The following is a 43,996-nucleotide window of genomic DNA, read 5'->3' as shown; positions in this document are numbered from 1 at the left end:
CGTCAGCGCCCAGCCAGGCTGGTTCTTTCGGCGCAGATGGCACAGCACGATCCGAGCGCCGTGAATGAGCAAGGTGCGCAGGTAGGGGTCGCCGCGTTGATATGACTCCCGGTGTCAATTGCAATCGGTTTTGCTCGCCTTTGACGCCGTGGGCGGCAGCTTCCCCGACGGCAGCGGTACGTACGTGAGCGTGCTTGGGGATGACGGCGCGGTGCAGGCGCTGCCGCCCGCACCTGTGCGCCAGAACAGCCTGTTCGTGGCATGGAGCACGACCGAGGCCGGCGCGGGCGAACCCGTCAGTGTTGGCACCATCCTGCAGGACGGCAGCATCGTCTACGCGCGCTGGCAGGGCAGCTCCACCTACACGCTCGACGCCAATGGCGCCGGTGTCTTCGCCGGCGGCGGCACCACATTGACGGGCACCGTGAGCACCGGCACCGTGGTGGACCTGTCGCAGAACATCCCGACCATTACCGACACCGCGTACACCGCCTTCTATCGCTGGAACACGCGGCCCGACGGCAGCGGCACTTCGTACAGCCCGGCCGAGCTCGCGCAGTTCGCGGTCGTGCAGGACATCGTGCTGTACGCGATCTGGGACGGCGACGGCAGCGACGCAGCCCACGCCAAGCTGATCGATTCGGCGTCGGGATTCGATGCGATCCGCCTCGGGCTGGACAAGTCCTACAAGCTGGTAGCAGATATCGACCTGGGCAACTGGAACACCGGAGCGCCGGGCTCGGAATGCTCGAGCCGGACCATGGTGCACTGTGCCGACGGGCTGGGCTGGCTGCCGATCGGCAACCAGGGCGGCGCCGGGTTCTCGGGCCAGCTGGATGGCAATCGTCACACTATCAGCAGCCTGCGCATCGACCGGGGCGGCAGCATGGCGGTTGGCCTGTTTGGCGTGGCAAGCGGACGGATCAGCAATCTCGAGGTCCGCGTAGCCAGCCCGGGGATCATTGGCATGCGGGACGTCGGGGCGATCGCGGGCATCCTGGAGGAAGGCGCGGAGCTGCGCAACGTCGGGGTGACAACGCCGGCCGGCATTGCCGTGACGGCTACCGGCGGCGACGCAGGCGGGCTCGTTGGTGCCATGAACAAGAGCGCCATCTTCGGCAGCTATGCCTCCATCAGTGTGTTGTCGTCCCCTGGGCAGGCGGCGGTCGGCGGGCTGGTAGGCTACGCCACCGACAGCCAGATCACGGATAGCTACATGGCCATGGCCAACGTCCAGTCGTCGGGTCCGGACGTCAGCGGCAACCGCTTTGGCGGGCTGGTGGGCGCCGCCTATTCCACCGACATCCTCCGTTGCTACTCGGAATCCGGCGCCGCGGCGGAAGACGAGGTTGGCGGGCTGGTCGGCCTGATCAGTAACGGCAGCATCAGGGCCAGCGTGGCATCGGCGCCCAACATGGCGGGCGCTCCCGGCAAGACGGACGTCCATCGCATCGCCGGCAACCTGGCCACGGCAACGCTCTCCGGCAACCTGGCACGCGGCGACATGCACCTGACGACTACGCCGGTCAACGATCCCAATGGCCAGGACGGGCAGAGCACGAGGCTGTCCAACTTGCAGCAACAGCCGACGTATGAAGCGCTGGGCTGGTCATTCGGCAACAGCGATGCGGCACCGTGGGCGATGCCGGACAAGGCGGGGTTCCCCATGCTGTACTGGCAGAAGGCAAAGCCGGTGGTCAGCGGCGCGCAGCTGAACGGCAGGCACTGACGACGGGATCCCCGCTCTTGCGGGGATGACCAGACGGCCTGGAACCCATTTCACCATGAACGGGGTTCCAGGCCTGGTGGAAAGCTGACTGGCCGCAACACGCGGCCAGTTTCCGTTTGCGGCGCGCCCAGGATTCGGCAGGCCGTCAGTTCAGGTTGGTGATGTAGCTGGCCAGGTTCCTGATATCGTCGTCGCTCAGGTTGCGCGACACGCTCGTCATATTCCCCGCATCGTTCGTGCGCCGTCTGGCCCGGAAATCTTCCAGTTGGTTGACGATATACGCATAGTGCTGCCCGGCCACCCGCGGGATTTCGTTCTGCCCGGAGAATCCGCCAAGGTGGCACATCGTGCAAAGCACTTCCTCGGCCTTGCTGCGCCCTGCTGCGACGCGCGCTGAATCGACCTTGTAGGTCGAGGCCATCGGCTTCTGCGCGGAAAAGTAATCGGACAGGTCCAGCATGTCCTCTTTGGACAACGGCGCAGCCGCCGGCGATATGGCAGGGTGGCTGCGCCGTCCTTCCTTGAAATCACGCAGCTGCAGGTAGAGATAGCGGGCGGTCTGCCCCGCCAGTTGCGGATAGGCAGGATTGGTCGAATTGCCCTGCGGACCGTGACACGCCACGCATACCTGGGCCTTGGCCTGCCCGGCAGCAGCGTCGGCGCGGGCGTCAGCGCTCGCTGCCAACAGCGCCAGCAAGACAGGCACTGCGAACGCCACGACTGAGCGCCGCGCCGCAATGTTGCGGCGCGGACGGGTTGAGGCGGCTGCCGTCATCGGATTGGTTTGGGACGGCCTTACTGCACGGCGAAGACGAAGATGCTGTTGCCGCGCTTGAAGTCCAGCTGCGTATTTCCGCCGGCTGCGACGGCAATGTACTGCTTGCCGCCGACCGTATAGGACACCGGCGGCGAATTCACGCCGGCGCCGCACTGGAACTGCCACAGCATCTTGCCGTTGGCGGCGTCGAACGCCTTGAACAGGCCATTGCCTTCACCGGTGAACACAAGTCCGCCGGCCGTGGCCAGCACGCCGCCGATAAGCGGCTGCTCGGTCTTGTAGTCCCACGCCACCTTGCCGCTATCGATGTTGACCGCCGAGAGCTTGCCCCACTGCTGCTCGCTCGGGATGGTCTTGAACGCGCCGCCCAGCCACAGCTTGCCGCCCGGATAGGGGACATCTTCCACCTGGTAGGTCATCGGCTGATGCAGGTTGGCGGCATAGGCGAGCCGCATCTTGGGGTTGAATGCCATCGGCGACCACTCCACGCCGCCATTGGCGCCCGGCAGCATGCGCGCGCCCTGCGGCGTGGGCAGGGTCCACATGTTTTCCTGCGGGATCATCGCCTGCGAATAGCGGATCAGGCGGCCGTCGCGGCGGTCGTGCACATAGACGTGCCCGGTCTTGCCGCCGTGGATGACGCCCGGGATCATCTGGCCTTTTTCATCGCGCACATCGACCAGGATCGGCGGACTGACCGCGTCCAGGTCCCAGACATCATGGGCGATATATTGCGAATGCCACTTGTAGGCGCCGGTGTTCAGGTCGATCGCTACCAGTGAGTCGGTGTACAGGTTGTCTCCCGGGCGGATCGCGCCGTACAGGTCCGGCGATGGATTGCCGACCACGAAGATCACCAGCTTGTTGGCGCGGTCGACAGCCGGGGCCATCCACACGCCGCCGCCCAGCTTCTTGTAGAAGTCGCCGCCCTTGTCGGCCAGCATCTTCTTCTCTGCGGCGATGTCGCGCTTCATGTCGCGACCGGTGGCGTCCTTGGTGGCCCACACACCTTCATGTCCCTTCTCGGGGATGGTATAGAAGGTCCAGAGCAGCTTGCCGTCGCTGGCGCTGAACGCCTTGACGAAGCCGCGGATGCCGTACTCGCCGCCATTGGTGCCGATCAGGATCTTGTCGTCGATGACAACCGGCGCCATGGTCTCGGAGTAGCCGAGTTCAGGATCGGCGATCTGCGTTTCCCACAGCAGCTTGCCGGTCTTTGCATCGAGCGCGACCAGCTTGGCGTCGAGCGTGCCCATGTAGAGACGGTCGCCGCTGATGGCCACGCCTCGGTTGTTGGGGCCGCAGCAGAACGTGGTGATTGGCCCCATCTTGTGCTTGTAGTGCCAGAACTCCTTGCCCGTCACGGCGTCGATCGCATAGACGTGGTTGTAGGAGGTGGTCAGGAACATCACGCCATTGACCACGATCGGCGCAGTCTCCATGGACTCCATCACGGCCGTCTGGAATATGAAGGCGGGCCGCAGCTTCGCAACGTTCTTGGTGTTGATTTGCGCGGCCGGGTAATAGCGCGTCTGCACGTACGAGCCGTTGGAGTGCAGCCAGTCGTTGCCGTTGGAGCCCGCAGCATCGAGCTGCGCCTGCGTGACCGGGCGCAGTGCACTGGACATCGGCGCGCCGGGCGTGGTCGCACCGCCCTGGATTTCCTCGGCGCCGAGCGCGGCGGAAGCAGTGAAGGCAAGGAACAGCAGGGGGACGGCATGCCGGGAGAGGCGAGGGAGTGAGAGCATGGGACGCTCCTTATTCGATTCTTGTCGACCTGGCCGCTTGGGTGTGCGAAACGCGCAAGCCGGCGCGCATCGTTGCGACGCAAAGCAGGCCCTGCCGCGCGTCGAAGTGGCCCGAGGTGAAGTGCAGTATAGGCAAGAACCGAAGCAAAACAACCGGCACACGATGCGCGCTTTGCGCGATCCGAAGACAATGGCGAATCGGTGCATTGCAGCATGAAATGGCGGCTTGAATTTGTGCTTCGCACGCACCAGACTAAGCGGGCGGGCCAGTGCATGAGGCCGGGAACGACCTTGCATTGCAGTACCCGTCTTGCGCAACGCGCCGCGCTGGTTGGCATCGGAGGGAGCCGGAAATGAACCGCGATCTGCAGAGGATTTCAGTGGCGTGCCTGAGCGCGCTCGGCCTGCTCGCAGGCCTGGCACTTGCCGAAGACGACATCAGCGTGAACGCGCGGCTCCTTGCCTCGGCGCGCGCCGGGGACGAAGCCGGCGTACGCGGCGCACTGGAGCAGGGCGCCGCCGTGGACTCGCGCAACCGCATCGGCGATACGCCGTTGCTGAGCGCATCCAAGCGCGGCCTGACCGGCATGGCCCGCGCGCTGGTCGAGCACGGTGCCAATGTCAGCCAGCAAAACCTGCAGGGCGTCACGCCGCTGATGGCGGCCGCCTTCGGCGGCTACCAGGAAATCACCGCGATGCTGCTGGCGCGCCATGCCGAACTGAACGCTACTGACCGCGTCAGCAAGACCGCCATGATCTACGCAGCGGGAGAGGGCCGCACGGCGGTGGTAAAGCAGCTGCTCGATGCAGGTGTCGATATCAATGCACGCTACGCGCATGGCCTGACGGCGCTGATGTGGGCGGCCGGCTACGACAAGAGCGAAGTCGTGCAGTTGCTGCTCGCGCGCGGCGCCGATGCCTCGATGCGCGATGACCGAGGCCTGAGCGCGCGCGAGATTGCCGAGCACGCGGGCGCGAAGAACGTGGTGGCTACCCTGGCGGGCAGCCAGGCCGCAGCGGCGCCGGCGAAGTAGCGGCGCTCCGCTCAGGGCGAATCGATCGAACCCACGCTTCTCGGGTACGTCACGATGCCCCAGCTCAGCGGCAGGCCATCGAGCTGCCGCACTGGCTGGTAGGTGCGCGCGTCGAATACATACACGGCATTGGAGCGCCCGCAGGCCACCAGCAGCCGCGCGTCGTCCGGCGTGAAGCTGAAATGCCAGCAGCGCTTGCCTACCGCGATGTCGGCCAGCGACGCGAAGGTCTGCGCGTCGAACACCTGCAGCGTGTCGGCGCGCGATGCGGCGACAAAGAGCCGCGCACCGGCGTGGTCGAACGCCACGCCGTAGGGCCCGGTGCGCGTCGGCACGGTGCGCAGCATGCGGAAGTCCGTGGCATCTAGTACGGCGAACGCGTTGGCCGATTCCAGCGTCACCACGTAGCGGCTGCCGTCCGGGCTCGCCTTGATCCCGCGCGGACGCGAGCCGGCGGGCATCGGCAGCACCTTCACCTGCCTGCCGCTGGCTTTGTCGTAGACGGTGACCGTATCGTCGCCTTCGTTGGTGACCAGCATCAGCCGGCCATCGCGGGAGAACTCGATGCCTTCGGTTTCCAGCCCGCTGCGGATGGTGCGGCTGACGCGCCAGTCTTTCAGGTCGACCACGGCGATTTCCGCCGGCAGGGGTTTGTCGTCATCCCCTTTGCCTTTCGCTGTGGGCGGTGGCGCGGCGCCGGGCGGGCCAGAGCGCTCGCCGGGTTCGTAGGTGACGAAGGCCTGGCTGCCGGACACGCGCACGAACTCGGGGTTCTGTCCGATCGGCACGCGCCGCACCAGCTGGCCTGACGCGATGTCGATCACGGCCAGGTCGCCGGTGTCCTTGTTGGCCGCCAGCAGGTATTTGCCATCCGCGGTCACGCCCAGTCCGCGCGGCCCCTTGCCACCGGCCGGGAGGCTGGCCATGACTTCGAGGCGGTCCAGGTCGATCACGGCAATGCCGCCGCCTTCGGTCGATACGTAGGCCTGCGCCGCATTGGCTGCGGCCGGGCACGCCAGTGCCAGCACTGCGGCGGCCAGCAGATGCCGCGGACGGCGGGGAAGGCGGGGAAAATGCGAAATCATGGTGTCTCCTCGTTGCTCGAATTCATGGTTGGCCGCTCAGCGTCCGTCCCATTCATAGCGCACGCCGACCAGGAACAGCCGGGGCGCGCCCGGCGCGACAAAGCGCTCGACGGGTACGACCGCGCCTGGTTGCAGCAGCGTGCCACCTGGGAACAGGTTGAAACCCGCCTGGCCGTAGGTCTCGTAGCGGCGATCGAACAGATTGTCGATGCGCCCATAGAGTTGCCAGCGCGGCGAGAACTGCCAGCTCGCGCGCAGGTTCAGCAGCAGGTAGCCGGCGGTGCGGGCGAGGCCCGAGTCTTGCGCGTTAAGCGCGCCGTCCTCATTGCCCGCCACCGGGCGCGACGACGACACGATCACGTCGCCGCCCACGCTGACGGTGGCAGTCGCGCGCCAGTCGGCCGCCAGCTTGAAGCTGTGCAGCGGGATCCCTGCCATGCGCGTGCCCGGATGCACCGCAACCGGCGCGGCGAACGGCGCTTGCAACTGGCCGTCCGCCTGATAGGTCGCTTGCGTATAGCTGTAGCCCGCGCGCAGCATCAGCCGGCCCAGCCGCTGGCGCAAGCCGAGTTCCAGGCCCTGGTTGCGCGTCTTCGGGAAATTCGAGAAAAACCCGAGCGGGCTGAACGGCGAGCGCTGGAAGATGATGTCGTCGGTGTTGTTGCTGCGGTACAGCGCCAGGGTCAGTTCCGTGGTGTCGGCCGGCTGCCAGCGTCCGCCCAGCTCCAGCGTGCGCGTGACCACCTGGCGCAGGAAAGGATCGGCCTGCAGGCCGGTCGGGAGCTGGCACGCGTTGGCCGGGTCCGCGCAACCCAGCTCGATCGCGGTCGGCATGCGCGTGCCCTGCGATGCCGAGCCGAAGATCGTCAGGCGGTCAGACAACTGGTGCGCTATCCCCGCCGACGGATTGATCCGCGAGAAGCTGAAGCGTTCGTCCGACTGCGAAGGCGCGCCCAGCACCGTATGCCGGCGTCCGTCGTTCCAGCGGGCCGCCAGCGTCAGGAAGCTGTGAGGAAGCAGGCGGATGGTGTCGGTGGCATACAGCCCGACGGTGCTGTCGTGGCCGTCCAGCGAAGCGGTTGTGACCACCGGCACGCCGGGATCGCCCTGCGCGGTGCGCGCAGCGTCGAAGCTGGCCAGCTGCGTAGTCTGCGTGTAGCGCGACTGGTTCAGGTCCAGCGCCGCACCCAGCGCGAAGCGGTGCGTCTCGCCATCATGCGACCACTGCGCCGACACGCCGTAGCTGGTCTCGCGCACCGCGGAAGAATTGAGTACGGCACTGGCCGGCGCTTCGTCCGCTTCGCAGCCTGCGGTGCCGGCGGCGCCCTGGCAGCCGAGCAGGGTGTCGAGGTAGTCGTCGTGGATATCGCCGCTGTTGGCCCGCGAGCGCGTGCTGCGCACGTAGGCGGTGAGTTGCAGCTGGTCCTGTGCATTGAACTGGTGTGCGCCGTTGAGCGTCAGCTGGAGCGATTTCACGCGTGTGACATCCGGTGCCGTATAGAAGGCGTGGCGGTCGGGGCCGTAGATGCTGTCGGGTGTCAGCCCGTTGCCCGACAGCCGGCTGTTGCTGCCGAGCAGGCTGAGGCTCCATTGGGTGGCGCTGGTCGAGCGGCCCAGCTTGAAGAAGAGATTGCCGAGATCGCTGTCGGAGCGGTCGCGCCAGCCATCCTCGCGCCAGCCGGTGCCGGCGAAGTAGGCGTGCCAGCCATCGCCCAGGGACTTGCCCGCGCTGACATCGAGCCGCGCGCGGCCATAGCTGCCAATGCTGAGGTCCGTCTCCACCCCCTGGTGCGTCTCGCCGGACTTGGTCACCAGCGCCAGTGCGCCGCCCAGCGTGTTGAGCCCATAGAGCGGGTTGCTGCCCGGCACCAGCGTTACCGTGCTGATCGCGGCCTCCGGAATGCCGGCCCAGTTGACGATATCGCCCAGCGCCGCGTTCTGGCGCACGCCGTCCAGGTACAGCGACAGTCCTTGCGCAGAACCCAGGGTGGGCGAGAGCCGGTAGCCGCGATAAAGGATGTCCTGCGCGAACGGATTGCCCTGCGCGTCGTTGACCACGATCCCGTTCATGTTCTCCACCAGGAAGGACGCGAAGCTGGCAGGCTTGGCGCGTTCGAGGTCGCCGTCGGTGGCAGTCTGGACGTTGGCGGGAAAAGCCTGACGCTCGACGGTGAAGCCGGGCAATGGCGTGGGGGCCACGACGGTAACCTCCTGCAGGTTGCGGACCTGGTCGGCCGGGCCGCCCGCGTCAGGCTGGCCCGCCTGCTGCGCTGCGGCAGGCATTGCCGCCGCCAGCGCAACCGCGACCATCCCCGGCGCATGCCGGGACGGGCGGGTGCGGCGTCGGGCCTGGGCCATGGGGTTCCCTTCTCGCGCCGCATCGCGCGGGCGGCAGTGATGGAGACTTCTTGAAGTGGCGCAAATGCTACCTAAATCTAGCGCAGCGTGCTGGCGGCGCCAAGTGCGATTGCCCGGTTAGTCATTTTTTCGCCTAGAGTTTCTTGGGCGGCGTGTGCGGCGGGAGGCCTTGCGCCGTGCAGCAAACCTTGGGGAGCGCATATGCAAGAGCCAGGAGATGTCGTCGATCCCGACCGTCGCGGCATGCTGGGAGTGTGTGCACTGACTGTCCTGGTGCTGGCCCTGCCGCCGCTGACAGCCTGCGCGCAGCGAACGGCCGCGGCCGGGAACGCGGGGCCGGCGCGCATCGGCGTGATTGGCTCCGGGCGCATCGGCGGGACCGTTGGCGGGCTCTGGGTCAAGGCGGGGCACCCGGTCCTGTTCTCGTCACGGCATCCGGAATCGCTCAAGCCGCTGGTCGAAGGCCTCGGCCCGCTGGCGCGCTCGGGCACGGTGGCGGAGGCGATCGCCTTTGCCGACGTGCTGTTCCTCGCCACGCCTTACGGCGCGCTGCCGCAACTCAGCCAGGAAAACGCCGGGGCGTGGTCAGGCAAGATCGTGCTGGATGCCACCAACGCCATCGCCCAGCGAGACGGCGCCATTGCCGACGAAGCCCAGCGCAACGGCATTGGCATTACCACGGCGAAGTACCTGCGCGGCGCGCGCGTGGTGCGGGCGTTCAATTTCATGGGCGCGACGAACTTTGCCAATGAGCATCACCGGCCCGGCGGTCTGATCGCCGTGCCGATTGCCGGCGACGACCAGGCGGCGCTGCAGGTCGCTGCGCAACTGGTGCGGGATGCGGGGTTTGAACCGGTGGTGGTCGGGCCGCTGGCCAGCGCTGACAAGTTCGCGCCGGGCGGGCCGCTGTTCCGGCAGATTGGCACTGCCGAGGAATTTCGCAGGAAGATGAGCGGGCAGTAGTGCCGGATCAGGGCCGGCGGCGCTCCATCGCCACCATCGACGGCGTGAAGCCGAGCTGCCCGAAGAAGGCCGCTTCCGACGAGCGCGCGGCGCGCAGTACCCAGGTGATATCGGGATCGGTGCCCATGATATGCCGCACCAGCGCCCGGCCGATGCCGCGCCGCCGGTGGCTGGTGGCTACTGCCACCATCGACAGGAAGCCGTCGGAGACGTCGTCGCACAGCGCCCGGGCGAAGCCGACGATCTCGCCCTTGTCCACCGCCACGACCACGCGCTGGGAATTGGCCACCAGCCGCGCGAACCGTTCCGCGTTGCCGACCCGGTTCTCCCAGCCATTGGCCATCAGTAGCTGTCTGGCTGCCTCGATGTCTTCAGGCAACAGATTACGGATTTCCATCGGCGGCTCCCCCCAGTCAAGCGTGTACGGCCCCTCGCCGCCCCTTGCCACCGGGGGCGCCGCGAGTCGAGTACGGCACGGGAATCCCGGCCGCGCAATTGGCGGAGTGTAGCGAGCGGGCGCGGGCGCGTCAATTTGCTGCGGCACGACAGGGGTGGCGACACCGCTGGCGCTGCAGCGCGGTATCATGGCCTCCATGAATGCCTCGATCTTCTCTTCCGCCCATCCGGCCGATCAGCTGGCCGAGTTTTCCGACACCGACGCGGCGCTGGCGCGCATCCGCGAGATCTACGATGCGTCGGTCGGCGCCGTGCGAGCGCGCTTCGATGCATTCGCCAGCGGCAAGCCGCTGCCGTCGGCCGCCCACGCCTGCTATCCGTACCTCGGCATCTCGGTCAACATCGAAACCATGGTGACCGACAGCCGGCCGTCCTGGGGCACGGTGGCGTACCCGGGCGTCTATGGCACGACCGTGACCCGGCCAGACCTGCTGTCGGACTACTATCGCGACCAGATCGACCGCCTGATGCGCTATCACCGGGTGCCGGTGGTGGTGGGGCTGAGCCGCCGCCCGATCCCGCTGCCGTTCGTGATCGAGGCCTCGACCACCGACATCAGCTATACCCAGGCGCGCGAGTTGGAAGCCTCGTTCGTGCTGCCCGAGCTGAGCCGCATCGACGATTCGATTGCCAACGGCACCTTCGAGCCGGTCCCCGGCGAGGCCTGGCCGCTGTCGATGTTCCCGGCCGAGCGGGTCGACCTGGCGCTGCAGCGGCTGTACCACTACACCGGCACGGCACCGCAGCATTTCCAGCGCTTCGTGCTGTTTACGAATTACCAGCGTTATGTCGACGAGTTCGTGACGCTGGGCCGCTCGCTGATGGCCAGCAGCGACGGCGGCGGCTACACGCGCTTTGTCGAGCCCGGCGATGTGGCGCAGGAACTCGGCGCCGCCGAACCCGACGATGCTGCCCGCCCCCGTGCATTGCCGCAGATGCCGGCCTACCACCTAGTACGCGGCGACAAGCTCGGCGTGACGCTGGTAAACATCGGCGTCGGCCCGTCCAACGCCAAGACCATGACCGACCACCTGGCCGTGCTGCGCCCGCATTGCTGGCTGATGGTGGGGCACTGCGGCGGCCTGCGCCGCTCGCAGCAGCTCGGCGACTACGTGCTGGCCCACGCCTATGTGCGCGACGACCACGTGCTCGACCATGACCTGCCGCCCTGGGTGCCCGTGCCGCCCATCGCCGAGATACAGGTGGCATTGCAGGAAGCCGTGGCGCGCGTGACGGGCCTGTCCGGCAACGAGATGAAGACGCGCATGCGCACCGGCACGGTGGTCTCCACCGATGATCGCAACTGGGAGCTGAAGTCCAAGTCGCTGTACGCCCGCTTCAACCAGTCACGCGCGATTGCCATCGACATGGAAAGCGCGGCCGTGGCCGCCAATGGCTTCCGCCTGCGCGTACCCTACGGCACCTTGCTGTGCGTGTCCGACAAGCCCCTGCATGGCGAGCTGAAGCTGCGCGGCATGGCCAACGCCTTTTATCGCCAGCGCGTCAGCCAGCATATGACGATCGGCCTGGAAGCCATCCGCATCCTGCGCGAGAACGGCGTCGAGCAGCTGCATTCACGCAAGCTGCGCAGCTTCGACGAGCCTGCCTTCCGATAGTGTCCTGTCCCGCAAATGCAATTGATATCAAGCTATTTGCGGGAAAGGACACTTGTCCACTAGCGAAACACGAAAACCGGGATTCGGCAATGCGTCAGGACTTTCTGGGTTTCGCTGCCGATCAGTAGCCCCTGAAGGCCGGCTCGGCCATGCGACGCCATGACAATGAGGTCACAGTTGCGTTCCTCTCCGGTCCGAATGATCGCCTCATAGGGGTGATCGTGGGTAACGCTGATCGTCTCGCATGCTACCGCCGCTTCCTGAGCCGCTTGTGCGACCACCGCCAGATACCGCTCCGCATGCATTTCGGCAAGTTGTGCGTAGCGTTCCTGGCTATCCTCCAGCATGTCAACCCGATGCGTGAAGACATGGAATTCCGGGATGACATGCAATCCAGTGATCCTCGCCTCAAATGCCTTGGCGAGTGTCACGGCCATGCGAACGGCGGCGTCGGAGAGTACCGATCCATCGGTAGGCACCAGGATATGCTTAAACATGTTGGCCTCCTCGTGGCTGGCCGGGCCATCCGCCTCGGCCCACTGCCACACGCTGCGAACTTAATGGTATGACAATCACTCTCCATGGGCGCATACGAAAAATTTCTTCAGCCCAATATGCGAATCCCTGTGCAGCTTTATGAGGGCGAGCCCGTCACAATCGCATTCCCCCTGTGGTCGAGCTAACCATCGTGTCCACGCCGCAGGGCCTGCGCGAGCATGAATTCGCTACCTTCAAGACGGCCACGCTCGAGAACGGCATGAAAGTTCTGGTTCCTCAGTTCATCAAGGAAGGCGATACGGTGCGAATCGAGGTCGCTTCAGGAAAATACATGGAGCGGGTAAGGCGAGGGACGCGAAAGTCGTGACTCCAGTGCCGGGCAGTACCGTATCCCGCACCTGTCCTTCACTATGCGCCTTGTGTGTGCTTATTATGCAAGTACGCGCATGCCATACATGACGCGTAATCTTTAGTGGTCGCTCAGGGGTTGATCATGCACAAGCCACCCAAACTGGATTTGGGCAGGACGCGGAAAAGCGAATCACCGCATCGGTCGCATGCCAATCGCGTCATGCCCAGCATCCTGGATCCGATCGAACCGGAAGAGGTATGGGAAGACATCGAACAGGCCATCGAGCAGATCGTCGAACGCGTGGTGGAGCCGATCGACGTTCCCCATGGCCACCAGCCGGATGATGACGATGCGCCCGAGGAAGGCCGGAACGAAATCACCCGCGCTGCGGAGAGTATCCCCGCGGACAGTCCGGCGGACCGGGCGGATCATAGCGCAGTACGGGAAGAGCACCCGCCAATCCCGCCAAGCATCGATGACGTCCTGGACCAGGACCTGATCCCCGACCCGAAGTACGGCCCGCGGCACGCCAGGAAGACGGGCAAGCGATAGCCCTCTTCGGCGCCAGGCGCAGGATACGCGCCGACCGGCTTCCGCAGACCCTTAGTCGCGGCGCTGACTCACTCGTTCCTCAGATCAATGCCGAAGCCGCCGGCCAGTTCACAATCGATGATCCCGGCGGCGTAGGCAAAAAGCCAGTCCTCTGCCTCCTGCAGCGTTGCGGGCGGGTGGGACCAGTCCGGCGTAAAGCGGATGCCCATGTCCTCATCGCGCGAGGAGATCTCGACGCGCCCGCTTGGCGTGCCATGCTCAATCACCTCCGGCACGAACAGCGCCACTGGAAATCCCTTGTAAGACCGCTTTCTTTCCAGCATTTCAGCCTCCGGCAATTTACACAGGTCCGTGGCTCAGCTCTTGTCGCTCGGGCAGTCCCCCAGCACTAGCGAGTCGCCCGAGCGCCGGACTGTCTTGCGTTCAAGATATAGCTGGGCGCGGCCAATGCCTAGTCCACTGGACCAATACCCTTCACCAGTGCCGGGTTCCAGTTGTGGGGACCTCGCGGATCACGTCGGTGCAGGCGGTCGATTTTGACCTAGACTGAAAAAGTGTCCTTCGCGCGCCCGGGTGCCGCTTCGGCGCAATGCAACTTCGCTGGCAGCCGATTGATGCGGGCGAATGACAATGGCACGGGCAACACACTGTCATCTGCTGCCTGAATTCATGTGGATGGATGTTCACGAAGGGGGCATCATGTTGCAAGCCAGTGAAATGCAGCAACGTTTTAGTCATCTGCAGCAAACCATCAGCGAGACATCACGGACTTGTCATGCCGAGGCGAGGATTCCACAAGACTTAATGAACTGGGTGGATGAGCTCGACAAGGAATGCAAGTCGGCATCGAAGGTCATGTCGTCCAAGGATCAGGATCGGATCCGGCAGTGGGTTGATGATCTCGAACGGATCGGTGATCGTGCAGACCGCGCTTCCCAGCAGGCCGGCGGTCTCGATGCAAAGGTCAAGGATGCAGTCAGTTCGATGCATTCGGAACTTTCTGACCTAAAGCGCCAACTGCACTAACCAGCCTGACAGCCCTGGTCGAACCCGCCGGGGCTGCGCCATGAAAAAAGGCCGGCGCCTCACAGCGCCGGCCTTTTTGCATGGGAAATACTTGTCAATCAGAAGCGGTAGCCCACCCCCATGCTGAACAGCCACGGATCCAGGTTCACCTTGGAGACCTTGACGTCGCCGGCCTTCACATCGCTCGACAGCCAGATCTTCTTGACGTCGGCGTTCAGGAACCAGTTCTTGGTCAGCTTGTAGTCCATGCCGACCTGCAGCGCCGGTCCCACGCTCCAGCTGTCCAGTTGCAGGGCGCCTCCGGCAATGTCCGCACCCCAGATGCGGGTGAAGTTCAGGCCGGCGCCCACGTACGGGCGGAAGGTGCCGTTGGGGATGAAGTGGTACTGCACCAGCAGCGACGGCGGCAGGTGCTTGAAGGTGCCGACCTTGTTTCCGTCCAGGTAGACGTTCTGCTTCTGCGGGACGGTCAGCACCAGTTCAGCAGCGATGTTCGGCGTGAAGAAGTAGGTGACGTCGAACTCGGGAATCCATTTGTTGTTGACCGTGATGCGGTCCGACGGGCCGATGCCGCCGACCGGGTCGGAGCTGTTCGCCATGTCCAGATAGGTGCCGCGCAGGCGGACCATCCAGTTGCCCTGGGCCTCGGCATCGGCCGCGGCGGCGGGGGTGGCGAAGGCGCCCAGCATGGCGCAGGCGGCGATGGCGGTGCAGGTGACCCGGGTGCGAAGAGAGAGCTTCATGGTTTGTTCTGGCTTGGTCTGGTAGGAATTCGCGCCCAGTTTGGCGGAGGGGTCCTGACCGGACATTGACCCAGAACAAGCAGAACGGAACGGGGCGCAGCGCGTCGCAGTGGCGCCACAGTGGGCCCGTTTTGCACGAGCATCGTCCCTTCTAAACACATGCGGATTTATTCGTGGCGCGGCGGTTCGCCTCGTCTTACGCTGTGCGAAAGGTCGCTGCAGCCAATGCAGCGGACTCGCACCGGGCATGTCGTGGGCGTCCGCAAGGGCGTCTTTCCGGGTGTGCCCCGTGGGGGCGGGGCACACCGGTTTTCTGTGCGCGGCCGCGGCGACGTCAGGCAGCGATGGCCGGCTTCCGCTCGCTCGGGCAGTCCCGCACACCGGCCTGCAAATGCCGGTTGATACCCGAGACTACCGCCTTGAGCGAGGCCGTCACCAGATTGGCATCGATGCCGGCACCGAATCCGGTGGGCGATTCACCCACGCGCACTTCCACATAGCACGCCGCGCGTGCATCGGCGCCAGCGGTCATCGCGTGCTCGTGGTAGTCCATCACGCGCACGGGCATGTCCAGCGCGCTGACGAAGGCATCGATCGGCCCATTGCCGCTGCCGCGCACGCTGCATGGCTTGCCGTCGCGCACCAGCTCGACTTCGATCTCCACCGCGCCGTCGCTGCACGACACCATCTGGTGCGAGACATAGCACAGCGGGGCTTCGTGCTCCAGATACTCGCGGCGGAACAGGGTGTAGAGATCGTCCGCGCTGGCCTCCTGCCCGGTGTCGTCCGTCATCGCCTGCACCGCGCGGCTGAATTCGATCTGCAAGCGGCGCGGCATGTAGATGCCGTGCACCTGCTCGAGCAGGTAGGCCATGCCGCCCTTGCCGGACTGGCTGTTTACGCGGATCACCGCGTCGTAGCTGCGGCCGAGGTCGGCCGGATCGATCGGCAGGTATGGCACTTCCCAGATCCCGTCCGGCTGCTGCTGCGCCATGCCCTTGCGGATCGCGTCCTGGTGCGAGCCCGAGAAGGCGGTGAACACCAGGTCGCCCACGTACGGATGGCGCGGATGCACGGGAAGCTGGTTGCAGTGCTCCACGCACTGGCGCACCTCGTCGATATCGGAGAAGTCCAGGTTGGGCGAGACACCTTGCGTATAGAGGTTGAGCGCGAGCGTGACGAGGTCGACGTTGCCGGTGCGTTCGCCATTGCCGAACAGGCAACCTTCCACGCGATCGGCGCCGGCCATCACCGCAAGCTCGGCCGCGGCCACCGCCGTGCCGCGATCGTTATGCGGATGCACGGACAGCACAATATCCTCGCGGCGCGCCAGGCGCCGGTGCATCCATTCGACCTGGTCGGCAAAGATGTTGGGCGTGCTGCATTCCACCGTGGTCGGCAGGTTCAGGATCATCGGGCGGCCGGGGCCCGGCTGCCACACGGCAGAGACCGCGTCGCTCACCTCCAGCGAGAAATCGAGTTCAGCCAGGCTGAAGGTCTCGGGCGAATACTCGTACGACCATGCGGTCTCCGGCATGGCGTCCGTCAGTGCCTTGATCAGGCGCGTGCCTGAGACGGCCACCTCCCTGATCTCTTCACGCGTGGCGTTGAAGACGAGGCGCCGCCAGGCTGGCGCGATCGGGTTGTAGAGATGCACCATTGCGCGCGCGGCGCCGCGTACCGATTCCACCGTGCGGCGGATCAGCTCGTCACGCGACTGCGTCAGGACCACGATGGTGACATCGTCAGGGATGCGATCTTCTTCGATCAGCATCCGCACGAAATCGAAATCGGTCTGCGATGCCGCGGGGAACGCCACTTCGATTTCCTTGAGGCCGATCTTCACCAGCTGCTCGAAGAAGCGCAACTTGCGCGCGGGGTTCATCGGCTCGATCAGCGCCTGGTTGCCGTCGCGCAGGTCGGTGCTCATCCAGATCGGGGCACGCGTGATGCGCTGGCTGGGCCAGGTGCGGTCAGGAATGTCTACGGTAACGGCGGGCTGGTACTTGACGGCGGGATTGCGCAACATGGGGTTCTCCTTCCTCGCTTGGGGAAGACAAAAGAGAAAAACACGGAAAAAAGGTGGCGCAAGGCTGCCGAACTGCCACGAGGCCCTAGGCCCGGCAACCGATCGGTAGATCTAGCAGTAGCGAGGAAGCGCGCAGGGCGCGGCACGATGCCAGTGCGGACAGCGCGCGCGCGCGGGCAGCGATGCGGGACGCATCGGTAGCCTGGCGGAAGGTGCTGGACTGAAGGTTCATCGGGCCTGGAAGGTGAAGGGCGCTGGGCCGCTTCGGTATGGTTGCGCGCGCAGCGGGGGCTGCGTGCTCACGAAAGAGTAGTCGAGCCGGGCCGCAGTGGTCAAGCGCCGCGTTGTGCCATCGCAAATGGCTGGCCTGACAGGCCGATGACATCTGCGCCACCCAGCCGCGTTCCTGCACCAAACGGTTGTGAACGGAATCCTACACCCCTGCAGAACGCTCGCACGGATCGCCCCTGAGTAGGTGAGGCCTCGACGGAGGTATGAGAAGCCGCACGTTCTGTGCGCTGACGCTCAGTCGTCTGGCCGGTGTTGCGCAGGCGCCGTTGTGCCTAGGCTGGTAGCGCGGGAAAAAGCAACCATAGGGGGAAGATCATGAAGGTAAGAGCGTGGACATCCTGGCTTGCATGCGCAGCGACGACATTCCTGATGGCGGCGTGCGGAGGCGGAGGCGGCGGCGGTTCCAGCGCGCCCACCACGCCGAACGCCGGCACGGCGACGCCGCTGACGTACTCGGTCAAGATGAGCCTTGCCTCGGGTGAAGTTGGTGTGGGCCGCACCATAACAATCAGCGCCCTCGCCATCGACAGCAACGGCGTGGACGTGACCTCGAATACCAGCTTCGCCTGGACCTCAGGCGAGAACTCGATCGCCACGGTCGTGCCAAGCGCCACGACGCCGGGCAGCGCCCTGGTCACCGGCGTGGCCGTTGGTACAACTACAGTGCAGGTGGTGGCAACCGTCAAGGCCGCGGACAACTCGACCGTTACGCTGCCGGCGCAGACCGCCACCATGACCGTGGTTCCGGCTTCGGCGGTCAGCTACAGCCTGTCGATTCCCAACAGCAACCTCTCGATGTCCGATGGCCAGGTGCTGCCGGTCAAGGTATCGCTGATCGACAGCAACGGCGTCGATGTCTCTTCCAGCGTCAACAACTGGGCGTGGTCGAGCAGCGGCTCGGCAGTGCAGGTGACGGCGAACCAGAACAGCGCCTCGCTCAAGGCCAGCAACAGCTCTGCCACCAGCATTGCCTCGGCGAACGTCTCGGTCTCGGTGACGGCGCCCGATGGCCATGCGCTGGGCGGCGTGATCGCGGTCACGGTGCAGAAGAACGGCAGCTTCACCTATCGCGTGGTGACCACGCAGGGCGGCCAGCCGGTCGATGCGCTGCAGGTGCTCAACGGCTACCCGGCGAAGTTCAGCGCCCGCGTGCTGCGCAACGACGACCAGGATGCAACGGCTGATTTCGACGGCACCTGGACCTACACCAGCACGTCACCGACGCTGTCCGCCTCGGAAGCTGCGGGTACGCACGATGTGACCGTCAGCACCAGCCTGCCCAACGGCACCGGGCCCGTGCAGAGCGTGCTGGCCGTCACCGCGGTGAGCACCAGGATCGCCGCCAGGCCGACTGCCAACCTCAATGTGACCGAGCAGCCGAAGTGGGCGCTGGTGAATGACGCTCAACAGCCGCTGACTCTGCTGATGATCACGCCGGTGCCGATCCCTGTGACCGCGCGGATGAAGAACCTCGGCAACGATGTCCAGTACACGGCCTGCACCAACTGGGCGTGGACCAGCACCGGGCCCGTGGCGCTGTCTCCGGGATTCACGCCCAACCAGCAGTACGCGAGCCCGACAGGGGTCGGCGACTTCACGATTACCGCGACCTGCACCACGGTCGCCGACCAGACGCCGCTGAAGCTGACCTTCGCCGGTACCGTGAAGTAATCGGCCCCCTGGCACAGGCGTGCCGGGCCTGGCAAAACGCCCTCCACGGAGGGCGTTTTGCATTGGCCGGATGGCAAAGCGTACCCGTTTCTGCGTGGTCGCTGCAGGGCGTGGAAAGTGCCGCGGGCGATGCCGGAATCGGGCGGCTATCAGTGGTTCCGCCATGCCCGACTGCGTCCGAAGACGGCAGGCGGAACGCGGAGCGTACCCGTTTCTGCGTGCGTGGGCGAAGCCCGGCCGCCCATACATTCGCAGGCGAATGCACGCACGAATCCGCCCCTTTCCGCGGCCTGCGGAAGGGCAAGGCGTACCCGTTTCTGCGTGAGGATCGAGGAGGGAGGAAAGCGCCTGTCAGCGCTTGCGCACGAGTTGCACGACGTGCTCGGTGGGCCTGGACGGGGCCTGCCCGTTGGCGGCGTTGGCGGCGTTGGCCGTATTGGAACCGCAGGTATTGCAGCCGCCATCGTCGCAGCCGCTGGCGCAGCCGGCCGCGGCCTGAGGCGCCAGCCAGCGCACCGCGCGGGCACGCCAGCCACTGGCCGAGGTACCGCCCAGGCGCGCGGCAAGCGCTGCCTTGATCCGTTCGCGGGTGCGCGGCGCATAGCGCGCCGCCACCGAAATCGCGCACGCCAGCACGATCAGCGGGACCAGCAGGGTTTCAATGGCGTGATAGACCGTCATGGCTCAGCTGAACAGCAAGGCGATGCGATAGGTGAGGAACGCGGCCAGGTAGGCCAGCCCGGTCAGGTACGCGGCAGACGCTGCCATCACCTTCCACGAGTTGGTCTCGCGGCGGATCACGGCCAGCGTGGAGATGCACTGCGGCGCGAACACGTACCAGGCCAGCAGCGACAGCGCGGTGGCCAGCGACCACTGCGCCGCGATCATCGGCGCAAGCTGCGTGGCCACGGTGTCATCGCTGCCCGAGAGGGCATAGACCGTCGCCAGCGCGCCCACGGCCACTTCGCGCGCAGCCAGGCCGGGCACCAGCGCAATGCAGATCTGCCAGTTGAAGCCCACCGGCGCAAACACCTTCTGCAGCGCATGGCCGATCATGCCGGCAAAGCTGTAGTCGATGGCCGGGGCGGTGGCGCCTTCCGGCGGTGCCGGGAAGGTCGACAGGAACCAGAGCAGCACCGTCAGCGCCAGGATCACCTTGCCCACGCGCGACAGGAAGATGCGCGCACGCTCCCACAGCCCGATCAGCACGTCGCGCGGATTCGGGATGCGGTACGACGGCAGCTCCATCAGCAGCGGATGGTCGGTGCGGTCGCGGCGAAAGAACTTGAGCGCATAGGCCACCACCAGCGCGCTGATAATGCCCGCCACATAGAGCGCGAACAGCACCAGCCCCTGCAGGTTGAACAGGCCCATTACCGTGCGTTGCGGGATGAAGGCGCCGATCAGCAGCGCATACACCGGCAGCCGCGCCGAGCAGGTCATCAGTGGCGCCACCAGGATCGTGGTGAGGCGGTCGCGCGGGTCCTGGATCGTGCGGGTGGCCATGATGCCGGGAATGGCGCAGGCAAAGCTCGACAACAGCGGAATGAACGAGCGGCCAGACAGGCCCGCGCCCATCATCAGCCGGTCGAGCAGGAATGCGGCGCGCGGCAGGTAGCCCGATTCTTCCAGCGTCAGGATGAACAGGAACAGGATCAGGATCTGCGGCAGGAACACCACCACGCTGCCCAGGCCGGCGATCAGGCCGTCCACCAGCAGGCTCTTGAGCATGCCGTCCGGCAGGTGGGTGCCCAGCAGCTCGCCGAACCAGTGCACCCCGGCCCCGATGCCGTCCATCAACGGCGTGGCCCAGGAGAACACCGCCTGGAACATCAGGAACAGCAGCACCGCCAGCAGCATCAGCCCGAAGACCGGATGCAGGACGATGCGGTCGAGGCGGTCATCCATTGCCGCGGTGCGCGCCGGCATCGAGACTGCCGCATTGAGCAGGCGGTTGACCTCGGCGTGGACGTCGGCCTCGCTGTCCTGCGCGGGCGGTGCGGGCGGCAGCGTGCCATCCAGCATATTGATCAGCGACGCGGCGCCATCGCGCTTCACGGCAACCGTCTGCACCACCGGCACGCCGAGTGCGGCCGCGAGCTTCTCGCGGTCGATCCGGATGCCGCGCCGCTCGGCGGCGTCGCTCATATTGAGCACCACCACCATCGGCAGGCCCAGGCGGCGCAGCTCCAGCACGAAGCGCAGGTGCAGGCGCAGGTTGGTGGCATCGACCACCGACACCAGCAGGTCCGGGCGCGGCTCACCAGGCCGCTTGCCCATGCAGACGTCGCGCGTGATGGCTTCGTCCAGGCTCGCGGCGTGCAGGCTGTAGGCGCCGGGCAGGTCCAGGATGCGGACCTGGCGCCCGGCCGGCGAGACGAAATGGCCTTCCTTGCGCTCCACCGTCACGCCGGCGTAGTTGGCCACCTTCTGGCGGCTGCCGGTCAGGCGGTTGAACAGCGCGGTCTTGCCGCAGTTGGGATTGCCGACCAGCGCAATGCGCAGGGCAGAAGTGGAGGGAGCTGCAGACATATTCTTGGAATGCTCAGGCGGTTCGTTGCGCCGCCTCCGCGCCGGACTGGTCATCGGCCCGGATCACGGACGCGATGCTGGTCACCGAGGCGCTGACGACCTCAATGCTGATGCGCGCCGCTTCCGAGCGGCGCAGCGCGAACCGGGTGAAGCCGACCTGGGCCACCAGCGGATCCATGCCGAAGGGGCCGAAGGCAATCACCTGCACCGCTTCGCCGGGTACAAAGCCGAGCTCGCGCAGGCGGCGGGCAACGGGATCATCGGGGCCGACATCGTCCACCGATTGCACTACGGCGGGAGTACGCCGTGGAAGTTCAGACAACCGCATCATGCTTCCAGTCCGTGGGCGCGGATCGCCGCTACGCCAACGGCGGGACCCGGCGAGGGTACGTAAATGAAAATCGTTTTCATTGTATAGCAAATAGATCGCGGTGTAGCCACCAGATCGCGCGCTGGCCTGCCTGGCAAGCGCTCGGGGCGATACCGGATGGAGGCCAATGATAACCGCTCGCAGCCAGTTCCGACGGGCCTGGCAGGCAGCTCTGAGCCCTGCCCAACATTCCGCCGCCGGACGCCGGCGTGATGCTTGCGCCATGCGTGCCGGCGGCCCCGCGCGCTATCAGCTCCGGCGGGCGCCGAGGTTGCCGAACAGGCTGCTGCGCCGGCCAGCAAGTGGCGACACTGGGCGAATGGCACCGACGTCCGCCCCCGCGCGCTACGCTGGGAAGATATGAAGCAGGTAGCCGAACACCGTCTCGTTCATGCTATGGCCATCGATTACTACATTTGCGTTATTGGTGTGTGTCGGGTGCGGCGGTAAGCTGCACTCACGCTGAACACCCCGTTCCACGCGTACTTCACAAGCCATCGGCCCTCCGGCCGGTGGCTTTTTTCTTCCGGGAGGCCGGTTCAGGATTGCGCCGCGGGCCCGGCTGCGGTCGAAGCGGGCTGCCGGACCATTTCCACGAAATGGTCGCGGGCGGGATGGTCCGGTGCGGGTTTCCACGCGCAATGCACTTCCGAGGGCACCGTGGCATCGGCCAGCGGCCGGAATGCCGCCCCGGCCATGCCGGAGCGCGCCATGGCCGCGGGCACCACCGCCACACCCATCCCCTGCGACACCAGCGACACGACCGACAGCCAGTGGCGCACTTCATGGCGGATCTCCGGATAGAAGCCCTGCGCCGCGCACATCTCGAAAATCCGGCTGTAGTAGTCAGGCGAGGCCTTGCGCGAGAACAGCACGAACGGCTCGCCGCGCAACTCGCCCAGCGCCACCCCGGGCGCCGCCGCCAGCGGATGATCTGCCGGCAGGCAGCAGACGAACGGCTCGGTGTGCACCAGCGCGGTCGTCAGCTCGCCCGGCACGCGCCGGGTATGGATAAAGCCGGCGTCCAGCTCATCGTGCAGCAGGGCATCGATCTGCTCCTGCGAGTTCAGCTCGGTCAGCGCCACCTGAATGCCTGGATAGCGCGCCTGGAAGTCGCGCAGGTACTGCGGCAGCCCCCGGTACAGCATCGAACCGACAAAGCCCACCCGCAGCCGCCCCACAGCACCGGCCTCGATCTCGCGCGCCAGCACGCGCGCGGCCTCCGCCTGGGCCAGCAGGGCCGTGGCCGATTCCCGGAAGGCCCGCCCGGCCGCGGTCAGCCGCACGCCACGGCTGTCGCGATCGAACAGGCGCGCGCCGACCGAGGCCTCCAGTTGCTGGATGTTCAGCGACAGCGGCGGCTGCGAGATGGCAAGCCGGCGCGCGGCCCGGCCAAAGTGCAGCTCGTCGGCCAGCACGAGGAAGTAGCGCAGGTGACGGAATTCCATGGCGATACAGAAATTGTATTGATCAAGCTAATTTTAGAATTAGACGCAAATCCTTGGGGTTTGAATAATGGGGCAAAGGGCCCGCCTGACGGGCCAGCCAATTCCAGGAGACCCCGTATGCCGACCCCTGCCGTGCGCGATGCTGCACCCCGAGTCCAACCCGCCCCGCCGCTGGCCGCCCATCCGGTGCCCGATCGCCAGGGCGGCAGCCTGTTCACCGCCGACCCGGACCTGCGCGCACTGCTCCCGCTCTACCTGCCGCCCGAGCTGTTCAACCACCTGCTGCCGCACCTCGAACGCATGGGCGCGCTGGCCGGCGGCGTGCTCGATGAGCTGGCCCAGGTGGCCGACCAGAACCCGCCCACGCTGACTTATCGCACCCGCGCCGGCATCGACGCCCAACGCATCGACAAGCATCCGGCCTACGTGGAACTGGAGCGCGTCGCCTTTGCCGAATTCGGCCTGGCGGCGGCCTCGCACCGCAGTGGCGTGCTGGGCTGGGACAAGCCCATGCCGCCCGCGGCGAAGTACGCACTCACCTATCTGTTGGTGCAGGCCGAGTTCGGGCTGTGCTGCCCGCTGTCGATGACCGATTCGCTCACGCGCACGCTGCGCAAGTTCGGCGACCCGGCGCTGGTCGAACGCTTCCTGCCCAACCTGACCACGCAGGTGTTCGAAGACCTGTACCAGGGCGCGATGTTCATGACCGAGCAGGGCGCCGGCTCAGACGTGGCCGCCACCGCCACCCGCGCGGTGCGCGATGCCGGCGCCGAAGGCGGCTGGCGCCTGCTGGGCGACAAGTGGTTCTGCTCCAACCCCGACGCCGCGCTGGCGATGGTGCTGGCGCGCGTGGAAGACGAAGCCGGCAATGCCGTGCCCGGTCACAAGGGCGTGTCGCTGTTCCTGCTGCCGCGCAAGCTGGCCGACGGCAGCAACAACCACTACCGCATCATCCGCCTCAAGGACAAGCTCGGCACGCGCTCGATGGCCAGCGGCGAGATCCGCCTCGAAGGCGCGCACGCATACCTGGTCGGCGAACCTGGCCGCGGCTTCGTGCAGATGGCCGACATGATCAACAACTCGCGCCTGTCCAATGGCGTGCGCGCCGCCGGCCTGATGCGTCGCGCGCTGACCGAGGGCCTCTTCATCGCGCGCGAGCGCCAGGCCTTCGGCAAGCGGCTGGAGGACATGCCGCTGATGCGCCGCCAGCTGCTCAAGCTGACGCTGCCCACCGAGCAGGCGCGCACCATGGTGTTCCAGACCGCCGACGCGCTACGCCGGGCGGACGCCGGCGAGGCCGATGCCTATCCGCTGATGCGCATCCTCACGCCCCTGATCAAGTTCCGCGCCTGCCGCGATGCGCGCAAGGTCACCGGCGACGCCATGGAGATCCGCGGCGGCTGCGGCTATATCGAGGAATGGAGCGATCCGCGCCTGGTGCGCGACGCCCACCTCGGCTCGATCTGGGAAGGCACCAGCAACATCGTCGCGCTTGACGTACTGCGCGCCATCCGCCGCGAAGGCGCGTTGCCGGTGCTGCAGGCGCACCTGAACGGACTGCTGGCCGATACGCCGCTGCATGCCGGCGCGCGTGCCGCGTTCGAGTCCGCCATTGCCCGCGCCGCAGCGCTCGCCAGGCAGGCTGCCGATGCCGGCGCGGATGGTGACCTGCTGGCGCGTCAGGCTGCCTCGGCGCTGTACCACGTTACCAGCGCGGCGGCGATGGCCTGGGAAGCCGGCCGCACCGGCTCGGTACGCCGCATGCGGCTGGCGCAGCTGGTGCTGCTCCATCGCGTGCTGCCACAAGACCCGCTTGCCGCAAACGCCGAGCCCGGGTGGCTGGCTGAAACCGTTGCACCTGCCGATGGCACGGTGCATGCGGCGGGCGCGGTCGATCAGGTCAACGTGTTCTGACGCGCGTTTCTCCGCCACCGTTTTGCTCCGCTCTCCCGCTTGCGGGAGAGGGAGAACAAAGACATTCATCAAAACCCCCGCAACACCATCCCGCCCCCGCGGGAGACGACCAACACCAGGAGACAATGCCATGAAACTCTGGCAACGCATCGCGGCCATCGCCGCCTGCTCCCTCTGTATCGCCCCCGCCTTCGCCCAGAAGGACTACCCCTCCAAACCGATCATGATGGTGGTCACCTATCCCCCGGGCGGCCCCACCGATGCCATGGCGCGCACGCTGGCCGCCGCGCTCAAGACCAGCCTGGGCCAGCCGGTGGTGGTGGAGAACCGCGCCGGCGCCGGCGGCAATATCGGCGCCGAACTCGTGGCGCGCGCCGAACCTGACGGCTACACGCTGATGTTCGGTACCTCGGCGCCGCTCGCGATCAACGTCAGCCTGTATCGCAAGATCAACTACGACCCGGTCAAGAGCTTTGCCCCGGTGATCCAGATCGGCCAGCTGCCCAACGTGCTGGTGGTCAATCCGTCGGTGCCAGCGAAGAACGTCGGCGAGCTGATCGCTTACGGCAAGGCGCATCCGGGCAAGCTGAGCTATGCGTCGTCGGGCAATGGTGCCTCATCGCACCTGGCTGGCGTGCTGTTCAATAACGTGACCGGCACCGACTTCCAGCACGTTCCCTACAAGGGCACCGGCCCCGCATTGAACGATCTGCTGGGTGGACAAGTGAGCATGACCTTCACCGACGTGCTGACCGCGTTGCCGTTCATCAAGAGCGGCAAGGTGCGCGCCCTGGGCGTGACCACGAGGGCGCGTTCGCAGGCGCTGCCCGATGTGCCGACCATCGCGGAGCAGGGCGTCGCCGGCTTCGATGTCTCGGTATTCTTCGGCGTGGTCGCGCCGGCAGGGACGCCGCCGGAAGTCATCGGCAAGCTCAACCGCGCGTTTGCCGATGCACTGAAGCAGCCGGAGGTGCGCAAGACCTTGTTGGCGCAAGGGCTGGAGTTCGCACCGTCGACCACGCCCGAGCAGCTTGGCGGCTTCGTCAAGGCTGAAGTGGGCAAGTGGCGCACCGTGGTGCAGAAGTCTGGCGCGCAGCTCGACTGACGGCAACGGAGATCACTCATGACGCAAACCAGCACTGGCGCACTCGCCGGCATCCGCGTGGTCGACCTGTCGCGCATCCTGGGCGGCCCGTACTGCGGCCAGATCCTGGGTGACCACGGTGCCGACGTGCTCAAGATCGAACCGCCGCAGGGCGACGACACCCGCACCTGGGGGCCGCCGTTCAGGGACGGCGTGGCCTCGTACTACTTTGGCCTGAACCGCAACAAGCGCGTGATGCGGCTGGACCTGACCACCGATGCCGATCGCGAAGTCCTGCTCGCATTGCTGGCCGATGCCGACGTGCTGGTCGAGAACTTCAAGACCGGCACGCTGGAAAAGTGGGGGCTGGGCTACGACGCGCTGTCGGCGCGCTTTCCGCGCCTGGTTCACTGCCGCGTCTCCGGCTTCGGCGCCGATGGCCCGCTGGGCGGGCTGCCGGGCTACGATGCCGCCATCCAGGCGATGTCCGGCATCATGAGCATCAACGGCGAAGCCGACGGCGATCCGCTGCGCGTGGGTTTGCCGGTAGTCGACATGGTAACCGGGCTCAACGCCGTGATCGGCGTACTGCTGGCGTTGCAGGAGCGCGAACGCAGCGGACGCGGGCAGTTTGTCGAAGCGGCGCTCTATGACTCGGGACTATCGCTGTTGCATCCGCACGCGGCGAACTGGTTCATGAGCGGAAAGATGCCGACGCGCACCGGCAATGCGCATCCCAATATCTATCCGTACGACACCGTCGCCACGGCAACGGATCCGCTCTTCCTCGCGGTCGGCAATGACCGCCAGTTCCGCATCCTGTGCGAACACCTGCAAATCCCCGCGCTGGCCGACGACGAACGCTACGCCACTGCCGGCGCGCGTTCCGTCAACCGTGTGGCGCTGAAAGCCGAGCTTGAGGCGCGGATGCGCACGCTGGACGGCAAGCTGCTGGGCGATGCGCTGGTGGCTGCGGGCGTGCCATGCGCGCCGGTGCTGTCGGTGGCGGACGCCTTGCAGCATCCGCATACCGAACACCGCGAGATGGTGGTGGAGATGGAAGGCGGCTACAAGGGGCTGGGCGCACCGGTGAAGCTGAGCCGGACGCCGGCAACATACCGGCACGCACCGTTGAGTGAAGGCGACCAGTTCCTGCCGCGAGACGGCGAGGTCGACTGAGCGAAGCTGAGGGTTTGCTCCCCTCTCACGCTTGCAGGAGAGGGGCAGGGGGAGAGGGCAGGCGTCCGCAGAACCAGCTACCCCGGAATCATCCCCGGCAACAAATACGCCTGCACCACCGTCATGATCCCGATGATCACCGCAAACAGCAGGCTGTGTTTCACCGTGAAGCGGAACAACTCCGACTCCTTGCCGACCAGCCCCGTCGCCGCGCAAGCGACCGCGATGGACTGCGGCGAAATCATCTTGGCCGTCACGCCCCCCGTCGTATTGGCCGCCACCAGTAGCGTGTCCGACACGCCGATCTGATGCGCCGTGGTGTTCTGCAGCGAGCAGAACAGCGCGTTCGACGACGTATCCGAACCGGTCAGGAACACGCCCAGCCAGCCCAGGAACGGCGAGAAGAACGGGAAGGCCGCACCGGTGCCCGCCAGCAGCAGCGCCAGCGTCGACGACATGCCCGAGTAGTTGGCGACGAAGGCAAACGCCAGCACCAGGCCGATCGACAGGATCGGGCGCGCCAGTTCCACCAGCGTCCCGCCGAAGGTCGACAGCAGCTCGCGCGGCTTCATGCGCAGCAGCACGGCCGAGATCAGCGCGGTCAGCAGGATCGCGGTGCCAACGGCGGACAGCAGGTCGAGCTTGAGCACGGCCTCGTAGGCCTTGGGCGTGGCGACGATCGGCGCGGCCTTGATGACCAGCTGGTCCAGGCCCGGGATCCTGAACTTCAGCACCGTGCCGGCCAGCGCGCCGTTGGCGGCGAACAGCGCCTTGAACGGCTGCAGGCTCCACACGGTCACGATCGCTGTCAGGATGCCGAACGGCGCCCACGCGCGGATGGTCTGCATCGCGCTGTAGGGCGAAGCCTTGCGGCTTGCCGGGGCACCCCCATTGAAGCCGCCACCGAAGCCGGACAGCGCCATGGTGCCGCCGCCCGCGCTGCCGCCGGCGCGCTGCGAGGCGCTGCGCGGCTGCCATACCTTCAGGAAGGCGGCCAGCGATACCAGGCTCACCAGCGCCGAAGTGATGTCCGGCAGCTCAGGCCCGATATGGTTCGACGTGAAGTACTGCGTGACGGCGAAGCTGCCGCCCGTGACCAGCGCCGCCGGCCAAGTCTCGCGCACGCCTTTGGCACCGTCCATCATGAACACCAGCCAGAACGGCACGAACAGCGACAGCAGCGGCAACTGGCGCCCGGCCATCGCGCCGATATGGAAGGGATCGATGCCGGTCACCTGGCCGGCCACGATGATGGGAATGCCCATCGCGCCGAAGGCCACCGGTGCCGTATTTGCGATCAGGCACAGGCCTGCGGCATAGAGCGGATTGAAGCCCAGCCCCACCAGCAGGGCCGCGGTAATTGCCACCGGCGCGCCGAAGCCCGCCGCGCCTTCCAGGAAGGCGCCGAAGGCAAAGCCGATCAGCAGCATCTGCAGCCGCTGGTCATCCGTGATCGATAGCACCGATGCGCGGATGACATCGAACTGCCCGGTCTTGACCACGATCTTGTAGAGGAACACCGCCGTCACGATGATCCATGCAATCGGCCACAGCCCGTAGGCAAAGCCGAAGCCGGCCGCGGCCAGCGCCTGCTGTGCCGGCATGCCATAGGCGAAGATCGCCACGCCAAGCGCCAGCAGCAGCGTTACCGCTGCCGCGACGTGGCCCTTCATGCGCCACAGCGCCAGGGCCACGAAGAAGAACAGGATGGGAATGGCTGCCGCCAGCGCCGACAGCCACAGGCTGCCCAGCGGCGTATAGATTTGGGTCCAGGGTTGCACTGCTCGTCTCCTACATCAGTGGTGTTTCAGGAAATATCTTGTTGTTCTGGCAAACACATCGGGCCTTGGATCGCCGATGGTTTGCTCCCCTCTCCCGCTTGCGGGAGAGGGAGTACACCGCAGGCGGGCAATTGCCCGCGCTCTCTCAGCAGGTCCGACAAGCTCCGCGCCGCCGGCTTCAGCGGCGTGCGGTGCTGCGTCCAGCCCATCTGCTTCGACGGCGTCAGCGCGCGCAGGCGCGTCGCGGCCCAGCGGAACAGGCGGTACGTGACGGGGTGAGAAAAAGCGCCGCTCCAGAAGCGCCAGATCAGGTGCTCGCCGCGGCTGTACTTGGCGCCCTGGCCGCGCAGCGGATGCGCGACGTGTTCCTCCGGATTGCGATTGGCTTCTGTGCGCAGTCGCACCAGCAGTTGCGGAATCGGGATGCGTACCGGGCACACCTCGCCACAGGCGCCGCACAGACTCGATGCGGTCGGCAGGTCGGCGGTGGCGTCCAGGCCCAGCAGATGCGGCGAGATGATCTTGCCGATCGGGCCAGGATACGTCGTGCCGTAGGCATGGCCGCCGATGCGCGTGTAGACCGGGCAATGGTTCATGCAGGCGCCGCAGCGGATGCACTGCAGCGTGGCGCGCAATTGCTCGTCGGCATAGGCCTGGGTGCGGCCGTTGTCGAGCAGCACCAGGTGCACCTCGCGCGGGCCGTCGCGCTCGCCCTCGCGGCGCGGGCCGGAAATCAGGTTGAAGTAGGTCGTGATGGCCTGCCCCGTTGCCGAGCGCGTCAGCAGGCTCGACAGCGGCACGATGTGCTCGAGCTTCGCGACCACCTTCTCCATGCCCATGATGGCGATATGCACATCGGGCACGGTGGTGGACAGGCGGCCGTTGCCTTCGTTCTCCACCAGCCACAGCGTGCCGGTATCGGCGGCGGCGAAGTTCACGCCGGACAGGCCGATATCGGCCTCGACGAAGGCGCGCCGCAGCGCGCGGCGGCCGGTCTGGATCAGCGCGTCCACGTCCTCGGTGTAGGGCGTGTCCGGGATGTTTTCCTCGAACAGCGTGGCGATGTCGCCCTTGGTCTTGTGGATCGCCGGCATTACGATGTGCGAGGGCTTCTCGCCGGCCAGCTGGACGATGTACTCGCCCATGTCGGACTCGATGCAGTCCACGCCGCGCTCGGCCAGGTAATGGTTCAGCTCGATTTCCTCGCTGGCCATCGACTTGCCCTTGATGACGCGGCGCGCCTGCTTCGACTGTGCAATGCGGTGGATGATCGCGTTGGCCTCGTCGGCGGTCTCGGCCCAGTGCACCTGCACGCCGGCGGCGGTGAGGTTGGTTTCCAGTTGCACCAGCAGGTCCGGCAGGTTGGCCAGCGCGTGCTGGCGAACGGCCTCGCCGAGGTCGCGCAGCCGTTCCAGCTCATCCGCATCGGGAAACTGCGCCAGGCGCTTGCCCTGCAGGAAGTCCATCGCGCCGCGGAAGCTCTGGCGCAGCTTGGGGTCGTCCAGCGCCTCGCGGGCGCGGGCCTTGAAGTCCTGCGTGGGAACGAAATGCAGCGTGCTCTGGCTCATGGCCGGCCCTCCTTCGCTTGCGCATCGAGGACGATCACAACCCACAGCCGGCGCGGTCCATGGGCGCCGTACGCCAGCGTCTGCTGGATATCCGAGGTCTTGGACGGGCCGGAAATCATCACGAGGTTGGTCGGCATGCCGTCGCTCCAGCGCTCGGCGCGCGCGGCCATGTGCAGGTCGGCATGCAGCGTCGACGCACGCACCAGCGCGATATGCAGCGGCGGCACCAGCGACACGGTGCGCGGCGAAGCCGCATCGGGTGCCACGATCAGCGTGCCGGTCGCGGCGATGCCGGAGCGCGCCGCGGTGAAGCCAGCATCGACGGTCTCGAACAGTTCGGCCTTCCAGGCTTCGAGGGGGCGGTCATAGCCGATGGCCTCGATCTGCGCAGGCAGTGCCGCGGCCAGCGCGGCGCCGGCCTTGCCGGAGGGATCGAGCAGCAGGCGCTTCACACCGGCACGTGCAAGCTCGGTGGCCAGCAGCGCCGGCCATGCGGCATCGTCGGCACACCAGACTTCTGTGTGCGAGGCTTCCAGTGCGGCCTGCATGGATGCCACTGCTGGCGCGTCGTGGCGGCGGGCTTCGAAATGGCTGTCGATGCGGCGGTCGAGTTCAGCTGTGGACGGAGAAGCAGCCGGTGCGGCTGCGCGCAGCCGGCCGAGCATGCGCTCGCGGGCGCTCAGGGCGGTCATGCTTCACCTCCGGTACGGCGCCACAGGAAGCTGGCGAGGTGTTCCACCTGCAGCGGCGCGCCGTCATGCGCGGCGGTGTGGCCGATATTGAGCAGGCAGCCGCAGTCGGCCGAGACCAGCCGGTTGCAACCGGTGGCGCAGGCGGAGGCGACCTTGTCGCGCACCATCGCGCCGGAGATATCGGGATGCTTCAGCGAGAAGGTGCCGCCGAAGCCGCAGCACTCGGATTCGCGTTCGTGCTCCACTCGCGTCACCCCTGGCAGTGCATCGACCAGCGCCACGCCATGCGCACGCGTACCCATTTCTCGACGGGCGCCGCATGAGGTATGCAGCACGATCCGCTCGGGATCCTGGCGGCCCGGCAGGGCATCGCCGAAGTCCACCTTCAGCACGTTCAGCAGGAACTCGCCCAGCTCGTAGACGCGTTCGGACAGTTCGCGCGCCTTGGGACCGGCCACGGGATCGTCGGCAAACAGCTGGGGCCAGTGGTGGCGCATCATGCCGGCGCACGAGCCGGACGGCACGATCACCGGCCACGGCTGGCTGAACAGGTCGAGTTGCGCGCGGGCCACGGCACGGGCCTGCTCGGGATTGCCGCTGCTGTAGGCGGGCTGGCCGCAACAGCTCTGGCCGCGTGGGAAGTGCACGGTGAGGCCTTCGCGCTCGAGCAGCCGTACGGCGTCGAGCCCGGCCTGCGGCACGAACAGGTCGACCAGGCAGGTGGCAAACAGATAGGCCTGCGTGGGTGCAGGGCCGGTGGGGTACTGACGATCCTTCATGTCTCGCTCCGGACGCGCTGGGGTCGCACGTTTCGGCGCATAATTCCCGTTTCCGCGCGGCAGTTCAAATTGGTTGGACCAATTCGCGCGAGGTAGGGAGAGCGAGGAAAGAAGAATGGCGGCAGCGGCGCAAATGCAGGGGCGGGTGCGTGGGCGGGCAGAGGCCGTCATGCGCCAGATGGAAACCGCACTGCTGGACGGCACCTGGCCGGCCGGAACCCGGCTGCCGGCCGAGCGCGTGCTGGCGGAGCAGTACGGCGTGGCCCGCAACACCATCCGCGAGGCCATCCAGCGCCTGGCGGCGCGCGGCCTGCTGCAGAGCCGTCGCGGCGCGGGCGTCTATGTCACGGATCAACTGCGCGCCGGCATCGCCTCGCCATGGGGGCAACTGGTGGCCGACCACCCCGCGCTGCGCGACGACATCCTGGAGTTCCGCCGCGTACTGGAGGGTGCCACCGCCTATTTCGCCGCGTTGCGCGCGGATACCGCTGACCTGGAGCGGATCCGCACCCTGATGGCGGAACTGGAGCGCTCGCGCGAGGCCGACGACAAGCAGACCGAAGCAGAGGCCGATGCAAGGCTGCACGACGCCATTGCGCTGGCGTCGCACAACACCATGTTCCTGCACCTGCACACCAGCGTGATCGGCATGCTGCGCGAACATATCACCATCAATGGCAAGGGGTTGCGCGAACAGGACGACGACGCCTCCGGCCTGCTGCTCCTGCAGCACCGCACGCTGTGCGACGCCATCTGCGCGCGCCGCCCGGAAGAAGCGCGCACGGCCATGCAGACCCATATCGACTTCGTGCGCAGCCGGGTGGAGCAGGAGGACACATAGTCTCCGACTGGTCCGACCACGCGCCTCTTGTGCTGTTTGCGGCAGGTCAGACCAGCCCGGCGGTGGACAACTCCCGTTTCAGGTAGGCATAAAAGATCGGCCCCGCAATCACGCCGGGAATGCCATACAGCGTTTCCATCAGCAGCATTACCGTCAGCAGCTCCCACGCCGCGGCCTGGATGCGTGCGCCGATGATGCGGGCGTTGAGGAAGTACTCCAGCTTGTGGATCAGCACCAGGTAGACCAGCGATGCCACCGCGATCGGCAATGACACCGACAGCGACGACACCACGATCGCGGCGTTGGAGATCAGGTTTCCCAGCACCGGCAGCAGCCCGGCCAGGAAGGTGACCACCACCAGCGTCTTGGACAGCGGCAGGTGCACGCCGAACAGCGGCAGCACCAGCAGCAGGTAGATCGCCGTCAGCATCGTATTGATGCTGGAAATCTGGATCTGCGCGAAGATGAACTGCGAAAACGCCTGTTGCAGCGTGCGTGCGCGGGCAACCAGCGCCGTGGCGAGCGGCCGGCGGTTGGGGCGCGACACCGCGCGGTACAACGCCACCATGGCGCCGATCACCAAGCCAATCAGGATATGCACCAGCGTGCGCAGCACTTCCGCCCCCAGCTTCTGCGCCATGGCGGCATGCTCGCGCAAGGTGTTGATCAGCGTGCCGGCAAGCTCGTCCACGCCGTTTGGCAGTGCATCGCTGAGCCAGGGCGGCAGTTGGCCGCGCGACTTGTCGATGATGTCCGCCACGTGGTTCAGCAGAACGTCCAGGGTATTGCCTTCGCCGCTGACAAACCGGACCAGCGCCCAGCCGGCCAGCGTCAGCACCAGCAGGATCACGCCCGAAAGGATGGCCACGGCCAGCGCATCGTGGCGCTGGTTCAGCCGCGTGAGCCGGGGTGCGAGCACGCCCACCAGCGAATACAGCAGCAGCCCTGACAGCAGCGCGGCGACCAGGTTGGCCTGAAGGACGGTCCAGAGCGCCAGCGCGGTCAGGACATAGGATGCGGCACCGACGGTGAACCACGCTGCCGGCAGCAGGCGCGGAACGGGTGTCGGGTCGGGTTCTTTCATTGAGCTTCTCCGGCATGGATATTGCACTGCCATGCTACCCCCATGAGGCGCAGCCGCAGTGCCGAGGGGGACTATATTATGTTGATCGGGGCCGACATGGCGAGCGCGCGAACCGGCAGCAGCCCGCGCGCCCGCGTGGTGCCTCTCATTGCGGTTCAAGCACGGAGCCCGGACGCATGGCATTTACCCATACCGTCGGCGCGCACCGGCATGTCTTTGCCGACCTGCGCACGCTGCTCGCCAAGGCCAGCCCGGCCCGCTCGGGCGACTACCTGGCCGGCATCGCCGCCGCCAGCGAGGAAGAACGCATGGCAGCGCGCATGGCGCTGGCCGAGGTGCCGCTGCCGCACTTCCTGAGCGAGGCGCTGGTCCCCTACGAAAGCGACGAGGTCACGCGCCTGATCCTTGACCGGCACGACGCACGCGCGTTTGCCGGGATCGCGTCGCTGACCGTGGGCGACTTCCGCAACTGGCTGCTGCTCGGCGAGACCGACGCCGCGGTGCTCGCGCGCGTGGCGCCGGGCATCACGCCGGAGATGGCGGCGGCGGTCAGCAAGCTGATGCGCAACCAGGACCTGGTGGCCGTGGCGCGCAAGTGCCAGGTGGTCACGCGCTTTCGCAATACCATCGGGCTGCCCGGACGGCTGTCGGTCCGGCTGCAGCCCAACCACCCGACCGACGATCCCCGGGGGATTGCTGCGTCGATGATCGACGGCCTGCTGTATGGCTGCGGCGACGCCACCATCGGCGTCAATCCCGCTTCGGACAACCTCGGCGCCATCGTCTCGCTGCTGCGGATGATCGATGACCTGCGCTGCCGCTTTGACATCCCCACCCAGTCCTGCGTGCTGACCCACGTCACCAATACGCTGCGCGCCATCGCACAGGGCGCGCCGGTGGATCTGGTGTTCCAGTCCGTGGCCGGCAGCGAGCAGGCCAATGCGGCCTTCGGCATCAGCCTCGCGCTGCTGGCCGAGGCGCACGACGCCGCGCAGAGCCTCGGGCGCGGCACCGTGGGCGACAACCTGATGTACTTCGAGACCGGGCAGGGCAGCGCGCTGTCGGCCAACGCGCATCACGGCGTCGACCAGCAGACCATGGAGGCCCGCGCCTATGCGGTGGCGCGCGCGTTCTCGCCGCTGCTGGTGAATACCGTGGTGGGCTTTATCGGGCCGGAGTACCTCTACGACGGCAAGCAGATCATCCGCGCCGGGCTGGAAGACCATTTCTGCGGCAAGCTGATGGGCGTGCCGATGGGCTGCGATGTCTGCTACACCAATCACGCCGAAGCCGACCAGGACGACATGGACACGCTGCTGACGCTGTTCGGCGTGGCCGGCATCAACTTCATCATGGGCGTGCCCGGCGCCGACGACATCATGCTGAACTACCAGAGCACCTCGTTTCATGACGCGCTCTACCTGCGCGACGTGCTCGGGCTGCGGCCGGCGCCCGAGTTCGAGGCGTGGCTGCAGGGCATGGGCATTGTCGACCCGGCCGGCCGCCTGCTCGAACCCGCCGAGCACCAGCCCCTGCTGCAACTGGCCCACGGGCTCTGACAACTTCAACGGCCACCGCCATGTCCAAGCCCCCGCCCAGCGTCGTCCAGCAAAATCCCTGGCAACGGCTGCGCCAGTTCACGCGCGCCCGCATTGCGCTGGGCCGCGCCGGCAACAGCCAGACCACCGACACCGTGCTTGCCTTCGGCCTTGCCCATGCCCAGGCGCGTGATGCCGTGCACCTGCCGCTGGAGCGCGCAGCGGTGGAAGCGGCGCTGGCCGATGCCGGCTTTGCCAGCCTGCCGGCGCACAGCGCGGCGGCGGACCGCGCGCACTACCTGCGCCGCCCGGACCTTGGCCGCAGGCTCGACGACGCCAGCCGCGCGGGCCTTGCCGCGGCACGGCCGGCCAAGGCGCCCGATGTGGTCTTCGTCATTGCGGACGGCCTTTCCGCACTGGCCGCGCAGACGCATGGCGTGCCGCTGTTGCGCAGCGTGCGCGAACGCCTGCCGGCGGACTGGTCGGTCGGCCCCGTGATCATTGCCGAACAGTCACGCGTGGCGCTTGGCGACGAGATCGGCGAAGTGCTCGGTGCGCGCCAGGTGGTCATGCTGATAGGCGAGCGGCCGGGGCTGAGTTCGCCGGACAGCCTTGGCATCTATCTCACCTATGCGCCGCGTGTCGGCCGCACCGACGCCGAGCGCAACTGCATTTCGAACGTGCGGCCCGAAGGGCTGTCCTACGAGCAGGCCGCGGGCAGGCTTGTCTTCCTGTTGCGGGGCGCGGCGGCACTGGGGTGCTCCGGCGTGGGGTTGAAGGATGACACTGCGCATGAATTGCCGCCGGCGGGAGAGCATCGGGAGGCATAAGCATGCATGCCGACATCCATCTGCAAGCCTGGCTGGATCTTCACACCGCCAACGGCGTGACGACCATTGCGCCCTACGTCTCGGCCGCGAAGGAGATCGATCTCCAGTACGACGTGAGGCTGCTGAGCAACGGGCCGGGTGGCACGTCATCGATTGCCCAGAGCGGCTCGGTGCATGTTGTGCCAGGGCAGCCGAGCCAGGTGTCGGCGATGAGCGTGACGGCGCAGCGGGGAGGCAAATGCGAAGTGAGTTTGGTCTTGCGGGACGGCCGTGAGGTAGTGGGGAGGTATTCGATGGATTGCGGGGGGAAGTGAGCCGGTGTAATGGGCGGCGCTTCAAATACCGGATATCCCATCAGGCAGGTCCGTCCACCCATCACAGGACGGGCCGCCAGCTGAAACACCCCCCGCAAAAAGGCCGGCAAGCGCCGGCCTGTTTCCTGCTGCTCTGCCCTACATCATCCTTCGGGCAAAATGCCCCTGCGTAGCATCGGACATCAGCGCGGAGAACTGATCCACGCTCATGTGCACCAGTTCCTGGTGATCGCCCGCTTCGAAATAGACGTCGGGCTGTTTCATCAGGCTGTCGTCCACATAGGTCTGCATGCCATATGCCATTGCGATGGGCGGGATGGCGCCGAGGTCGCAGTCCTTGAAGACTTCGCGGACTTCATCCTCGTGGGCCAGTACCAGCTTGCGGCCGGTCTGCTCGCAGATGGCGGCCATCTGCAGGTGATGACTCGAAGGAATCACAGCGGCCACGTAGCCGCTTTCGTCTTCCAGCAACAGGGTCTTGGCCAGGCGGTCTCCGGGTACGTGTGCAGCCTCTGCAGTGGCCATGCTGCTGAGGGTGTAGGGATGACGGATGATGTCGTATTGCGCGTTCTTGCTACTCAGGCAGTTTGCCAGCGTGCTTGCCAGGGCCATGATTGCTCCCTCTCGATGCGATTCGCCACGGGTTATCCTTGTGTTCCTACTATAGTTCGTGGCGTCGCCGCCGGCGAAGCTAACGCGGCGCAGGCGTTGCCGGCAGCCGCGGCCACACGGCCTGCAGTTCGGTCTTCAGGAAGGTGACCAGGTAGCGCGTGGCCAGCGTCTGGTAGCGGTTGGGCATGGTCAGCATATAGAGCCGGCTGCCGAACACGCTGATGCGGTAGTCGGTCAGCAGCGGCACCAGCGCGCCGCTTTCGAGTTCCGCGCCGACCGCATAAAGCGGAAAGATGCCCAGGCCCAGGCCGCCGAGCACCGCGTCCTTCAGGAATGCAAAATTCTCCGAGCTGAGCGTTGGCTCCAGCACCACCTGCTCGCGCACTTCGCGCGCCGCATGCTGCCCCTGTTCGCGCGTACCCGATGCCTTGAGCTTCTGCCCGACCGGCGATGCGCAGACGATGGCGTGATCCTTCAGTCCGGAAAGCTCGCGCGGTGCCGGATGCGCCGCCAGGTACGCCGGCGTGCCGCAGACGATCCAGTCGACCTCGCCGATTTCAGTGGCGACCACGGAATCCGGCGGCGTCGAGATGATGCGCAGCGCCACTTCCACGTCTTCGGAGACAAGGTTGTGGATGCGGTTGTCGAAGACCACGTCGAGCGTGATGTCGGGATAGCGCAGCTTGAACTGCACCAGCAGCGGCGACAGCATGGTGTGCCCGAGGCCGGTCGGTACCGAGAGCCGCACATGGCCCTGCAGGCTCTTGCCCATATTGCTGATGAGCGCGTTGGCGGCGGCGACCTCGCCCAGGATATTGCGGCCGTGCTCGTAGAGGCCCGCGCCGACCGGGGTGGGCTCCACGTGGCGGGTGGTACGCCGCAGCAGCTGCACGCCCAGTTCTTCTTCCAGCGCCTTCAGGTGGTAGCTGACGTTGGCGCGGGTCATCTTGAGCTTGCGCGCGGCAGCACTGAGATTGCCGGCATCGACGATATCGACGAACAGGCGCAGGGCGTTGAGGTCCATGGCAGGGGATGTGGAGAAAGGGGGCGGACAGGAGCCCCCGGCCCCGTATATTGCCACGCCAGGCGGGGGCAGCCGACGGCACAATCGTGCCGCCCGGCTGCCATCAGTGCGCTCAGCGGTCGTGGTGCAGGTACTTCGCCTGGCGCGGCAGGCGCAGGCTGACGAAGAAGGCAATCACCATCATCGCGGTCACGTACCAGTAGAAGGTGGTTTCGTGCCCGATTGACTTCAGGCCGAGCGCCACATACTCCGCCGACCCGCCGAAGATGGCGTTGGCAATCGCGTAGGCCAGGCCCACGCCGAGCGCGCGCACTTCGGGCGGGAACATCTCCGCCTTCACGATGCCGCTGATCGAGGTATAGAAGCTGACAATGGAGAGCGCGACGGCGATCAGCACGAAGGCCATTTCCGGGCTGCCAACCGTACGCAGCGCGGTCAGGATCGGCACCGTGGCGAGGGCGCCCAGCGCGCCGAACAGCAGCATGTTGTTGCGCCGGCCGATGCGGTCCGACAGCGCGCCCAACACGGGCTGCATGCACATGTAGAGGAACAGGCAACCGGTCATCACGTAGCTGGCGGTCTTGATCGACATGCCGGCCGTGTTCACCAGGTACTTCTGCATATACGTGGTGAAGGTGTAGAAGATCAACGAACCGCCGGCGGTGTAGCCAAGCACGGTGAAGAACGCGGCCTTGTGGTGGCGGAAGAGCTCCGCCACGCTGCCGGCTTCCTTGCTGTTGCGGGTGGCCGCGGACGAGGTCTCCTGCAGCGTGCGGCGCAGGAGCATCGCCACGATCGCCGTGGCCGCGCCGATCACGAACGGAATGCGCCAGCCCCATGCCTTGAGTTCGGCTTCATCGAGCAGTTGCTGCAGGACGACCACCACCAGCACTGCCAGCAGCTGGCCGCCGATCAGGGTCACATACTGGAACGACGAGAAGAAGCCGCGGCGGCCCTTCAGGGCCACCTCGCTCATGTAGGTCGCGGTCGTACCGTATTCGCCACCCACCGACAGGCCCTGCAGCAGCCGCGCCACCAGCAGCAGCGCCGGCGCCCAGTTGCCGATGCTGCCGTAGGTCGGCAGGCAGGCGATCAGCAGCGAGCCGAAGCACATCATCACCACCGAGATCACCATCGAATTCTTGCGGCCGTGGCGGTCGGCAAGGGTGCCGAACAGCCAGCCGCCGATCGGGCGCATCAGGAAGCCCGCGGCGAATACGCCAGCGGTGTTCAGCAGCTGCGCGGTGGGGTCGGATTTCGGAAAGAACGAGGGCGCGAAGTAGATGGCGCAGAAGGCGTAGACATAGAAGTCGAACCACTCGACAAGGTTGCCTGATGAGGCGGCGACAATCGCAAAGACGCGCTTGCGCACCTCTTCGCCGGACGGTTCGGCAGCCTGGGCGGGAGTAGCAGAGAGATCGGTCATTTGAGTTATTTGCAGTCAGGAGGACGGTGCCCGGGGGCGCCCGCAGGATTTCTCGCTGGCCACGGAGGGAGCGGCTCGCGCCGGACGGAACGCCCCCGGGTTCCGGTTCAGGGGCGGCAAGGAGAGGGTCCGAGGGGAGGGGGCCCGCGGACGGACTGGCGTGAAGTCGCGCGCACCGTGGCGCTTTTGTGTGCACAGCGTACCGCGAACGCGCCGGCGTGGACACCCCCGGGCGGTTCGCGTGGCGCGCGGTGCGCCGCGGCACCGACGCGTGCACGGGGAATGATAGGGAATTGTCCACCCCACTGGACAGTGTGTTCGCGACGGCAACCTGCACCGCATCCTTCGTCCTCGCCTTGCACCGCGCGTCCGGCTGGACAATGATGGTGATCAGGCGAACCTGCGGATTGCTCTGCCATGCATCTCCGAACCGGCCGATGGCTGTGCGTGCCGCTGCTGCTGGTGGCGGGGCAGGTGCCTGCGCAGGACCTGGTCGAATGCAGGCGCATCGACCAGGAGCAGCTCAGCGCGGCGACCACCGAGACGCTGCTGTTCCTGCGCTGCCGGGCGCGCCGGATCTCTTATGAAGCACCGCGGCTGAAAGGCGTGCCGCAGCGCGTCAAGGACGACCTGATGTTCGCCTGCCTGGACCAGGCCGATGCCGTCGAGCACCAGCTGCGCGTGCGGCATGGTTACACCCGGGAATCACTGGCAAAGGCGCGCTGCGACGAATAGCCGCCGGCGGCATCTCTCGCTACGTCTGCCTGGGCAGCACGGTCAGGACCCTGACCACAAAGGCGTGATACTCCGACATGTAGTGGCGCAGGAACTCTTCCGTCGAAGCGTCCGTGACCTCCCCTGCGTCGGTGATCAGGCCAGGCTTGAACTGTATGTAGGCCTCCGGGGCGTTCATCTGCGGCGAGTTGCAGAAGCTCAGCAGGCCGCGCAGGTGCTGCTGCGCAACGGCAGTGCCGATCGCCCCCGGCGACGTGCCGATCACTGCCGACGGTTTGTGCGTAAAGGAATTCTTCCCATATGGGCGGCTTGCCCAGTCGATGGCGTTCTTGAGCCCGCCGGGGATCGAGCGGTTGTACTCCGGCGTAATGAACAACACGGCGTCGACGTCGGCGATTGCCTGCTTGAAAGCCTTGGCCTCGGCGGGGAAGTTGTCGTCATAGTCATAGCTGTAGAGCGGCAGGTCCCGGAACGGGATCTCTGTCAGTTCCAGCTCTGGCGGTGCGAGTTTGACCAGCGCTTTGGAAAGCGTGCGATTAATGGAGCCTTTGGCGAGGCTTCCGATCAGATAGCCGACTTTGTAGGTGGTCATGTGATCTTCTCCCTTGGTTTTTTTTCACTCCGTTGGACTGACAAAAAAGCATTCGCTATCAGTACGCCATGCCGCGGCTTGCCTTCCGGCGCGGACATTATCTGGACTCATGCACCGGCACCGGGCAGGCCGTTCGGTCCGCCCTCCTATCCGTCGCCGGCGGGTGCCAGACTATCGAAGCCTATACTGAACTCAGCCGGCATGCACCTCAAAGCGTCCAGCGGCTGCCTGCCGGCGCGCACCGGTGGTTGCCCCGTCTGGCGGCTTGGCGTTTGAGAGAGACAAGGAGGACGACATGTTCACGCATCTTCTTGTGGCGGTAGACGGCTCCGCTCTGGCCGAGGCAGCCTTTCACAAGGCGCTGTTGCTGGCGCAGGAAACGCAGGCCAGCATCACCGCGGTGCGCGCCTGTCCGGACTTTCACGTCACGGCCTACCACACCGAGATGCTGACCGACACCCGGGAGCAGTTCGAAGAGGCGGTCCTCGAGGACGCAACAAGATACCTCGAGGGCATCGCGCAAGAAGCGGCCGCCGCTGGCGTGCCCTGCGACACGAGCAGCCAGATCAACGATCACCCGTACGACGCCATCATCAAGACTGCGGAAGACAAGAATTGTGATCTGATTGTCATGGCGTCACACGGACGCCGGGGTGTAAAGGGATTGTTGATTGGCAGCGAAACCCTGAAGGTGCTGACCCACAGCAAGATTCCGGTGCTGGTATATCGCTAAACGCCCGTCATGGGCGCCAGATGGGGACCCGTTATGAGCAGTCGCCGCTATGTCGTCATAATCGACCAACCCAGGGACGTTTCCGACGAACAGATGGCCGAGTACATCAAGCTTGCCATTGCCAGTTGGGGCGCGGGGTTGCCGCCGCCGCCGCAGGACAGCCCGTTCTTCGACTTGGATGTACTGTCGGTATCAGTGATCAGCAAGGCACACAAGGACCATTCATGAAGCGCCGCTGCCCCAGGAGGTTATGCCATGACGGAAATCGAGAATGACAAGGTTGTCGGCGTGCTCAATCGGATACTTGAAGCCGAACTCGCCGGCGTCGTCCGCTACACGCACTATTCGTTCCTGGTATTCGGCTTCGGCCGCATTCCCATCGTGTCCTGGCTGCGCGAGCAGGCCAACGAGTCTTTGCTGCACGCCCAGCAGGCCGGGGAATGGATCACCGCCCTTGGCGCCTACCCGTCGCTGGGCATCGGAAAGCTGCTCGATACCCACACTTTCGACATCGCCACCATCCTGCGCGAATCACTGGAAGCGGAAAGGCTGGCGCTGGAGCTGTACCGGGAACTGCTCGGCCTGGTGGAGGGCCGCTCGGTGGCGCTGGAGGAGTACGCGCGCCAGCTGATCCAGCTCGAAGAAATGCATGCCGCGGATGTGGACAAGATGCTGCGCAAGCCCGGGCAGGTCGCGGCGACTTCCCCAGGCCAGGGTTAAGGTGCCCCCAGGGCGGACCCCGGTGCCGGCCAGCCCCTGTGCAGAGACTGAACCATGAAGGACGCGCCCTATCCTGGGCCCTATCCCGGCCGCTACTGGCATTTCCTGGACGACGGCCGCATGCAATGCGACCTTTGTCCGCGCCACTGCCGCCTGCATGACGAGCAGCGCGGCGCCTGCTTTGTGCGTCAGCGGGCCGGCGACCGGATGCTGCTGACGGCCTATGGCCGCTCATCGGGCTTCTGCATCGATCCCATCGAAAAGAAGCCGCTCAACCACTTCTACCCGGGCACCGCCGTCCTGTCGTTCGGCACGGCGGGCTGCAACCTGGCATGCAAGTTCTGCCAGAACTGGGACATCAGCAAATCGCGCGAGATGGATACCCTGGCTGCCGCCGCCATGCCTGAAGCCATTGCCGAAGCCGCCGCGTCCCACGGATGCAGGAGCGTGGCGTTCACTTACAACGACCCGGTGATCTTCGCCGAATACGCCATGGACGTCGCCGATGCCTGCCACGAGCTGGGCATCATGACGGTGGCGGTGACTGCCGGCTATATGGGTGCGCAAGCGCGGCGCGATTTCTACGCGAAGATGGATGCGGCAAACGTCGACCTGAAAGGCTTCACCGACGCGTTCTATCTTGCAAACACCGGGGCGCACCTGCAGCCGGTGCTCGAAACGCTGCAGTACCTGAAGCACGAAACCGATGTCTGGTTCGAGATCACCACGCTGCTCATACCCGGCAAGAACGACAGCGATGACGAGATCCGCGCCGAGTCGCAATGGATTGCTACGGAACTGGGCACCGATGTGCCGCTGCACTTCACGGGATTCCACCCTGACTACAAGATGCGCGACGTGCCACCGACGCCATGCTCGACGCTTACGCATGCGCGCAAGATCGCCCTGGCGGAGGGACTGCGCTATGTGTACACCGGCAACGTCCACGACACCGCCGGTGACACCACCTATTGCCCCTCATGCCGGGCACCGCTCATCGTGCGCGACTGGCACGCGATCGAAGGCTATCGCCTGACTCCGGCGGGAACCTGCCCTGAATGCTTTGCGCCGATTGCCGGACGCTTCGGGCATTTCGAGCGCCAGTTCGGGCGGCGGCGGATTCCGGTGCAAATCGGGATGTAGACTGGTGAACCGCGGACATGCCATGCCGATGATTACGTCGATCGACGCCATAACGCTCGCCACCCACGACATGTCACGAGCCGTCGCCTTCTACCAGGCGCTAGGGTTCCAGATCCGCTATGGCGGCG

The 43,996-nt window shown here is 66.2% G+C and carries 42 protein-coding genes and 1 pseudogene (1 of these 43 cut by a window edge); 21 read left to right on the top strand and 22 right to left on the bottom strand.

The window, feature by feature from the left end:
• The first annotated feature begins 130 nt into the window (after window positions 1-130).
• On the top strand, window positions 131-1,729 hold the full coding sequence (locus tag RM96_RS01850; RefSeq protein WP_039007062.1) for a GLUG motif-containing protein: 1,599 nt from the start codon (window positions 131-133) through the stop codon (window positions 1,727-1,729).
• Window positions 1,730-1,874: 145 nt separating this feature from the next.
• On the opposite strand, the gene RM96_RS01845 is transcribed toward RM96_RS01850, so the two are convergent.
• Together RM96_RS01845 and RM96_RS01840 are read right to left on the bottom strand one after the other, a co-directional pair.
• Complete coding sequence (locus RM96_RS01845) at window positions 1,875-2,504, bottom strand: c-type cytochrome (RefSeq protein WP_063925960.1); 630 nt, start codon at window positions 2,502-2,504, stop codon at window positions 1,875-1,877.
• 20 nt (window positions 2,505-2,524) lie between these two features.
• Entirely contained in the window at window positions 2,525-4,255 is a 1,731-nt protein-coding gene (locus RM96_RS01840; RefSeq protein ID WP_039007060.1) for a pyrroloquinoline quinone-dependent dehydrogenase, read from the bottom strand.
• 353 nt (window positions 4,256-4,608) lie between these two features.
• Here RM96_RS01840 and RM96_RS01835 point away from each other — a divergent pair, with 353 nt between their 5' ends.
• A complete protein-coding gene (locus RM96_RS01835) occupies window positions 4,609-5,289 on the top strand; it encodes an ankyrin repeat domain-containing protein (protein WP_039007058.1) in 681 nt (226 codons plus the stop codon).
• Window positions 5,290-5,300: 11 nt separating this feature from the next.
• On the opposite strand, the gene RM96_RS01830 is transcribed toward RM96_RS01835, so the two are convergent.
• Both RM96_RS01830 and RM96_RS01825 read right to left on the bottom strand, forming a co-directional pair.
• The gene (locus RM96_RS01830; protein WP_039007056.1) at window positions 5,301-6,374 is read right to left on the bottom strand and encodes a YVTN family beta-propeller repeat protein; all 1,074 of its coding nucleotides are present in this window, start codon (window positions 6,372-6,374) and stop codon (window positions 5,301-5,303) included.
• A 36-nt stretch (window positions 6,375-6,410) separates the two neighbouring features.
• Window positions 6,411-8,732, bottom strand: coding sequence for a TonB-dependent receptor (locus RM96_RS01825; protein ID WP_039007054.1), 2,322 nt, complete (start codon window positions 8,730-8,732; stop codon window positions 6,411-6,413).
• Between the two features lie 201 nt (window positions 8,733-8,933).
• Here RM96_RS01825 and RM96_RS01820 point away from each other — a divergent pair, with 201 nt between their 5' ends.
• Window positions 8,934-9,695 (top strand): NADPH-dependent F420 reductase, encoded by a 762-nt coding sequence (locus tag RM96_RS01820; RefSeq protein ID WP_039007053.1) that lies wholly within the window; start codon window positions 8,934-8,936, stop codon window positions 9,693-9,695.
• A 7-nt stretch (window positions 9,696-9,702) separates the two neighbouring features.
• Here the strand turns inward: RM96_RS01820 and RM96_RS01815 are convergent, their stop codons facing one another.
• Window positions 9,703-10,092, bottom strand: coding sequence for a GNAT family N-acetyltransferase (locus RM96_RS01815; RefSeq protein WP_039007051.1), 390 nt, complete (start codon window positions 10,090-10,092; stop codon window positions 9,703-9,705).
• Between the two features lie 187 nt (window positions 10,093-10,279).
• On the opposite strand from RM96_RS01815, the gene RM96_RS01810 reads away from it, so the two are divergent.
• Window positions 10,280-11,767: an AMP nucleosidase gene (locus RM96_RS01810; RefSeq protein ID WP_039007076.1), complete on the top strand. Its 1,488-nt coding sequence runs from the start codon at window positions 10,280-10,282 to the stop codon at window positions 11,765-11,767.
• 59 nt (window positions 11,768-11,826) lie between these two features.
• On the opposite strand, the gene RM96_RS01805 is transcribed toward RM96_RS01810, so the two are convergent.
• Complete coding sequence (locus RM96_RS01805; protein WP_039007074.1) at window positions 11,827-12,264, bottom strand: universal stress protein; 438 nt, start codon at window positions 12,262-12,264, stop codon at window positions 11,827-11,829.
• 191 nt (window positions 12,265-12,455) lie between these two features.
• Between RM96_RS01805 and RM96_RS39775 the strand changes: the two genes are divergently transcribed.
• Both RM96_RS39775 and RM96_RS01795 read left to right on the top strand, forming a co-directional pair.
• Window positions 12,456-12,632: a hypothetical protein gene (locus RM96_RS39775; RefSeq protein ID WP_238587035.1), complete on the top strand. Its 177-nt coding sequence runs from the start codon at window positions 12,456-12,458 to the stop codon at window positions 12,630-12,632.
• Between the two features lie 204 nt (window positions 12,633-12,836).
• Window positions 12,837-13,169, top strand: coding sequence for a hypothetical protein (locus RM96_RS01795; protein ID WP_039007049.1), 333 nt, complete (start codon window positions 12,837-12,839; stop codon window positions 13,167-13,169).
• A gap of 68 nt (window positions 13,170-13,237) precedes the next feature.
• Here RM96_RS01795 and RM96_RS01790 read toward each other — a convergent pair whose 3' ends face one another.
• Window positions 13,238-13,492 (bottom strand): hypothetical protein, encoded by a 255-nt coding sequence (locus tag RM96_RS01790; protein WP_039007047.1) that lies wholly within the window; start codon window positions 13,490-13,492, stop codon window positions 13,238-13,240.
• A 376-nt stretch (window positions 13,493-13,868) separates the two neighbouring features.
• On the opposite strand from RM96_RS01790, the gene RM96_RS01785 reads away from it, so the two are divergent.
• Window positions 13,869-14,195 (top strand): hypothetical protein, encoded by a 327-nt coding sequence (locus RM96_RS01785; protein ID WP_039007072.1) that lies wholly within the window; start codon window positions 13,869-13,871, stop codon window positions 14,193-14,195.
• A 98-nt stretch (window positions 14,196-14,293) separates the two neighbouring features.
• On the opposite strand, the gene RM96_RS01780 is transcribed toward RM96_RS01785, so the two are convergent.
• On the bottom strand, window positions 14,294-14,938 hold the full coding sequence (locus RM96_RS01780) for an OmpW/AlkL family protein (RefSeq protein WP_039007070.1): 645 nt from the start codon (window positions 14,936-14,938) through the stop codon (window positions 14,294-14,296).
• A gap of 334 nt (window positions 14,939-15,272) precedes the next feature.
• Window positions 15,273-16,967: a 2-isopropylmalate synthase gene (gene leuA / locus RM96_RS01775; protein ID WP_039007046.1), complete on the bottom strand. Its 1,695-nt coding sequence runs from the start codon at window positions 16,965-16,967 to the stop codon at window positions 15,273-15,275.
• 660 nt (window positions 16,968-17,627) lie between these two features.
• Here leuA and RM96_RS01770 point away from each other — a divergent pair.
• Window positions 17,628-18,929: a hypothetical protein gene (locus RM96_RS01770; protein ID WP_238587033.1), complete on the top strand. Its 1,302-nt coding sequence runs from the start codon at window positions 17,628-17,630 to the stop codon at window positions 18,927-18,929.
• Window positions 18,930-19,280: 351 nt separating this feature from the next.
• Here the strand turns inward: RM96_RS01770 and RM96_RS01765 are convergent, their stop codons facing one another.
• From RM96_RS01765 to RM96_RS01750, 4 genes are all read right to left on the bottom strand, one after another.
• On the bottom strand, window positions 19,281-19,610 hold the full coding sequence (locus RM96_RS01765) for a DUF6587 family protein (protein WP_039007037.1): 330 nt from the start codon (window positions 19,608-19,610) through the stop codon (window positions 19,281-19,283).
• Window positions 19,611-19,613: 3 nt separating this feature from the next.
• Entirely contained in the window at window positions 19,614-21,461 is a 1,848-nt protein-coding gene (feoB, locus tag RM96_RS01760) for a ferrous iron transport protein B (protein WP_039007035.1), read from the bottom strand.
• A 13-nt stretch (window positions 21,462-21,474) separates the two neighbouring features.
• Window positions 21,475-21,789: a FeoA family protein gene (locus RM96_RS01755; protein WP_039007033.1), complete on the bottom strand. Its 315-nt coding sequence runs from the start codon at window positions 21,787-21,789 to the stop codon at window positions 21,475-21,477.
• Between the two features lie 581 nt (window positions 21,790-22,370).
• Entirely contained in the window at window positions 22,371-23,279 is a 909-nt protein-coding gene (locus tag RM96_RS01750) for a LysR substrate-binding domain-containing protein (RefSeq protein WP_039007031.1), read from the bottom strand.
• A gap of 117 nt (window positions 23,280-23,396) precedes the next feature.
• On the opposite strand from RM96_RS01750, the gene RM96_RS01745 reads away from it, so the two are divergent.
• From RM96_RS01745 to RM96_RS01735, 3 genes are all read left to right on the top strand, one after another.
• Window positions 23,397-25,193, top strand: a complete 1,797-nt coding sequence (locus tag RM96_RS01745) for an acyl-CoA dehydrogenase family protein (RefSeq protein WP_039007028.1) — start codon at window positions 23,397-23,399, stop codon at window positions 25,191-25,193.
• A 130-nt stretch (window positions 25,194-25,323) separates the two neighbouring features.
• On the top strand, window positions 25,324-26,298 hold the full coding sequence (locus RM96_RS01740) for a Bug family tripartite tricarboxylate transporter substrate binding protein (protein WP_039007027.1): 975 nt from the start codon (window positions 25,324-25,326) through the stop codon (window positions 26,296-26,298).
• Between the two features lie 18 nt (window positions 26,299-26,316).
• Window positions 26,317-27,456 (top strand): CaiB/BaiF CoA transferase family protein, encoded by a 1,140-nt coding sequence (locus RM96_RS01735; RefSeq protein WP_039007024.1) that lies wholly within the window; start codon window positions 26,317-26,319, stop codon window positions 27,454-27,456.
• 77 nt (window positions 27,457-27,533) lie between these two features.
• Here RM96_RS01735 and RM96_RS01730 read toward each other — a convergent pair whose 3' ends face one another.
• From RM96_RS01730 to RM96_RS01715, 4 genes and pseudogenes are all read right to left on the bottom strand, one after another.
• Window positions 27,534-29,237 carry a lactate permease LctP family transporter gene (locus RM96_RS01730; RefSeq protein WP_039007023.1) on the bottom strand — a complete coding sequence of 568 codons (1,704 nt, stop codon included), beginning with the start codon at window positions 29,235-29,237 and terminating at the stop codon, window positions 27,534-27,536.
• A gap of 131 nt (window positions 29,238-29,368) precedes the next feature.
• Window positions 29,369-30,805, bottom strand: a pseudogene (locus RM96_RS01725) (LutB/LldF family L-lactate oxidation iron-sulfur protein); the annotation flags it as partial.
• Window positions 30,802-31,497: a LutC/YkgG family protein gene (locus tag RM96_RS01720; RefSeq protein ID WP_039007021.1), complete on the bottom strand. Its 696-nt coding sequence runs from the start codon at window positions 31,495-31,497 to the stop codon at window positions 30,802-30,804. The pseudogene RM96_RS01725 and the gene RM96_RS01720, both read right to left, overlap by 4 nt.
• Window positions 31,494-32,276 (bottom strand): (Fe-S)-binding protein, encoded by a 783-nt coding sequence (locus RM96_RS01715; RefSeq protein WP_039007018.1) that lies wholly within the window; start codon window positions 32,274-32,276, stop codon window positions 31,494-31,496. Before RM96_RS01715 ends, RM96_RS01720 begins: the two co-directional genes overlap by 4 nt.
• Window positions 32,277-32,445: 169 nt before the next feature.
• Here RM96_RS01715 and RM96_RS01710 point away from each other — a divergent pair, with 169 nt between their 5' ends.
• Window positions 32,446-33,117, top strand: coding sequence for a FadR/GntR family transcriptional regulator (locus tag RM96_RS01710; RefSeq protein ID WP_052279260.1), 672 nt, complete (start codon window positions 32,446-32,448; stop codon window positions 33,115-33,117).
• 46 nt (window positions 33,118-33,163) lie between these two features.
• Here RM96_RS01710 and RM96_RS01705 read toward each other — a convergent pair whose 3' ends face one another.
• Window positions 33,164-34,201 (bottom strand): AI-2E family transporter, encoded by a 1,038-nt coding sequence (locus RM96_RS01705; protein WP_039007014.1) that lies wholly within the window; start codon window positions 34,199-34,201, stop codon window positions 33,164-33,166.
• Between the two features lie 176 nt (window positions 34,202-34,377).
• Here RM96_RS01705 and RM96_RS01700 point away from each other — a divergent pair, with 176 nt between their 5' ends.
• The 3 genes from RM96_RS01700 to csgH are packed head-to-tail and all read left to right on the top strand — an operon-like array spanning window position 34,378 to window position 36,883.
• Window positions 34,378-35,760: an ethanolamine ammonia-lyase subunit EutB gene (locus tag RM96_RS01700; RefSeq protein WP_039007013.1), complete on the top strand. Its 1,383-nt coding sequence runs from the start codon at window positions 34,378-34,380 to the stop codon at window positions 35,758-35,760.
• Between the two features lie 20 nt (window positions 35,761-35,780).
• Entirely contained in the window at window positions 35,781-36,569 is a 789-nt protein-coding gene (gene eutC / locus RM96_RS01695) for an ethanolamine ammonia-lyase subunit EutC (RefSeq protein WP_039007010.1), read from the top strand.
• Window positions 36,570-36,571: 2 nt separating this feature from the next.
• Window positions 36,572-36,883 (top strand): curli-like amyloid fiber formation chaperone CsgH, encoded by a 312-nt coding sequence (csgH, locus tag RM96_RS01690; RefSeq protein ID WP_039007007.1) that lies wholly within the window; start codon window positions 36,572-36,574, stop codon window positions 36,881-36,883.
• A gap of 138 nt (window positions 36,884-37,021) precedes the next feature.
• On the opposite strand, the gene RM96_RS01685 is transcribed toward csgH, so the two are convergent.
• The 3 genes from RM96_RS01685 to RM96_RS01675 all read right to left on the bottom strand — a co-directional run bounded on the left by RM96_RS01685 (window position 37,022) and on the right by RM96_RS01675 (window position 39,945).
• Window positions 37,022-37,495, bottom strand: coding sequence for an aminoacyl-tRNA deacylase (locus RM96_RS01685; protein ID WP_039007005.1), 474 nt, complete (start codon window positions 37,493-37,495; stop codon window positions 37,022-37,024).
• 79 nt (window positions 37,496-37,574) lie between these two features.
• The gene (locus RM96_RS01680; RefSeq protein WP_039007003.1) at window positions 37,575-38,519 is read right to left on the bottom strand and encodes a LysR family transcriptional regulator; all 945 of its coding nucleotides are present in this window, start codon (window positions 38,517-38,519) and stop codon (window positions 37,575-37,577) included.
• A gap of 112 nt (window positions 38,520-38,631) precedes the next feature.
• Entirely contained in the window at window positions 38,632-39,945 is a 1,314-nt protein-coding gene (locus RM96_RS01675; RefSeq protein ID WP_039007001.1) for an MFS family transporter, read from the bottom strand.
• A 417-nt stretch (window positions 39,946-40,362) separates the two neighbouring features.
• Between RM96_RS01675 and RM96_RS01670 the strand changes: the two genes are divergently transcribed.
• The gene (locus RM96_RS01670; protein WP_039006999.1) at window positions 40,363-40,680 is read left to right on the top strand and encodes a hypothetical protein; all 318 of its coding nucleotides are present in this window, start codon (window positions 40,363-40,365) and stop codon (window positions 40,678-40,680) included.
• A gap of 19 nt (window positions 40,681-40,699) precedes the next feature.
• Here the strand turns inward: RM96_RS01670 and RM96_RS01665 are convergent, their stop codons facing one another.
• Entirely contained in the window at window positions 40,700-41,272 is a 573-nt protein-coding gene (locus tag RM96_RS01665) for an NADPH-dependent FMN reductase (RefSeq protein WP_039006996.1), read from the bottom strand.
• Window positions 41,273-41,567: 295 nt separating this feature from the next.
• On the opposite strand from RM96_RS01665, the gene RM96_RS01660 reads away from it, so the two are divergent.
• The 5 genes in view from RM96_RS01660 to RM96_RS01640 are tightly spaced (at most 54 nt apart) and all read left to right on the top strand, a layout consistent with a single transcriptional unit that may run on beyond the window.
• Window positions 41,568-42,005 carry a universal stress protein gene (locus RM96_RS01660; protein WP_039006995.1) on the top strand — a complete coding sequence of 146 codons (438 nt, stop codon included), beginning with the start codon at window positions 41,568-41,570 and terminating at the stop codon, window positions 42,003-42,005.
• A gap of 33 nt (window positions 42,006-42,038) precedes the next feature.
• Window positions 42,039-42,233, top strand: a complete 195-nt coding sequence (locus RM96_RS01655) for a hypothetical protein (protein WP_039007067.1) — start codon at window positions 42,039-42,041, stop codon at window positions 42,231-42,233.
• A 27-nt stretch (window positions 42,234-42,260) separates the two neighbouring features.
• On the top strand, window positions 42,261-42,725 hold the full coding sequence (locus RM96_RS01650; protein WP_039006992.1) for a ferritin-like domain-containing protein: 465 nt from the start codon (window positions 42,261-42,263) through the stop codon (window positions 42,723-42,725).
• A gap of 54 nt (window positions 42,726-42,779) precedes the next feature.
• Window positions 42,780-43,868 carry an AmmeMemoRadiSam system radical SAM enzyme gene (gene amrS, locus RM96_RS01645; RefSeq protein WP_039006991.1) on the top strand — a complete coding sequence of 363 codons (1,089 nt, stop codon included), beginning with the start codon at window positions 42,780-42,782 and terminating at the stop codon, window positions 43,866-43,868.
• A gap of 22 nt (window positions 43,869-43,890) precedes the next feature.
• On the top strand, window positions 43,891-43,996 hold the start of the coding sequence (locus RM96_RS01640) for a VOC family protein (protein ID WP_238587031.1). It continues 257 nt past the right edge of the window; only the first 106 of its 363 coding nucleotides appear in the window; its start codon is at window positions 43,891-43,893; its stop codon lies beyond the right edge, outside the window.

It is taken from the genome of Cupriavidus sp. IDO, assembly GCF_000812465.1.
In the GTDB taxonomy this organism is placed as follows: Bacteria; Pseudomonadota; Gammaproteobacteria; order Burkholderiales; family Burkholderiaceae; genus Cupriavidus.
Note: the sequence above shows the minus strand (reverse complement) of the source record. Positions and strands in the feature narration are given on the sequence as shown.

Bases quoted from the DNA above. Each gene is read 5' to 3' on its own strand.
- RM96_RS01790 (WP_039007047.1), bottom strand. From the start codon at position 13,492: ATGCTGGAAAGAAAGCGGTCTTACAAGGGATTTCCAGTGGCGCTGTTC.
- feoB (WP_039007035.1), bottom strand. From the start codon at position 21,461: ATGTCTGCAGCTCCCTCCACTTCTGCCCTGCGCATTGCGCTGGTCGGC.
- RM96_RS01820 (WP_039007053.1), top strand. From the start codon at position 8,934: ATGCAAGAGCCAGGAGATGTCGTCGATCCCGACCGTCGCGGCATGCTG.
- RM96_RS01735 (WP_039007024.1), top strand. From the start codon at position 26,317: ATGACGCAAACCAGCACTGGCGCACTCGCCGGCATCCGCGTGGTCGAC.
- RM96_RS01715 (WP_039007018.1), bottom strand. From the start codon at position 32,276: ATGAAGGATCGTCAGTACCCCACCGGCCCTGCACCCACGCAGGCCTAT.
- RM96_RS01665 (WP_039006996.1), bottom strand. From the start codon at position 41,272: ATGACCACCTACAAAGTCGGCTATCTGATCGGAAGCCTCGCCAAAGGC.
- RM96_RS01825 (WP_039007054.1), bottom strand. From the start codon at position 8,732: ATGGCCCAGGCCCGACGCCGCACCCGCCCGTCCCGGCATGCGCCGGGG.
- RM96_RS01745 (WP_039007028.1), top strand. From the start codon at position 23,397: ATGCCGACCCCTGCCGTGCGCGATGCTGCACCCCGAGTCCAACCCGCC.
- RM96_RS01680 (WP_039007003.1), bottom strand. From the start codon at position 38,519: ATGGACCTCAACGCCCTGCGCCTGTTCGTCGATATCGTCGATGCCGGC.
- eutC (WP_039007010.1), top strand. From the start codon at position 35,781: ATGTCCAAGCCCCCGCCCAGCGTCGTCCAGCAAAATCCCTGGCAACGG.
- RM96_RS01835 (WP_039007058.1), top strand. From the start codon at position 4,609: ATGAACCGCGATCTGCAGAGGATTTCAGTGGCGTGCCTGAGCGCGCTC.
- RM96_RS01770 (WP_238587033.1), top strand. From the start codon at position 17,628: ATGGCGGCGTGCGGAGGCGGAGGCGGCGGCGGTTCCAGCGCGCCCACC.
- RM96_RS01720 (WP_039007021.1), bottom strand. From the start codon at position 31,497: ATGACCGCCCTGAGCGCCCGCGAGCGCATGCTCGGCCGGCTGCGCGCA.
- RM96_RS01845 (WP_063925960.1), bottom strand. From the start codon at position 2,504: ATGACGGCAGCCGCCTCAACCCGTCCGCGCCGCAACATTGCGGCGCGG.
- RM96_RS01840 (WP_039007060.1), bottom strand. From the start codon at position 4,255: ATGCTCTCACTCCCTCGCCTCTCCCGGCATGCCGTCCCCCTGCTGTTC.
- RM96_RS01700 (WP_039007013.1), top strand. From the start codon at position 34,378: ATGGCATTTACCCATACCGTCGGCGCGCACCGGCATGTCTTTGCCGAC.
- RM96_RS01670 (WP_039006999.1), top strand. From the start codon at position 40,363: ATGCATCTCCGAACCGGCCGATGGCTGTGCGTGCCGCTGCTGCTGGTG.
- RM96_RS01705 (WP_039007014.1), bottom strand. From the start codon at position 34,201: ATGAAAGAACCCGACCCGACACCCGTTCCGCGCCTGCTGCCGGCAGCG.
- RM96_RS01675 (WP_039007001.1), bottom strand. From the start codon at position 39,945: ATGACCGATCTCTCTGCTACTCCCGCCCAGGCTGCCGAACCGTCCGGC.
- RM96_RS01710 (WP_052279260.1), top strand. From the start codon at position 32,446: ATGCGCCAGATGGAAACCGCACTGCTGGACGGCACCTGGCCGGCCGGA.
- RM96_RS01750 (WP_039007031.1), bottom strand. From the start codon at position 23,279: ATGGAATTCCGTCACCTGCGCTACTTCCTCGTGCTGGCCGACGAGCTG.
- RM96_RS01785 (WP_039007072.1), top strand. From the start codon at position 13,869: ATGTTGCAAGCCAGTGAAATGCAGCAACGTTTTAGTCATCTGCAGCAA.
- RM96_RS01650 (WP_039006992.1), top strand. From the start codon at position 42,261: ATGACGGAAATCGAGAATGACAAGGTTGTCGGCGTGCTCAATCGGATA.
- RM96_RS01740 (WP_039007027.1), top strand. From the start codon at position 25,324: ATGAAACTCTGGCAACGCATCGCGGCCATCGCCGCCTGCTCCCTCTGT.
- RM96_RS01755 (WP_039007033.1), bottom strand. From the start codon at position 21,789: ATGCGGTTGTCTGAACTTCCACGGCGTACTCCCGCCGTAGTGCAATCG.
- leuA (WP_039007046.1), bottom strand. From the start codon at position 16,967: ATGTTGCGCAATCCCGCCGTCAAGTACCAGCCCGCCGTTACCGTAGAC.
- RM96_RS01685 (WP_039007005.1), bottom strand. From the start codon at position 37,495: ATGGCCCTGGCAAGCACGCTGGCAAACTGCCTGAGTAGCAAGAACGCG.
- RM96_RS01830 (WP_039007056.1), bottom strand. From the start codon at position 6,374: ATGATTTCGCATTTTCCCCGCCTTCCCCGCCGTCCGCGGCATCTGCTG.
- RM96_RS01795 (WP_039007049.1), top strand. From the start codon at position 12,837: ATGCCCAGCATCCTGGATCCGATCGAACCGGAAGAGGTATGGGAAGAC.
- RM96_RS01805 (WP_039007074.1), bottom strand. From the start codon at position 12,264: ATGTTTAAGCATATCCTGGTGCCTACCGATGGATCGGTACTCTCCGAC.
- RM96_RS01780 (WP_039007070.1), bottom strand. From the start codon at position 14,938: ATGAAGCTCTCTCTTCGCACCCGGGTCACCTGCACCGCCATCGCCGCC.
- RM96_RS01660 (WP_039006995.1), top strand. From the start codon at position 41,568: ATGTTCACGCATCTTCTTGTGGCGGTAGACGGCTCCGCTCTGGCCGAG.
- RM96_RS01815 (WP_039007051.1), bottom strand. From the start codon at position 10,092: ATGGAAATCCGTAATCTGTTGCCTGAAGACATCGAGGCAGCCAGACAG.
- csgH (WP_039007007.1), top strand. From the start codon at position 36,572: ATGCATGCCGACATCCATCTGCAAGCCTGGCTGGATCTTCACACCGCC.
- amrS (WP_039006991.1), top strand. From the start codon at position 42,780: ATGAAGGACGCGCCCTATCCTGGGCCCTATCCCGGCCGCTACTGGCAT.
- RM96_RS01810 (WP_039007076.1), top strand. From the start codon at position 10,280: ATGGCCTCCATGAATGCCTCGATCTTCTCTTCCGCCCATCCGGCCGAT.
- RM96_RS01655 (WP_039007067.1), top strand. From the start codon at position 42,039: ATGAGCAGTCGCCGCTATGTCGTCATAATCGACCAACCCAGGGACGTT.
- RM96_RS01765 (WP_039007037.1), bottom strand. From the start codon at position 19,610: ATGACGGTCTATCACGCCATTGAAACCCTGCTGGTCCCGCTGATCGTG.